The sequence below is a fragment of the Leclercia sp. UBA2479 genome, assembly GCF_002341985.1.
In the GTDB taxonomy this organism is placed as follows: domain Bacteria; phylum Pseudomonadota; class Gammaproteobacteria; order Enterobacterales; family Enterobacteriaceae; genus Enterobacter; species Enterobacter pneumoniae.
In genome coordinates this window covers 172536-228041 of record NZ_DDPB01000006.1, presented here as the reverse complement: position 1 = coordinate 228041, position 55506 = coordinate 172536, and the positions used below count along the sequence as shown (strand labels likewise).

At 56.1% G+C, this 55506-nt stretch carries 58 protein-coding genes (2 of these 58 running past the window's edge); 22 read left to right on the top strand and 36 right to left on the bottom strand.

Features of this window, described 5'->3' with window-relative positions:
- The 10 genes from B3B59_RS06015 to B3B59_RS05970 all read right to left on the bottom strand — a co-directional run.
- A protein-coding gene (locus B3B59_RS06015; RefSeq protein WP_040077433.1) for a BglG family transcription antiterminator crosses the window boundary here: on the bottom strand, positions 1-870 show its start. The gene continues 1041 nt to the left of window position 1, outside the view; 870 of the gene's 1911 nt are visible here — the first part of the coding sequence; it begins with the start codon at positions 868-870; its stop codon lies off the left edge, out of view.
- Positions 871-889: 19 nt separating this feature from the next.
- Positions 890-2026: a lactonase family protein gene (locus B3B59_RS06010; RefSeq protein ID WP_286808371.1), complete on the bottom strand. Its 1137-nt coding sequence runs from the start codon at positions 2024-2026 to the stop codon at positions 890-892.
- A 118-nt stretch (positions 2027-2144) separates the two neighbouring features.
- Entirely contained in the window at positions 2145-2885 is a 741-nt protein-coding gene (gene dagF, locus B3B59_RS06005; protein WP_286808370.1) for a 2-dehydro-3-deoxy-phosphogluconate aldolase, read from the bottom strand.
- Positions 2882-4000 carry a DgaE family pyridoxal phosphate-dependent ammonia lyase gene (locus B3B59_RS06000; protein WP_286808369.1) on the bottom strand — a complete coding sequence of 373 codons (1119 nt, stop codon included), beginning with the start codon at positions 3998-4000 and terminating at the stop codon, positions 2882-2884. Before B3B59_RS06000 ends, dagF begins: the two co-directional genes overlap by 4 nt.
- On the bottom strand, positions 3984-5117 hold the full coding sequence (locus B3B59_RS05995; RefSeq protein ID WP_286808368.1) for an amidohydrolase/deacetylase family metallohydrolase: 1134 nt from the start codon (positions 5115-5117) through the stop codon (positions 3984-3986). The genes B3B59_RS06000 and B3B59_RS05995 overlap by 17 nt, the downstream gene beginning before the upstream one ends.
- Positions 5118-5159: 42 nt before the next feature.
- Positions 5160-5801 (bottom strand): DUF4310 family protein, encoded by a 642-nt coding sequence (locus tag B3B59_RS05990; protein WP_006179056.1) that lies wholly within the window; start codon positions 5799-5801, stop codon positions 5160-5162.
- Positions 5802-5814: 13 nt separating this feature from the next.
- On the bottom strand, positions 5815-6591 hold the full coding sequence (locus tag B3B59_RS05985; RefSeq protein ID WP_212478331.1) for a DUF4311 domain-containing protein: 777 nt from the start codon (positions 6589-6591) through the stop codon (positions 5815-5817).
- A gap of 22 nt (positions 6592-6613) precedes the next feature.
- Positions 6614-6913: a DUF4312 family protein gene (locus B3B59_RS05980; protein ID WP_040077441.1), complete on the bottom strand. Its 300-nt coding sequence runs from the start codon at positions 6911-6913 to the stop codon at positions 6614-6616.
- Between the two features lie 2 nt (positions 6914-6915).
- Entirely contained in the window at positions 6916-7278 is a 363-nt protein-coding gene (locus tag B3B59_RS05975; protein WP_002437459.1) for an SFCGS family glycine-rich protein, read from the bottom strand.
- Positions 7279-7289: 11 nt separating this feature from the next.
- Positions 7290-7628, bottom strand: coding sequence for a PRD domain-containing protein (locus B3B59_RS05970; protein WP_154298914.1), 339 nt, complete (start codon positions 7626-7628; stop codon positions 7290-7292).
- A 417-nt stretch (positions 7629-8045) separates the two neighbouring features.
- Between B3B59_RS05970 and B3B59_RS05965 the strand changes: the two genes are divergently transcribed.
- Positions 8046-8201, top strand: a complete 156-nt coding sequence (locus tag B3B59_RS05965; protein ID WP_040077445.1) for a Hok/Gef family protein — start codon at positions 8046-8048, stop codon at positions 8199-8201.
- Positions 8202-8271: 70 nt separating this feature from the next.
- On the opposite strand, the gene cybC is transcribed toward B3B59_RS05965, so the two are convergent.
- Positions 8272-8658 (bottom strand): cytochrome b562, encoded by a 387-nt coding sequence (cybC, locus tag B3B59_RS05960; RefSeq protein ID WP_286808367.1) that lies wholly within the window; start codon positions 8656-8658, stop codon positions 8272-8274.
- Positions 8659-8709: 51 nt separating this feature from the next.
- A complete protein-coding gene (gene pmbA / locus B3B59_RS05955; RefSeq protein WP_040077447.1) occupies positions 8710-10062 on the bottom strand; it encodes a metalloprotease PmbA in 1353 nt (450 codons plus the stop codon).
- 95 nt (positions 10063-10157) lie between these two features.
- Between pmbA and yjgA the strand changes: the two genes are divergently transcribed.
- The 3 genes from yjgA to B3B59_RS05940 all read left to right on the top strand — a co-directional run bounded on the left by yjgA (position 10158) and on the right by B3B59_RS05940 (position 12120).
- Positions 10158-10709, top strand: a complete 552-nt coding sequence (yjgA, locus tag B3B59_RS05950; RefSeq protein WP_040077448.1) for a ribosome biogenesis factor YjgA — start codon at positions 10158-10160, stop codon at positions 10707-10709.
- Positions 10710-11228: 519 nt separating this feature from the next.
- Complete coding sequence (locus B3B59_RS05945) at positions 11229-11552, top strand: hypothetical protein (RefSeq protein ID WP_052953290.1); 324 nt, start codon at positions 11229-11231, stop codon at positions 11550-11552.
- Positions 11553-11796: 244 nt separating this feature from the next.
- On the top strand, positions 11797-12120 hold the full coding sequence (locus B3B59_RS05940) for a hypothetical protein (protein ID WP_052953289.1): 324 nt from the start codon (positions 11797-11799) through the stop codon (positions 12118-12120).
- A gap of 47 nt (positions 12121-12167) precedes the next feature.
- Here B3B59_RS05940 and mpl read toward each other — a convergent pair whose 3' ends face one another.
- A complete protein-coding gene (gene mpl / locus B3B59_RS05935) occupies positions 12168-13538 on the bottom strand; it encodes a UDP-N-acetylmuramate:L-alanyl-gamma-D-glutamyl-meso-diaminopimelate ligase (RefSeq protein WP_046886418.1) in 1371 nt (456 codons plus the stop codon).
- 199 nt (positions 13539-13737) lie between these two features.
- On the opposite strand from mpl, the gene fbp reads away from it, so the two are divergent.
- Positions 13738-14736 carry a class 1 fructose-bisphosphatase gene (fbp, locus tag B3B59_RS05930; protein ID WP_040077452.1) on the top strand — a complete coding sequence of 333 codons (999 nt, stop codon included), beginning with the start codon at positions 13738-13740 and terminating at the stop codon, positions 14734-14736.
- Between the two features lie 250 nt (positions 14737-14986).
- On the top strand, positions 14987-15340 hold the full coding sequence (locus tag B3B59_RS05925; protein ID WP_286808366.1) for a LysR family transcriptional regulator: 354 nt from the start codon (positions 14987-14989) through the stop codon (positions 15338-15340).
- Here the strand turns inward: B3B59_RS05925 and B3B59_RS05920 are convergent.
- The 5 genes from B3B59_RS05920 to ytfQ all read right to left on the bottom strand — a co-directional run bounded on the left by B3B59_RS05920 (position 15315) and on the right by ytfQ (position 21506).
- The gene (locus B3B59_RS05920) at positions 15315-16883 is read right to left on the bottom strand and encodes a methyl-accepting chemotaxis protein (RefSeq protein WP_263617461.1); all 1569 of its coding nucleotides are present in this window, start codon (positions 16881-16883) and stop codon (positions 15315-15317) included. The genes B3B59_RS05925 and B3B59_RS05920 overlap by 26 nt on opposite strands.
- Before the next feature lie 93 nt (positions 16884-16976).
- On the bottom strand, positions 16977-17978 hold the full coding sequence (yjfF, locus tag B3B59_RS05915) for a galactofuranose ABC transporter, permease protein YjfF (protein WP_040077454.1): 1002 nt from the start codon (positions 17976-17978) through the stop codon (positions 16977-16979).
- The gene (gene ytfT / locus B3B59_RS05910; protein ID WP_040077455.1) at positions 17965-18987 is read right to left on the bottom strand and encodes a galactofuranose ABC transporter, ATP-binding protein YtfT; all 1023 of its coding nucleotides are present in this window, start codon (positions 18985-18987) and stop codon (positions 17965-17967) included. Before ytfT ends, yjfF begins: the two co-directional genes overlap by 14 nt.
- 13 nt (positions 18988-19000) lie before the next feature.
- Entirely contained in the window at positions 19001-20503 is a 1503-nt protein-coding gene (gene ytfR, locus B3B59_RS05905) for a galactofuranose ABC transporter, ATP-binding protein YtfR (protein ID WP_040077456.1), read from the bottom strand.
- A gap of 46 nt (positions 20504-20549) precedes the next feature.
- A complete protein-coding gene (gene ytfQ, locus B3B59_RS05900) occupies positions 20550-21506 on the bottom strand; it encodes a galactofuranose ABC transporter substrate-binding protein YtfQ (protein WP_046886414.1) in 957 nt (318 codons plus the stop codon).
- 309 nt (positions 21507-21815) lie between these two features.
- On the opposite strand from ytfQ, the gene ppa reads away from it, so the two are divergent.
- Both ppa and B3B59_RS05890 read left to right on the top strand, forming a co-directional pair.
- Positions 21816-22346 (top strand): inorganic diphosphatase, encoded by a 531-nt coding sequence (gene ppa / locus B3B59_RS05895; RefSeq protein ID WP_040077459.1) that lies wholly within the window; start codon positions 21816-21818, stop codon positions 22344-22346.
- A 255-nt stretch (positions 22347-22601) separates the two neighbouring features.
- Positions 22602-24185 carry a methyl-accepting chemotaxis protein gene (locus B3B59_RS05890; protein WP_286808363.1) on the top strand — a complete coding sequence of 528 codons (1584 nt, stop codon included), beginning with the start codon at positions 22602-22604 and terminating at the stop codon, positions 24183-24185.
- A gap of 36 nt (positions 24186-24221) precedes the next feature.
- Here the strand turns inward: B3B59_RS05890 and B3B59_RS05885 are convergent, their stop codons facing one another.
- From B3B59_RS05885 to tamA, 5 genes are all read right to left on the bottom strand, one after another.
- Positions 24222-24572 carry a type II toxin-antitoxin system ChpB family toxin gene (locus B3B59_RS05885; RefSeq protein WP_286808361.1) on the bottom strand — a complete coding sequence of 117 codons (351 nt, stop codon included), beginning with the start codon at positions 24570-24572 and terminating at the stop codon, positions 24222-24224.
- Positions 24566-24817, bottom strand: a complete 252-nt coding sequence (locus tag B3B59_RS05880) for an AbrB/MazE/SpoVT family DNA-binding domain-containing protein (RefSeq protein ID WP_286808360.1) — start codon at positions 24815-24817, stop codon at positions 24566-24568. The genes B3B59_RS05885 and B3B59_RS05880 overlap by 7 nt, the downstream gene beginning before the upstream one ends.
- A gap of 223 nt (positions 24818-25040) precedes the next feature.
- A complete protein-coding gene (locus B3B59_RS05875) occupies positions 25041-25385 on the bottom strand; it encodes a gamma-glutamylcyclotransferase family protein (protein WP_040077463.1) in 345 nt (114 codons plus the stop codon).
- 2 nt (positions 25386-25387) lie between these two features.
- Positions 25388-29164, bottom strand: a complete 3777-nt coding sequence (tamB, locus tag B3B59_RS05870) for an autotransporter assembly complex protein TamB (RefSeq protein ID WP_286808357.1) — start codon at positions 29162-29164, stop codon at positions 25388-25390.
- On the bottom strand, positions 29161-30894 hold the full coding sequence (gene tamA / locus B3B59_RS05865) for an autotransporter assembly complex protein TamA (RefSeq protein ID WP_046886409.1): 1734 nt from the start codon (positions 30892-30894) through the stop codon (positions 29161-29163). Before tamA ends, tamB begins: the two co-directional genes overlap by 4 nt.
- Before the next feature lie 223 nt (positions 30895-31117).
- On the opposite strand from tamA, the gene msrA reads away from it, so the two are divergent.
- Positions 31118-31759 (top strand): peptide-methionine (S)-S-oxide reductase MsrA, encoded by a 642-nt coding sequence (msrA, locus tag B3B59_RS05860; RefSeq protein ID WP_286808355.1) that lies wholly within the window; start codon positions 31118-31120, stop codon positions 31757-31759.
- Between the two features lie 193 nt (positions 31760-31952).
- The gene (locus B3B59_RS05855) at positions 31953-33290 is read left to right on the top strand and encodes a hemolysin family protein (RefSeq protein WP_207292873.1); all 1338 of its coding nucleotides are present in this window, start codon (positions 31953-31955) and stop codon (positions 33288-33290) included.
- A 66-nt stretch (positions 33291-33356) separates the two neighbouring features.
- Here B3B59_RS05855 and B3B59_RS05850 read toward each other — a convergent pair whose 3' ends face one another.
- The gene (locus B3B59_RS05850; protein ID WP_012015808.1) at positions 33357-33563 is read right to left on the bottom strand and encodes a DUF1107 domain-containing protein; all 207 of its coding nucleotides are present in this window, start codon (positions 33561-33563) and stop codon (positions 33357-33359) included.
- A gap of 328 nt (positions 33564-33891) precedes the next feature.
- On the opposite strand from B3B59_RS05850, the gene B3B59_RS05845 reads away from it, so the two are divergent.
- Entirely contained in the window at positions 33892-34449 is a 558-nt protein-coding gene (locus B3B59_RS05845) for a YtfJ family protein (RefSeq protein ID WP_040077468.1), read from the top strand.
- Here the strand turns inward: B3B59_RS05845 and cysQ are convergent.
- Entirely contained in the window at positions 34443-35183 is a 741-nt protein-coding gene (gene cysQ / locus B3B59_RS05840) for a 3'(2'),5'-bisphosphate nucleotidase CysQ (RefSeq protein ID WP_286783829.1), read from the bottom strand. The two genes, B3B59_RS05845 and cysQ, sit on opposite strands and share 7 nt — an antisense overlap.
- 190 nt (positions 35184-35373) lie before the next feature.
- On the opposite strand from cysQ, the gene B3B59_RS05835 reads away from it, so the two are divergent.
- Positions 35374-37317, top strand: coding sequence for a bifunctional 2',3'-cyclic-nucleotide 2'-phosphodiesterase/3'-nucleotidase (locus B3B59_RS05835; RefSeq protein WP_286808353.1), 1944 nt, complete (start codon positions 35374-35376; stop codon positions 37315-37317).
- 33 nt (positions 37318-37350) lie between these two features.
- Here the strand turns inward: B3B59_RS05835 and B3B59_RS05830 are convergent, their stop codons facing one another.
- Positions 37351-37731, bottom strand: a complete 381-nt coding sequence (locus tag B3B59_RS05830) for a winged helix-turn-helix transcriptional regulator (protein ID WP_233803580.1) — start codon at positions 37729-37731, stop codon at positions 37351-37353.
- 89 nt (positions 37732-37820) lie between these two features.
- Between B3B59_RS05830 and B3B59_RS05825 the strand changes: the two genes are divergently transcribed.
- The 3 genes from B3B59_RS05825 to B3B59_RS05815 all read left to right on the top strand — a co-directional run bounded on the left by B3B59_RS05825 (position 37821) and on the right by B3B59_RS05815 (position 40616).
- On the top strand, positions 37821-38669 hold the full coding sequence (locus tag B3B59_RS05825) for an SDR family oxidoreductase (RefSeq protein WP_212478341.1): 849 nt from the start codon (positions 37821-37823) through the stop codon (positions 38667-38669).
- Between the two features lie 81 nt (positions 38670-38750).
- Positions 38751-39575, top strand: a complete 825-nt coding sequence (locus B3B59_RS05820; protein ID WP_286808352.1) for an AraC family transcriptional regulator — start codon at positions 38751-38753, stop codon at positions 39573-39575.
- 75 nt (positions 39576-39650) lie between these two features.
- Entirely contained in the window at positions 39651-40616 is a 966-nt protein-coding gene (locus B3B59_RS05815; RefSeq protein WP_286808574.1) for a DMT family transporter, read from the top strand.
- A 7-nt stretch (positions 40617-40623) separates the two neighbouring features.
- Here B3B59_RS05815 and B3B59_RS05810 read toward each other — a convergent pair whose 3' ends face one another.
- On the bottom strand, positions 40624-42273 hold the full coding sequence (locus B3B59_RS05810) for a methyl-accepting chemotaxis protein (protein ID WP_046886401.1): 1650 nt from the start codon (positions 42271-42273) through the stop codon (positions 40624-40626).
- 243 nt (positions 42274-42516) lie between these two features.
- On the opposite strand from B3B59_RS05810, the gene ytfE reads away from it, so the two are divergent.
- Positions 42517-43179: an iron-sulfur cluster repair protein YtfE gene (gene ytfE / locus B3B59_RS05805; protein ID WP_046886400.1), complete on the top strand. Its 663-nt coding sequence runs from the start codon at positions 42517-42519 to the stop codon at positions 43177-43179.
- Between the two features lie 62 nt (positions 43180-43241).
- Here ytfE and cycA read toward each other — a convergent pair whose 3' ends face one another.
- The gene (cycA, locus tag B3B59_RS05800; RefSeq protein ID WP_286808350.1) at positions 43242-44651 is read right to left on the bottom strand and encodes a D-serine/D-alanine/glycine transporter; all 1410 of its coding nucleotides are present in this window, start codon (positions 44649-44651) and stop codon (positions 43242-43244) included.
- Positions 44652-44958: 307 nt separating this feature from the next.
- Positions 44959-45579 carry an FKBP-type peptidyl-prolyl cis-trans isomerase gene (fklB, locus tag B3B59_RS05795; protein ID WP_040077480.1) on the bottom strand — a complete coding sequence of 207 codons (621 nt, stop codon included), beginning with the start codon at positions 45577-45579 and terminating at the stop codon, positions 44959-44961.
- A gap of 231 nt (positions 45580-45810) precedes the next feature.
- Here fklB and B3B59_RS05790 point away from each other — a divergent pair, with 231 nt between their 5' ends.
- Positions 45811-46452 (top strand): LysM-like peptidoglycan-binding domain-containing protein, encoded by a 642-nt coding sequence (locus B3B59_RS05790; protein WP_286808349.1) that lies wholly within the window; start codon positions 45811-45813, stop codon positions 46450-46452.
- Positions 46453-46494: 42 nt separating this feature from the next.
- Here B3B59_RS05790 and B3B59_RS05785 read toward each other — a convergent pair whose 3' ends face one another.
- The 5 genes from B3B59_RS05785 to rpsF all read right to left on the bottom strand — a co-directional run bounded on the left by B3B59_RS05785 (position 46495) and on the right by rpsF (position 49014).
- On the bottom strand, positions 46495-47424 hold the full coding sequence (locus tag B3B59_RS05785; RefSeq protein WP_286808348.1) for a DMT family transporter: 930 nt from the start codon (positions 47422-47424) through the stop codon (positions 46495-46497).
- A gap of 150 nt (positions 47425-47574) precedes the next feature.
- A complete protein-coding gene (rplI, locus tag B3B59_RS05780; protein ID WP_040077484.1) occupies positions 47575-48024 on the bottom strand; it encodes a 50S ribosomal protein L9 in 450 nt (149 codons plus the stop codon).
- Between the two features lie 41 nt (positions 48025-48065).
- Entirely contained in the window at positions 48066-48293 is a 228-nt protein-coding gene (gene rpsR / locus B3B59_RS05775) for a 30S ribosomal protein S18 (RefSeq protein WP_000135199.1), read from the bottom strand.
- A 4-nt stretch (positions 48294-48297) separates the two neighbouring features.
- On the bottom strand, positions 48298-48612 hold the full coding sequence (priB, locus tag B3B59_RS05770) for a primosomal replication protein N (RefSeq protein WP_006178996.1): 315 nt from the start codon (positions 48610-48612) through the stop codon (positions 48298-48300).
- A 6-nt stretch (positions 48613-48618) separates the two neighbouring features.
- Positions 48619-49014 carry a 30S ribosomal protein S6 gene (gene rpsF / locus B3B59_RS05765; protein WP_040077485.1) on the bottom strand — a complete coding sequence of 132 codons (396 nt, stop codon included), beginning with the start codon at positions 49012-49014 and terminating at the stop codon, positions 48619-48621.
- A 345-nt stretch (positions 49015-49359) separates the two neighbouring features.
- Here rpsF and yjfY point away from each other — a divergent pair, with 345 nt between their 5' ends.
- Positions 49360-49635, top strand: coding sequence for a DUF1471 family protein YjfY (gene yjfY, locus B3B59_RS05760; protein ID WP_286808347.1), 276 nt, complete (start codon positions 49360-49362; stop codon positions 49633-49635).
- A 130-nt stretch (positions 49636-49765) separates the two neighbouring features.
- On the opposite strand, the gene yjfP is transcribed toward yjfY, so the two are convergent.
- On the bottom strand, positions 49766-50497 hold the full coding sequence (yjfP, locus tag B3B59_RS05755) for an esterase (RefSeq protein ID WP_286808345.1): 732 nt from the start codon (positions 50495-50497) through the stop codon (positions 49766-49768).
- Between the two features lie 137 nt (positions 50498-50634).
- On the opposite strand from yjfP, the gene bsmA reads away from it, so the two are divergent.
- The 3 genes from bsmA (at position 50635) to B3B59_RS05740 (ending at position 53485) form a co-directional block, all read left to right on the top strand.
- The gene (gene bsmA, locus B3B59_RS05750; protein WP_040077489.1) at positions 50635-50964 is read left to right on the top strand and encodes a biofilm peroxide resistance protein BsmA; all 330 of its coding nucleotides are present in this window, start codon (positions 50635-50637) and stop codon (positions 50962-50964) included.
- Positions 50965-51100: 136 nt separating this feature from the next.
- A complete protein-coding gene (gene yjfN, locus B3B59_RS05745; RefSeq protein WP_046886395.1) occupies positions 51101-51388 on the top strand; it encodes a DUF1471 family protease activator YjfN in 288 nt (95 codons plus the stop codon).
- Positions 51389-51559: 171 nt separating this feature from the next.
- Positions 51560-53485, top strand: coding sequence for a methyl-accepting chemotaxis protein (locus B3B59_RS05740; protein ID WP_286808343.1), 1926 nt, complete (start codon positions 51560-51562; stop codon positions 53483-53485).
- Positions 53486-53488: 3 nt separating this feature from the next.
- On the opposite strand, the gene B3B59_RS05735 is transcribed toward B3B59_RS05740, so the two are convergent.
- The gene (locus tag B3B59_RS05735) at positions 53489-55111 is read right to left on the bottom strand and encodes an isovaleryl-CoA dehydrogenase (protein WP_286808342.1); all 1623 of its coding nucleotides are present in this window, start codon (positions 55109-55111) and stop codon (positions 53489-53491) included.
- Between the two features lie 193 nt (positions 55112-55304).
- On the opposite strand from B3B59_RS05735, the gene B3B59_RS05730 reads away from it, so the two are divergent.
- Positions 55305-55506: the 5' end (the start) of an MFS transporter gene (locus tag B3B59_RS05730; protein WP_286808341.1), read on the top strand. Its footprint extends 1088 nt past the window's final position; 202 of the gene's 1290 nt are visible here — the first part of the coding sequence; its start codon is at positions 55305-55307; its stop codon lies off the right edge, out of view.

Sequence of the window (55506 nt, the reverse complement as noted above, 5' to 3'; positions counted from 1 at the left end):
GGCATTGATGGCGCTGGGGGCGATATCCTGGATCTGGCGCGCCGCAAGGTGCACGCAGAGCCAGTTCTCTTCGGAGGGGGCCAGCGCTTTATCCGCCAGAAGCGCTATCGCCGCGGCAATATCCTTTGCGGCATCCCGCACGTTCTCTTCCACATCTTCCGCGCTGAACTCCGGCAGCGGGTAGCCTTCGCTGATGCGACGTACCGACACCGCGCAGTAGAGGCGGACAAACAGCTCCCCCTCATCGGTAAGGCGGATGTGATGGCGGGTCAGCGTATCGTGGAGTACGGCCACCAGCTGTTCCGGAACGCCCGCGTTCAGCGCCACCTCGGTGACCAGCGGATTCAGGCCGTCCTGCTGCGCCAGTTCCCACAGCAAATCGGTCAGGCAGGCGCGAATGGACATCTCGCTGCCAAACAGCTTCATACCGTGGCGCGGACGCGTCTCCAGCGTCAGGTTATAGCGGGTAAACCATTCCCGAACTTCAACCATGTCACTTTGCAGGGTGGCACGGCTGATAAACCACTCATCGGCCAAATCTTCCAGCTTGAGGGAAAAAGCCGAGGTAAGAAAACGCACCACCAGGTAGTGCACCCGCTCCGGCCCGGTTCGCGGAATACGCAGCGCGCGCGGGTGAGATGACTGCAGTTGCTGATAGCGCTCGGCGTCGTCAATTTTAAGTTGATAGCCATTGCCACGGCTCAGAATAAACTGCGCGCCGTGGCTCGCCAGCAGCGCGTTCAGGGCGGTGATATCAGCACGGACGGTTCGCGTGGAGACCGACAGCCGCTGCGCCAGTTCGTCCTGCGGCAGCGTCTCGTTTTGCAACAGGTCGAAAAGTTGCGCTAAACGTTGGTTCGGGAATCGCACGGGGATGTCCTCTTACAGCTTAAGGTGAAATGACCATCTGGGATGGGCTGCCGACCGGGGTATAGTCCGGCTCGAAGCGGAGCTTGCCGTCCTGCGCCACGCGGAAACGGGTAATGTTATCGCTGCGCTGGTTCATGACGTACAGCCAGCGTCCCTGCTTATCAAGCGTGAGGGTGCGCGGATAATCACCCCGCGTCCAGACGTCGTCCTGATGCGTCAGCGTGCCATCGGCTGTTACGGTAAAGTGCCCGATGCTGTTATGCAATCGGTTAGCCACGTAGAGCTGCTTTCCATCAGCACTTAATACCAGCCCGGCGGCAAAACTGGTGCCTTTGTAACCTTCCGGCAGGGCGGAGAGGGTTTTGCCCTCTTTGAGCTGGCCGTCGCTGTTCACCGCGTAATGGGTCAGCGTCGAGGCCTCTTCGTTAATCAGCCACAGGGCATCGCCTTTTGGCGTGAAGACGAAGTGGCGCGGCCCGGCCCCTTTCGAGGAGGCGTTAATGAACGGCGGATCGTTGGGCGTCAGCTTGCCGGTTTGATCGTCGAAACGGTACTGGTAGATCCGATCCAGCCCCAGATCGGTGGAAAACACGTACTTCCCGCTCGGATCGGCGGCGATCATGTGCGCATGGGGACCATTGTGATCGCTAATGGCGAAGCTGCCTTCCACTGCTGCCTCGGGTTTGGCCGCACCGGGTTCACCGCTATCCTGGTGGGTATCCGTGGCCTCACCCAGGCTGCCGTCCGCCTTCACCGGTAAAACGGCGATTGACCCGCTCACGTAGTTCGCCACCAGCAGATGCTCACCGTTCGGCGTCAGGGAGAGATAGACCGGCCCCGCGCCGCCGGAAGCCACCTGATTTAACTCGCTCAGATCGCCGTTATCACCAATGCGCAGCGCCTGCACAACCCCCTGCTCCACCTCGCTTGCCAGATAGAGCGTTTTGCCGTCGTGCGAGACGGTCAGCTGCGCAGCGTTCGGCAGTTTGCTCACCAGCGTTTTGTTCGCGAGCGCACCGGTTTGCGGGTCGAGGGTAAAGCGGTACAGCCCTTCACCGTTCGGGTTGTAGGTTCCCACCCAGGCGTACTGCGTCTGGGCGACGGCGGTAGTAGCGAGTAACGAGAGTGAAGCGACGAGCAGATTGCGGGTGTGCATGGTGGCTCCTTTGGGTTTGTGCGGTTTGTGCCCCTCACCCTAACCCTCTCCCCAAAGGGGAGAGGGGACGATGACACCCTCTCCCCTTTGGGGAGAGGGCCGGGGTGAGGGGTAAAGATTACTTAACCAGCTTCTTCGTCATCTCCAGCAGCGTGCGCACATCTTCCGGGCGCGTATCGCCGCTGGCTTTATCGATAATCGAACTGTAAATATGCGGAATGATCTTGCTCACGCCCGCGTCCAGAGCAATCTGCAGGATCGCCTCAAAGTTTTCCAGATCAATGCCGCCGGTCGGCTCGAGCCAGAAGTCGTGACGGGCGCAGGCTTGCGCCACCGCCTGGTACTCATCGCGGCACTTCAGACCGCCCATCGGGAAGTATTTGATGGAGCTGCCGCCGAAATCTTTCAGCAGGGCAATGGCGGTTTCAACCGGGACGATCCCATCCGGTGCCGCGCTGCTCAGCGGGCCGGTGGAGATCTTGACCATGCCGACGGTGCCGGTTGGCGAGACCAGGCCGTTCACCACGGACTCGCTCTGCCCCAGCAGCGCACGGCTGGTGGCGACGCCGGTAAAGACCTGATTAACGTGCTGCGGCTGCACCTGACGGGAGATTTCGCTCACCATTGCAGACTGGTTCGGATCGCCCGCCCCTAGCCCCACGGAAAGGGCGTTATCGATAAGCGCGGCATACTCGCGCATGTCGGCGACCGCGCTGTCTACGTCCGGATAATTTTTGGAGAGCACGCCCACCAGAACGTGGCCTTCCGCCGCCTCGTAGATGGCGCTGGCGTTGGCTTTGGAGCCTGCCAGCACGTTCAGGCAGACGCGGTCACGGTAAAAATTGGGGGTCAGTTTCATGCGTTTTTCTCCTGTCCTACTACTTCGCTAATGCGGCGGTACACAATATTCAGCTGGTCAGCATTCACGCTGCGCACGTCCGCCTCGATAATCCCTTCGTTGGCCTTGTAACCACGGAAGTAGATGGCGTATTCACCCTGCTTCAGGGCGTGCACAAGGTCACCGGTGCCGACACCGGTAATGGCTTCGTCAAACTTAATTTCTGCGCGGGCGATATCACGTCCGGCGCTGTCCCAGACTACGCGCGCCGTGACGCCGTTCAGGGTGTTGAGCGCATCGATAAACGGTGTCATCTTCGCCACCATCTCCGCGCCGCTCTCTTTCGTCGCCGTCAGGTAGTGTTCGATGGCGCAGGTCAGGCCGAGGATCCCCTCTTTACCCACCTTCATGGCGCGGCCAATGCCCGCCGTCTGGCGTTTCACCCACTCGACGTACTGGGTTTTGCCGATCACCAGGCCGCTGGTCGGGCCTTCGATTGCCTTCGCGCCGCTGTAGATCACCAGGTCCGCGCCGGAGCGGTAATAGACATGCAGATCTTCTTCCGCGGCGGCATCTACGATCAGCGGCAGAGCGTGTTTACGGGCGACTACCGCCGCCTGCTCGACGCTGAGCATGCTTTTCTGCACGCAGTGGTGAGATTTAATATAGAGGATCGCCGCCGTACGCGGGGTGATCGCCGCTGCCAGCTGGTCGGCAGAGCATTCGTTCGCGTAGCCGGCTTCCACCAGCTTGCCGCCGCCCAGCGCTACCATGGTGCCGACCGGCGCGCCGAAGTTGACGTTGTGCCCTTTCGGCAGGACGATTTCATTGTTCTCAATCGGGGTGATGTGCAGGTTTTCCAGCAGCCAGTCGCTCTCTTTGACCAGCACCGCTGCCACGGATTGCGCGATACCCGCAGACGCACACGAAACCACCGTCGCCCCTTCCACGTCCAGCAGCTTTGCGATGTACTCCCCGGTTTTGTTCACCAGATCTTTCATCTCGAAGTAGTGGTTCATGCCGTCCATTGCCGCCTGCACCACTTCCGGGCGCGGCGTGGAGACACCCAGCGCCGTCATACGGCCAGAGGTGTTGATAACCTGCTTTAAATTGTACTTTTCAAAAATCGAAGGCATGTTCCGTGCTCCCTTGTTCGGTCATGTAGCCCTTGCCCGCGCGGATAGCGGCAAGCGGCACCAGAATATGTTCAGCCTGCAGGCTGTCGTTTTCAGCATCGGTCAACAGCGTCGGCTGACGTTTAACGGTGAAGAGCGTCAGGTCGGCATCGAGACCCGGCTGAATGCGCCCTTTGCGCGTCAGGCGCAGGCCGTCGGCGGCGTTTTCGGTCACGCAGGCGATCACCTGCGGCAGCGACATACCGATGGCGAGGAATTTCGACATCACGCTCGCCAGTGAGCCGACCGGACCGTTGATGCGGTTGCGGCAGTAGATATCCGAGCTGATGGTGTGCGGCAGAATGCCCATCGCGATGGCGCGTTTCGCCACTTCAAAGCTAAAGCTCGCCGTGCCGTGGCCAACGTCGAGTCGCACGCCGCGCTTCAGGGCGGCGGTGATGGAGGCGCGCAGCTCGCCAGAGGGGGTCAGAATGCGGTTCGGCTTGCCGTTGTAGCAGTGGGTGATGATATCGCCGCTGCTCAGCAGTTCGGCAATTTCATCGAGGTTCGGCGGGTTGTTGCCGATGTGCACCATCAGCGGCAGATCGCCGTTCTCTTTCTGAATGGCTTTCGCGCGCTCCAGCGGCATAATGTCGTTGTCGCCCACCACGCTGCTGCTCATGCGCGCCTTCAGGCCAACGATAAAATCAGGGTGGCGCGTTACCGCCTGCTTCACTGCCCCGGCGTCGATATTCGCCATATTGGCGAGTTCATTTTGGGCGATTAGCCCAACGCGGGAGATGTTCAGCAGGGCAAAGACCTCGGTTGTGGCCTTGCGGGTAATCGCGTAGAAATCGTCAACGTCGTCGGCTCCGGTACTGCCCGCGTCTACCACGGAGGTGACGCCGGTGGCAATGCCAACGCTGTCCGGCTCGTCGTGGTAAATGGGGGAGTTCGGGTAGCAGTGAACGTGAGAATCGATCCATCCGGCGCTGACAAACACATCGCCGTTCAGCTCGACCGTTTTACGTGCGGGAGCGTCAATTTCGCCCAGCGCCGCGATTTTCCCGTCCTGAATGGCGATATCGGTCAGGGTATCGTCGGTAAGGCGCGCACGGCGCAGGAGTAAATCAAACATGCGTATCTCCTGAAGGAGCGGGCGCCGAAGCGCCCGCGGGTATTAAAGGGCGACCGGGAACAGCCAGCCCAACAACATCGCACCAAGGATGGCGCCGCCGGTAATCGGCTTCTGCCAGATGTAAAACAGCAGTGCGCCCAGCAGTGAACCCACGCCGATCGGAATGGAGGCGGTCATGGCGCTGAGGATAATCAACGGCCCAAGGAAGCGGCCGGAGGCGTTACCCGCGCCCATCATCACGTCTGCGCCGTAGGTGGAGTTGCTCTGGTTGATGGTGAACTTACGCGCCAGAATGATGACGTAGCCAATCGCCAGGCCAATCACCAGACCGGTTATCAGGGCGGCGATAAAGTTGGTCACCGGGAACATAATCCCCGCGCCCAGCAGCAGCGCCGGTACACCCAGGCCTACGCCGGTCTGGATCGCCCCGCCGATATCCAGGATACCGACCAGCGACCCTTCAATGATGCGCGCGAACAGGAAGCTGGCGCCAAACGCGGCAACCGCGCCGTACACGCCGGTATCCATTCCCGCTTTCAGCATCGCCACAAAGGCCACTTCGTTAAACGCGCCGATGCCGTACAGGTAGTACATGTGTGTCCCGGCGAAGACGCCGGAGGAGAGCAGGCCAACGAAGATCGGGAACGACCAGTCGGCATACCAAAAACCTTTATTCTGTTCCATATCGAGGCTCCTGTTATTTACCGCTGAGCGAGTTGTGGATCATGTCGAGCCAGTTCGGCACGGTCAGATGGAAGGATTCGATCATCTTCATGTCGAAGCCGCGGAAGAAGCCGCTCAGTACGAACAGCAGAACGATAGCCGCCATCATCACTTTAGTGACGTGGTTCCAGCCGCTCTCTTCCACGCCTTTACCAATCAGGATACCCAGCACCAGACCCGGTACGGCGTTACCCATGATCAGCTGCGCCGCGCCGCCAAACACGGTAGCCCAGAAGCCGGATTTTTTACCCGCGTCGATGGCCGCCAGCCAGAAGATCACCGGCATCACGGTATTCACCAGCAGGTTGGCCGCAGGGACCAGCACCTTCACGGCGGTGACCTGAAGCGCGGCGGGAACGGAAGAGGCGGTAAGGTTAAGGAAGGTCACGACGAGCATGCCGATCACGCCGCAGGCAATCGCCATTTTGCGTGGGTCGTGCAGCGTCTCGCCGACGTTACGGTTTTTGATCATCAGCGCAGCCGCGCCCCAGTTCGGGATGATGCGATGGTCAACGTCCTGCGTGAAGGAGCCTGCTGCGACGGAAGAGGCCCAGGCGTTAAAGAAGAAGCCTAACCCAAAGGAGAAGTGAGACGCCGGATCTCCTTCACAGGAGTTCAGTTCCCCCAACGTACGAAACGCGCCCATACCCTGTGTGGTAGGCGCATGAAACATGCGTGCAGCCCCGGCGCCTACGCCGACGCCAACCAGGCCGCCGATGATGAGCGATTTTATTAAAATTATCAGGAACATTAGTCTGCCCTATTAGTAAGAATCAGCGTTGCGTGACAAAGTCCACCTGGTCCAGATTGATGGCAGTCACGTTGACGGTCACATCCAGCTCCACGCTGTAGGTGCGTCTTTCCCGGCGCAGAAAGAAGAACAGAAACGCCTCTTTCCGCACCGCTTCTTGCGCCTGAACAACCTGCACGTCCTGTGGCTCAATACGCAGTAAGATATGCGGCGATGCTTTCATCACCGCGGCCTGAACGTGGTTCAGCGCGTCGGCAAAGGCGCGCGCTTTGGCCTCGCCCTTGCCTTTCACTCTCACCGTGGTGGTGAATTGCTCTTTCATGTTTATGCGCCGTGCTTCTTCTGCCACGCCTGAACCAGACGCTCGCCCAGCTCTTCTTTATCCATAAAGCCAAAGCCCAGTACGTTGCAGCCTTCGTTGATGGCGGTCACGCCCTCTTCCACGGAACGCATGCCGTATTTCGCTTTGTAGCCATATTTGGTCTGCGCGGTGATCGCACCCGCACCGCCGCTGCCGCAGAAAGAGATCCCGAAGGTCGCGTTTTCCGCTTTCATGACGTCGCCCAGCTTCATATCCGCCGCAACGCCCGGCACAACCACTGCACGACCGCCCGCTTTCTCTACACCTGCCGCCACTTTCTGGCCTTTACCCAGACGATCGCCAATAACCACAGTAATTTGTTCCATTGTGTTGCTCCTTAAAGGTTGTCTTTCGCGACTTCGAAGTGAACGGAGAGCAGCCAGGCCTCTTCATCAGGAAGGTTGCCAAACTGCGCTACCACTTCACGGGCAAGCCGCATTGAATCAGGTGAAATTTCATCAAACAGGTCTGCTTCGACCTCCGGCAAAGGTTCGCCGGTCACTGACCGGTGCGCCATGGCGCGAACGTGGGAGGTCAGCATCTGCTTTTGCACGTCATTGGGGATGATGGTGTGGCGGCCAAGCAGGGCAAAAACCTGCTCTAGCATGGTGTCAGCGAGCTGTTCAGTTTTCGCTGCCTGGTCCTCAACGTCGTTCATTACCGCTCCGTTTATCACTCGTCTTACCCCGTTAATGGCTCTGGAATAAAACTAACGTTGCAGGTGGAGAGTTTGTAGCGAGTTGTTTTCCACTTCGAAGTGGAAAGGCGGGCGGCACCAGTGATCTGTGCCACAGAAATGGGTGAACTGGAGATAAAACCCGGGTTTTACGTGATGTGCATCACGCTATTCAGCGGGAGATAACGGAAAGCGAAGTGGAAAAGTTTACGAGCAGCCTCGTAGAAATGTGACGCAGATAAGGTTTTCTTATGGGGATGGGATAGAGTGGCTGCGGGTGCTTGAGACTGACCGTCTCAGGCAAGAGACGGAAAGTGGAAAGCCCCGCCTGACATAAAATCAGGGCGGGGGCCCGAAACATTACGTCTCACCACGTGACGTTTGCTACCTCGCCCGCATAAAAGCAAGGAGGCATCCATGAAACGCAGAGACCCCATTATCAGGGCTCTGATGATTATTTCTTTGACAATAATCATCTTAACACTGGCAACGAGGAAAACACTGTGCGAGATCGGTTTTCGTAACGGATCTTTCGAGGTGGTAGCGCGACTGGATTGTCGCTCCGGTAAGTAAGGAGCAAGCATGCGGAGGCGTTTCGCGCGCCTCCGCACACGGGGAGAAGACGTACAGCTCAGGCACCCATTTAACGGAATTTTTTGTGGTTCTCGTTGCGGGTGGCAGCAAACGCATCCGCAGCGGCCCGCGCCTCTTTCACTTTGCCTTCGTTAGCCAGTTTCAGTGCACCATTGATCTGACCGACCAGCGTCTCAAGACCCTGACGGTAATCTTTCATCTCTGCGCTATCGGGAGCTTTGTCTTCCAGCTTTGGCGGTGTCGCTTTCTGCGAATCGACCGCGGCGGCGCGCATCTTCGTTAATGCGGCTTTCATTTCATCCGCATTATCGGTTTTTTGCACCACTTTCAGATTTTCAGCGAGGGTATCCATGTTGTCTTCCAGATCGGCTGCGAAGACAGATGAACTCAACACCAGCGATGATGCCGCCAGGATAGCTAACAGGTTTTTACGCATTGCTCACTTCCTTTTTTTTGTTATTAAAAAAGCGCGCCGGGCGCGCTTGTTTTACTCACCAGCAATTTTCATCTCTGGTAACAGTACTGAACCACACTGAATATTGCTGCGTGTTTCGATATCGTTTCCGATCGTGACCATATTGCGCCACATATCTTTTAGATTTCCGGCGATGGTAATTTCGCTCACCGGGTACTGAATCTCGCCGTTTTCCACCCAGAAACCGGCCGCGCCACGGGAGTAATCACCGGTAATACCGCTGACGCCCTGCCCCATCAGCTCGGTGACCACCAGCCCGGTGCCCATCTCTTTCAGCATCTGCTCGAAGCTCAGCCCCTGCCCTTCAATGCGCCAGTTATGAATGCCGCCTGCATGGCCGGTGCTTTTCAGCCCGAGTTTACGTGCCGAGTAGCTGGTGAGCAGCCACTGGGTGAGAATCCCCTCTTTGATGATATCGCGGCGTTCTGTGCGTACCCCTTCACTGTCGAACGGCGTTGAGGCCAGTCCTTTCAGCAAGTGTGGATGCTCTTCAATGGTGAGCCACTCCGGCAGGATCTGTTTGCCCAGCGAATCGAGGAGGAAAGTGGATTTGCGGTAGACCGCACCGCCGGCGATCGCCCCCACCAGGTGACCAAACAGACCGGTGGCGACTTCGTTGGCGAAGATCACCGGCGCTTTCATGGTAGAGAGTTTACGCGGCGCCAGGCGAGACAGCGTGCGGCGTGCGCACTCTTCACCGACCCATTCCGGCGTCTGTAAATCGCCAAAAGCCCGGCCAATGGTGTAGGCGTAATCGCGCTCCATGTCGCCGTTCTCTTCGGCAATCACGCAGCTCGACAGGGAGTGACGCGTCGAGCTATAGCCCTGCATCATGCCGTGGCTGTTGCCGAAAACTTTGATGCCGTAGTGGCTGTTAAAGCTGCCGCCTTCAGTATTGGTGATGCGTTTATCGGCTTTCAGCGAGGCCTGTTCGGCGCGGGCTGCCAGTTCGATCGCTTCGTCCGGCGAAATTTCTGCCGGGTGGAAGAGATCGAGATCCGGTGCATCAAAGGCCAGCAACTCTTTATCCGCGACGCCGGCGAAAGGATCCGGCGAAGTGTAGCGGGCAATATCCAGCGCTGCCTGAACGGTACGGGCGATGGCGTCCGGACTCAGGTCAGTAGAGGAGGCGCTGCCTTTGCGGTTTTGATGATAAACGGTGATGCCCAGCGCACCATCGCTATTAAATTCAACGTTTTCCACTTCACCATAGCGGGTGCTTACGCTGATGCCGGTGGTTTTGCTGACGGCGACTTCTGCCCCGTCGGATTTCCCTGAAGCCAGCTCCAGCGCCGTGGATACTGCGTCTTCCAGTGCTTTACGCTGCGCTGCAACTTGTGAGATCACTTTCATCGTAAATGCCATAATGTAAGGTGTAGTTAGCTGAAGTCTAACAGAGAACCGTTTCTCAGTACGCGTCTTAACTGGTAACATTAGCCTCTTTTTTTAAGGAGCCTGACATGACTAAGCAGCCCGACGACTGGCTCGACGACGTTCCCGGTGATGACATCGAAGACGAAGATGATGAGATCATCTGGGTCAGTAAAAGTGAAATTAAACGCGACGCCGAAGAGTTAAAACAGCTTGGCGCAGAAATGGTTGATCTGGGTAAGAACGCGCTGGATAAGATCCCGCTCGACCCGGACCTGCGTGCCGCCATTGAACTGGCACAAAAAATCAAAAAAGAAGGCCGTCGCCGCCAGCTGCAGCTGATTGGCAAAATGTTGCGCCAGCGCGACGTTGATCCTATCCGCCAGGCTCTTGATAAGCTGAAAAACCGCCACAACCAGCAGGTTGCCCTGTTCCATAAACTGGAGCAGATCCGCGATCGTTTGATTGAACAAGGTGATGACGCGGTACCGGAAGTTCTGAACCTGTGGCCGGAGGCGGATCGCCAGCAGTTGCGCTCGCTGATCCGTAACGCGAAGAAAGAGAAAGAAGGGAATAAGCCGCCGAAGTCTGCGCGTCTGATTTTCCAGTATCTGCGCGAGCTGGCCGAAAACGAAGAGTGATAAGCATTAAAGCGGTGCAGGCGTTTCCTGTACCGCTTTATTCACTGACTTAATTCACCTTTGCAATAAGACGATACAACCGAATAATTCAGAAATCACATCGACCATTTTTCAGTAAACAGTCACTATCAGTGCTGGCGAGCAATTAACCCCTGACCATACATTAAGAGACCCAGGCAATTTTTTTCATATAATCTTTTATAGCTGGGAAATTAACTTAAGGATGTGAATAACAAGGCACCGATTATTACTTCTTATTCTGAGATACAATATAATATTAGTGTGCTTTACCATCCAATAAATGTACTCTGTAGGCCATTATAAATATAAGAATTGCTGATATAAACCCTCTATCTCCACACTTCACATTCATATTTCATACGTGAAATAAAATCACACTCCTTCTCATCACTTCCATTCGTTGCTAACATTTTTTCGGCAAATTACGGGGTTCATTAAAATAAGCTCTGTAATTTGTGTTTCACTCAGGATGAAATTAATTATCAATGGAGATAAATAATGCGTGAACTTAACATCATGGAAATGCAGGTCGTCAGCGCCGCCGCAGGTGAATTAACCGCTGACCAGCGTTTCGAAGGGGCTGTCTGGGGTTTTTTTGATGGCATTTCCACTGGCGTGGCCGTAGGCGGGAAGGTCAGCGGTGCGGGTGGATTAGTCATAGGCGGTATCAACCAGGCCGTCAGTGCAGTCATTGGTGTCGTTTGCGGCGCACTGTTTGGTGCAGTCGGTGGATTTATGGTGGGTCGTGAAGCCATTGCGGAGACCTGCCATGACTATCGCGCAACCTTTGGTCCTGCGAGTCAGGCATTCGGTACTATTTAAGCGCGTTTCGTGTTTCAGTGCACGGGGTCATCCCCGTGCATCTGGTTATCGTTGTAAATACATACCATTAAATAAATATACCCCCCAATTCATACTCATATTTCATATATGAAGCAACACGCACTCTCTTCTCATTCAATGTATTAGTTGCTAATCTTTTTTCCGCAAATTACTGGGCCAACTAAAAATGCTTTGTGATTTGTTTTTCACTCAGGAATAAATCAATTATCAATGGAGATAGAAAATGCGTGAACTTAATATTATCGAAATGCAGGTTGTTAGCGCCGCCGCAGGTGAATTAACCGCTGAACAGCGTTTCGAAGGGGCTGTCTGGGGTATTTTTGACGGCATTTCCACTGGCGTGGCCGTTGGTGGGAAAGTCAGTGGTGCCGGTGGATTACTTGTGGGGGGCATCAACCAGGCGGTAACCGCGGTCATTGGTGTCGTCTGCGGCGCACTGTTTGGCGCTGTGGGTGGATTTATGATGGGCCGTGAAGTCATTGCCGATACGCTGCATGACTATCGCGCAACCTTTGGTCCGGCGGGTCAGGCATTTGGCTCAATTTAAGTCATTTATGATGACCCTGCCTGAGGCAGGGTCATTTTTACCGTGACTTACTCAGCGGACGCCTTCTTCGCCAGCCCGTCCAGCAGCTTCTGATGGATCCCACCGAACCCGCCGTTGCTCATCACCAGAATGTGATCGCCCGGCTGCGCGGTTTTCACCACCATCTCTGCCAGGGTATCCACATCCGCGCTCCAGTGCGCCGGCTGAATGCAGGCCTCGGCCACTTCCGCGACCTGCCACGGAATATGCTGCGGCTGCAACAGGAACACCTCATCGGCGCGGCCTAACGACGGCGCGAGATCGTCTTTGCAGATCCCCATCTTCATGGTGTTAGAGCGAGGCTCCAGCACCGCCAGAATACGCGCGGTACCGCCAACCTTGCCGCGCAGGGCTGCCAGCGTCGCCAGGATCGCGGTTGGGTGATGCGCGAAATCGTCATAGACCGTCACGCCATTGGCTTCGCCGCGCAATTCAAGGCGACGACGGGCATTCACGAAGGAACCCAGCGCGTTCGCCGCATCCGCAGGCAGCACACCCACGTGGCGGGCGGCGGCAATCGCCATCAGGCCATTGTGCATGTTGTGTTCGCCAACCAGGCCCCACTTCACTGCGCCCACTTTTTCACCGTCGAGCAGCACTTCCCACTCCGAGGCGTCGGTGGTCAGCTTTTTCGCCTGCCATTTGCCCTGCTCGCCCACCAGCTCTTGCTCGCTCCAGCAGCCCATCGCCAGCGTCTGCTTCAGGTTGATATCGCTCTCCGGCGAGATGATACGTCCCTGGCCAGGCACGATGCGCACCAGATGGTGGAACTGCTTCTGTATCGCTTTCAGGTCGTCGAAAATATCCGCGTGATCAAACTCAAGGTTATTGAGGATCAGGGTACGCGGGCAGTAGTGAACAAACTTGGAGCGCTTATCAAAGAACGCGCAGTCATATTCATCCGCTTCGATCACAAAGAACGGGCTCTCGCCCAGGCGGGCAGAAACGTCGAAATTACCCGGTACACCGCCGATCACAAAGCCCGGCTTGTAGCCGCAGGCTTCCAGAATCCAGGTCGCCATCCCGGCGGTGGTGGTTTTGCCATGTGTACCGGCAACGGCCACTACCCAGCGATCGCGCAGCACGAAGTCGTGCAGCCATTGCGGCCCTGACATGTAAGGAATGTTGCGTTCCAGCACGGCTTCAACGCAGGGGTTACCGCGCGTCATGGCATTACCAATGATCACCAGATCCGGCTGAGGATCGAGCTGGCTGGCATCATAGCCCTGAATGAGATCAATACCCTGGTTCTCCAGAAGCGTGCTCATCGGCGGATACACATTGGCGTCCGAACCCGTCACTTCATGGCCAAGCGAGCGCGCCAGCATGGCCAGTCCGCCCATGAAAGTGCCACAAATCCCCAATATATGAATGCGCATACGTCACTATCCTTCTTCAATGTGGCGCACATTTTACTCATATGTCTAACAGGTGAGAAACGCATTTCAGGTAAATCTGTAATTTGCTGGCGCGATTCACCTCTGCGCTACTATTTGAATATTTGTTAAGATTGTTGGAGTTTTACCGCTTTATCATCATCCGATCGCTTTACTCAACATATGATGCAGGGAAAGTGTTATGAAAACGTTAGGTGAATTTATTGTCGAAAAGCAGCACGAGTTCTCTCATGCTACTGGTGAGCTCACTGCTTTGTTGTCGGCAATAAAGCTGGGCGCCAAGATCATCCATCGCGATATCAACAAGGCCGGTCTGGTCGATATCCTGGGTGCCAGCGGTGCTGAAAACGTTCAGGGCGAGGTTCAACAGAAACTTGATCTGTTCGCGAACGAAAAACTGAAAGCTGCACTGCGCGCGCGCGACATCGTGGCGGGTATCGCCTCTGAAGAAGAAGACGAGATCGTGGTCTTCGAAGGGTGTGAACACGCAAAATATGTCGTGCTGATGGATCCGCTGGATGGTTCCTCCAACATCGACGTTAACGTCTCCGTCGGGACGATCTTCTCTATTTATCGTCGCGTGACCCCGGTAGGCACCCCGGTCACCGAAGAGGATTTCCTGCAGCCGGGCAATCGCCAGGTGGCCGCAGGCTATGTGGTTTACGGCTCCTCCACCATGCTGGTCTACACCACCGGCTGCGGTGTGCACGCCTTTACCTACGACCCGTCTCTGGGCGTGTTCTGTCTCTGCCAGGAGCGTATGCGCTTCCCGCAGAAAGGCAGCACCTACTCCATCAACGAAGGGAACTACATTAAATTCCCGAACGGCGTGAAGAAGTACATTAAGTTCTGCCAGGAAGAGGATAAAGCGACGCAGCGTCCTTATACCTCGCGCTATATCGGTTCTCTGGTGGCGGATTTCCACCGCAACCTGCTGAAGGGCGGGATTTACCTCTACCCAAGCACCGCCAGCCATCCGGAAGGGAAACTGCGTCTGCTGTATGAGTGCAACCCGATGGCCTTCCTTGCAGAGCAGGCGGGCGGTAAGGCCAGCGATGGCAAAGAGCGTATTCTGGACATTCAGCCCGAGAGCCTGCACCAGCGTCGCTCGTTCTTCGTCGGTAATGACCATATGGTTGACGATGTTGAGCGCTTTATTCGGGAATTCCCGGACGCGTAACGCAGAATGTTAAAAAGGGGCGACAGCCCCTTATTTGTCAGCACCCCGCGCGATTTCCTTCGCACACCATAATCATTTACTTCCTTGATTACCCTGCAAAAAGAAACACAACGCGCTTTGCGTTGAGTGAATTGTTCACGCCAACTTATATTTTAACGAGTATAAATACATATAAAAATCTCGCTATTATTACGGGTAACTTCCCCGCATTATTGCCCCGGTAAATACGCTTTGTTGGAACCGGCTGCTAATGAAAAATCTCTCACGCTCATCAACGGGTATCGATCTGAATTTAATTCCTGTTTTTATCGAAGTGGTTCGCTGCGGCAGCATGGCGAAGGCCTCATTACGGTTAAAAATGTCCCGCCCTGCGGTAAGCCTGGCGTTAAAACGGTTTGGCTCGCTGTTTAGCGAGCCGCTGTTCACGCGCAAAGGGCTGTTTCTGGAACCGACAGCGGAAGCGCTGCGCCTGACCAACGAACTGGAGAAGTTGCTGAGCCTGATTCATCAGAATCTGGCGGGGGAAGTGGCAACTGTAGAGGGTGTCCCGCCGCCTGTCGCGGCGGAACGCCTGCGTACTATGCCTGCTGCATCGACAGTTTAAAGGATGACATCGCTTCGATAAGTTCGCGGGATTGCTCTTCCAGCGAGCGCGTCGCCGCAGAGGATTGCTGCACCAGCGCCGCATTTTGTTGTGCGGTTTCATCCATCTGGCTAACGGCAATATTGACCTGCTCAATGCCCCGGCTCTGCTCCTGCGAAGCACTGGCGATTTCGCGCATCAGCTTTGTCATTCGCATCACTTCGTTGGCAATCTCATCCATGGTCTCGCCCGCCTGCTGCGCCAGCTCGCTGCCCTCGTTCACGTGTGACTGAGAATCACTAATAAGCAAGCGGATCTCTTTGGCGGCATCGGCGCTGCGGCTCGCCAGATTGCGAACTTCCCCCGCCACGACCGCAAAGCCCCGCCCCTGCTCACCCGCGCGTGCCGCTTCCACCGAAGCGTTCAGCGCCAGGATATTGGTCTGGAATGCGATACCGTCAATAACGCTAAGAATATCGGCAATACGGTCAGAACTGCCGGCGATATCGCGCATCTTCTCAATCACATAACAGACCATCTCGCTACCGCGGTCGGCAGTATCGGAGACGGTCTGCGCCAGCTGGTGGGCCTGATCGGCATTATCGGCGTTTTGCCGCACCGTGGCGGTGATCTCTTCCATACTGGCCGCCGTCTGCTCCAGCGAGGTCGCGGTCGATTCGGTCCGCTGGGCCAGGTGGTTGTTGCCCGCAGTCAGTTCGCGGCTGCCGGTATCAATCTGCGCACTGGCATCGCGCACCCGCAGCACCGACTCCATCAGGGACTGACGCATTATTTCGATGGCAGCATTCAGGCGGTTAATCTCCTGGCTGGCCGGGGCATTCAGGGCGTGGGTCAGATCGCCTGCCGCCACATGCTCCAGCTGGGCAATTGAGCTGGAGAGGGGTTTCAGCAGCATATGACGCAATGCCAGCCAGGCCAGCACGATAATACCCGCCGTCAGCAGCGCGGCTACGATGATGAGGATCATCACCCGATTTTTACTGGCCTGCACCGCCGCCACTTCAGCATTGCCGCGGGTTTCGCTCCAGGCCTGAAAAGCCTGCATGTCGTTATTAAACTGACGCGCCACCGGTACCAGACTGTTTTCCAGCAGATCGTAGTAAGCATCGGCGCTCTGCTCATTCAGCGCAGCCTGCATCGGGGCGATCCCCTTCTCTTGATAGGCGGCAAAGCTCACTGCAACGCGCTTTAATAGCGCGTCACCCTGCGGATCGGTCACGCCACCGTCTATCACGGCTTTTAATGTTTTCTGTGCCTGGGCGAATTCAGCGTTGATGTTCTTCACCGATTTGGCGGCATCATCCAGTAACCCCACCTCCATCATGCGAACCGCCTGACCCGCTTCGTTGCGCGCGCGCAGGATCAGGGTGTAGCCCGCGTTCAGCTGTACTAGCTGTTCACCCTGTAGGTGGTTGATGCGCTGCAAAGAGGAGGAACTCTGTGTGAGGGCATAAATGCCAATACCGCTGACAAGCAGCAGCAGAAGGGTCATAACGGCCAGTAACGAAAGCAAGCCGGTACGAATCGATAGCGTTTTAAGCATGATGTTATTTCCGGTAGCGAGATATATCTGGACAGAAAGAAAGGTTATCGGCCGCTACCGGAAAAAGTTTATACTTTGCGCAAATTCAGCAGGTTACTGCCTGGCTCCTGGGGTGCCCACCCGGGTGACCGGTGAGCTCTGGCGGTTCTCCCAGAGTACGGTCAGGCCACGCTGCAGAGCGATAAAGACAAACAGCAGAATGCCAATCGCAATCTTGGTCCACCACGAACTCAGGGTGCCGTCGAAGTTGATATAGGTCTGGATCAGCCCCTGGATTGCCACACCAAACAGCGTCCCCAGTACCGTCCCGACGCCGCCGCTCAACAGCGTACCGCCGATAACGACAGAGGCAATGGCGTCCAGTTCCACCCCAACCCCCGCCAGCGCGTAGCCCGCCTGGGTATAAATGGAGAAGACGATCCCCGCCAGCGTCGCCAGCCCGGTAGAGAGCATATAGATACGAATGGTGGTGCTACGGGTGGAGATCCCCATCAGGTTGGCTGAGGTCGCGCTACCGCCAATGGCATAAACTTCGTTACCAAAGCGGGTACGGTGCGCGAGGAAGATCCCGATCACCACCACCCCCAGCATCACCAGGCCCAGAATGCTGAGCCGTCCGCCGCCGGGGATTTTCCACGCCAGGCTGGAGAGGGTGTCATAGATCGGGTGGTTAATGGGAATCGACTCTTCAGAGACCAGATAACTGACGCCGCGCAGGAAGAACATCCCCGCCAGGGTGATGATAAAGGCCGGGATCTTCAGGGCGTCGATCAGCAGCCCCATAAAAGCGCCGAAGGCACAGCCCATGATCAGCACCAGTGGGAACGCCAGCAACGGTGAGATCCCCCAGAAGCCGATCGCCTTAGCGAGAAAAACGCCAGTGAAGGCGATCACCGAGCCGACCGAAAGATCAATCCCGCCGGAGAGGATCACAAAGGTCATCCCCACTGCAATAATGCCAAGAAACGCATTATCCGTCAGGATGTTGCAAATGACCCGCGTAGAGGCAAAGCCGGGGAATTGCGTCAGGCAGTAGAGATACCCCAGCACAAAGACGCCGAGGGTGATCATTAGCGGTAAGTTACGTTTTATCATGACCACGCATCCCCTTAATTATACTGATAAAGCGCGGTGACTGGACGATCAGCACGCAGAGCACGACCACCGCTTTCACCACCTGATTGAGCTCCGGCGGGAATCCCGACAGCAGGATCCCGGTGTTCATCCCCTGAATAATCAGTGCACCAATTACCGACAGCAGCAGGTTAAAGCGCCCGCCCATCAGCGAGCCGCCGCCAATGACCACCGCCAGAATGGCGTCCAGCTCCAGCCAGAGGCCGGCGTTATTCGCATCGGCGCCGCGTATATCCGCCGCGACAATCACCCCGGCAATGGCTGCACAGACGCCGCTCAGCACGTACGTCAGCATCACCATCAGGCGGGTACTGACTCCGGCGTTTTTTGCCGCGCGAATGTTAATCCCCACCGCTTCGATAAACATGCCGAGGGCCGTTTTGCGGGTGAAGAGCCAGAAGGCGATCAGCGTGACCACCACAATGATCACCGGAGTCGGGAAGAAGAGCAGCGAGCCGCTGCCGATCCACGCCAGGTTCGGCGCATTAAAGGTGACGATCTGCCCGGAGGTGATCAACTGCGCCACTCCGCGTCCAGCCACCATCAAGATTAAGGTTGCCACGAAGGGCTGGATTTTGAGGATCGCCACCAGCACACCGTTCCATAGTCCTGCCAGCACGCCGGTGCCCAGCGTCACCAGCAGCACCACCGGCAGGCTATGCCCGGCCACGGTCATCGAGGCGGCGGTCGCGCCCGCGATCGCCATCACCGCCCCGACCGACAGGTCAATGCCGCCGGTGGCGATCACCAGCGTCATCCCGATGGCCAGCAGCGCCACCGGCGCGGCGCGGTTTAAAATATCAATCGGGCTGCCGAACAGACGGCCATCCTGCAACACAATCTGAAAGAAATGCGGTGCCACAAGGCTATCGACCACCAATACCAGCAGGAGCGCGATAATTTGCGGCATGCCGGTGGGCCAGGAAAAACGGCGTTTGGGCTGCCCGGTTTGGGGGACTGTACGAGACATCACGCTGGTCTCCTTATGCCGCGATGGCATTCATAATTGCCGGAACGGAAAGCGCATCCAGCGGGATCTCTGCCACCTGCTTGCGATCGCGCATAATAATGACGCGATCGGCGTACCCCACCAGCTCCTCCAGCTCGGACGAGATGACCAGCAGCGCCAGTCCGTCGGCACACAGGGTTTCGATCAGGCGAATGATCTCCGCGTGCGCCCCCACGTCGATGCCACGCGTGGGCTCATCGAGGATCAGGAATTGCGGTTTGGTGAGAAGCCAGCGGGAGAGCAGCACTTTTTGCTGATTACCGCCGGAGAGGAATTCAATGGGCTGCTCGGCGCTGGGGGTGCGGATCCCTAGCTGGCGGATAAAGCGCTCGGCAATGGCGTTCTGCTCTTTACGCGGGATCGGGCGCAGCCAGCCGCGCTGGGCCTGTAGCGCCAGAATGATATTTTCCCGTACCGAGGCGGCGGCAATAATGCCGTCGGTTTTACGATCTTCCGGGCAGAAGCCAATCCCCAGACAGGAGGCGTGATGGGGAGATCGCAGGGTCTGCGGCTTGCCCTTGATCAGGGCCGTACCGCTATCGGCAGGCTTAATGCCAAAAATCACTTCAGCGGTTTCGGTGCGCCCGGAGCCTAACAGCCCCGCCAGGCCGACGATCTCACCGGGACGAACCTCCAGATCGAACGGCGCAATGGTCCCTTTTTTGCCGTAATCCTTAAACGCCGCCACGGGTTTATCGCTTAACAGCGTGCGGCCCGCGCGTTGCAACGCATGGGTGTCGAGTTCGCGCCCCAGCATCATTTTCACCAGCTCGATCTGCGGCAGTTCACGGGTTTCGCGGCAACCGACAAAGCTTCCGTTACGCAGCACGGTAATGCGGTCGCTCACCGCATATACCTGATCGAGGAAGTGGGTGACGAAAATCAGGCTTACCCCCTGATCGCGCAGCTGGCGCATCAGGGTGAAGAGCATTTCGACCTCCTGGGTATCCAGGCTGGCAGTCGGCTCGTCGAGGATCAGTACCTTCGCCGAGAGGTCGATAGCACGGCAGATGGCGACGATTTGCTGCATCGCCACGGAAAAGCGGTTGAGCGGCTCGCGCACGTCGAGCGAGAAGCCATAAGATTCCATCAGCCGGGTGGCGCGCGCCTCCATCTCTTTGCGGCGTAGCAGGCCAAAGCGTCTGGGTTCCCGACCAATAAACAGATTATCAGCCACCGACATGTTCGGCAGCAGATTCACCTCCTGGTAGACCGTGCCAATCCCCAGCTGCTGGGCATGGGCCGTATTTTTCGGGGAGATGGCGTTCCCTTCCAGCCAGATGGTGCCCCGATCGGCGTGATAGACCCCGGTCAGCGCTTTGATAAGGGTCGATTTGCCGGCGCCGTTTTCACCCAGCAGCGCCATGATCTCCCCGCGACGCAGACTAAAGTCGACGCCATCCAGCGCTTTGACGCCGGGGAAGTATTTACAGAGCCCCTCAGTGCGAAGGATTTCCTGATGTTGGTCAGTTGTCATAGTGTTCTCTCACCCTCTCCCCAACGGGGGAGAGGGAAGTAAAGACTCAGTAGCCCATATTTTTCTTTTTCTCTAACTCTTCTTTTGCAGTATCAGGCAGATAGAGAGTGGACTTGGTGATGGTGACTTTCTCTGGCAGGGTGCCGTCTTTCTTGAATTTTTCCAGCGCGTCGAAGGCCGGGCCCGCCATGTTCGGCGTCAGCTCGACGCTGGCATTGGCTTCGCCGTCGATCATCGCTTTATAGATATCCGGTACGCCGTCGATGGAGCCGGTGAGGATATCTTTACCTGGCTTCAGACCCGCTTCTTTGATGGCCTGAATGGCCCCGATCACCATGTCATCGTTATGGGCGTAAACCATGCAGATGTTCTTGCCGTTGTTTTCCGCTTTGATAAAGCTCTCCATGACCTCTTTACCTTTACTGCGGGTAAAGTCGCCGGACTGAGAGCGGATGATTTTAATGTTTGGCGCTTTGGCGATGGCCTCGGCAAAGCCCTTCTTACGATCGATGGCGACGCTGGCGCCCACGGTCCCCTGCAGCTCCACTACGTTACAGGGCTTGCCGTTGACCTCTTTGATCAGCCATTCGCCTATTAATTGTCCTTCCAGCACGTTGTTGGCGGTGACGGTGGTCATATAGAGAGATTTGTCTTTGACGTCCACTGATCGGTCGAGCAAGAAGACCGGAATTTCAGCGTCTTTTGCCTCTTTCAAAACCGGTTCCCAGCCGGTTGCCACCACCGGCGCGATGAAGATGGCGTCAACGCCCTGCGCAATAAACGAACGCACAGCTTTGATCTGGTTTTCCTGCTTTTGCTGGCCGTCGGCAACCTTCAGCGTAATGCCGCGTTTCTCCGCCTCGCTTTTGGCGACGCTGGTCTCAGCGGCGCGCCAGCCGGACTCAGAGCCGACCTGCGAGAATCCTACGGTTAAAGGGGCGGCCATTGCCATAGACGACATGGCTGCCGAAACTGCTGTGACGAGAAGTAAGCGCTTCCACATAAGAACGTCCTCGTAGGGTAGTTTATTGTTGGGTAAAAGGTGTTCTGCGAACAAACTATAGCCAATGGCAGGTGTTACAGATTGCGTTACATCACACTTCGGAAAAGTGAATAAAACGTTAATCACAAGTTTGTAATCGCTTTCATCGAACCATTAAAAATGCGGCTGAGTTTATGGACATTCCTGTCATGAGAAGAGGCTGAAAAGGGCCCTGAGCAGGCAGAAGAGACAAAAACAGGAAAAGACATTCAGCGTGAGTTGGCTATAATACTCGCCACTTGTTTGCCAATCATTTTATAGGACACAGACATGAGCTTACTCAACGTCCCTGCGGGTAAAGAACTGCCAGAAGACATCTATGTAGTTATCGAAATCCCGGCTAACGCCGATCCGATCAAATACGAAATCGACAAAGACACCGGCGCACTGTTTGTTGACCGTTTCATGTCTACCGCGATGTTCTATCCGTGCAACTACGGCTACATCAATAACACCCTGTCTCTGGATGGTGACCCGGTTGACGTTCTGGTCCCTACGCCGTACCCACTGCAGCCAGGCTCAGTGATTCGCTGCCGTCCGGTTGGCGTGCTGAAAATGACTGACGAAGCGGGCGAAGATGCGAAGCTGGTTGCTGTACCGCACACCAAACTGAGCAAAGAGTACGATCACATTAAAGATGTGAACGACCTGCCAGAGCTGCTGAAAGCGCAGATCTCCCACTTCTTCGAGCACTACAAAGATCTCGAGAAAGGCAAATGGGTTAAAGTTGACGGCTGGGACAACGCAGAAGCGGCGAAAGCTGAGATCGTTGCCTCCTTCGAGCGCGCAGCGAAGAAGTAATGCTTTCCTGATTATAAGACCCCGATACGTCGGGGTTTTTTTTTGCCTGTATACCTGAGCCTCGCCTCTGCCCCCCCGCCAAAGTGAAATGTCACGAAATTGTCACAAAGCACTTTTCCCTATCAATATTAATTAGATAGCGCTTTCCCCCTGCCCTAATGCCGGGTTACTGCCATAAAGTCTGCCTGATGTGGGTCGATATCTTCGGGACGTGATCGCGATCGCTTTATTACCTACAGGGAATCCCCGCTACAGATGAAACTCAACACACTCACCATCGGCCAACGACTGGGGCTGCTGGCCTCGCTGCTCCTGCTTGCGACGCTATTTATCGGTTTGCGTGGGCTGGCGATAAACAGCAACAGCCTGACGCAGAATGAACAGATTATGACGATGGAACAGACCATTACCGAGAGCATTGATACCGCGCGTAATGCGCAGGTGCAGTTCAAGATCCAGGTTCAGGAGTGGAAGAACACCCTGCTGCGCGGGGCTCAGGGGCAGGCGGCGTTCGATAAATATAAAGCGGCCTTTATTCGCGAGAGCCAGAACACCCAGGCGCTCTTAACGCACCTGAGCGAACTGCTGCCGAAAATCGGGATGGATAATCAGCAGGTGCTGGCGACACGGGCGATCCACGCCGGGCTGCAGCAGCAGTATCTGTCGGCGCTGAACGCCTATCGGGTGGGTGATGTGACCAGCGCACAGGAGGTGGATAAACAGGTGACCGGCATTGACCGCGAGCCGACAAAAAGGATCGACGAGGTGGTTGCCCAAACGCTGGCCCACGCAAAAGCGCTCCACCAGCACATCATTGCCCAGAACCAGGCGCGCTTTCAGGAGACGCGCTGGATGCTCCTGCTGGCCATGGCGTTGACGCTCGCGGCAGGACTGCTGGTAACCTGGTGGCTGATTCGCAGTATTACCCGCCCGCTGGCACAGGCAGTGAGCATTGCCCGCACCGTGGCGGCCGGCGATTTGCAGTCACGCTTTACCATTGCCGGTCGCGATGAGACCGCCGAACTGATGCGCGCACTGCAGGAGATGAACGTCAATCTGACGCGCATTGTCTCTGGCGTGCGTAGCGGCACCGAGACCATCGCCACCGCCTCAGCACAAATTGCCAGCGGTAGCCATGAGCTCTCTTCGCGAAATGAAGCCCAGGCCAGCGCGCTGGAGCAGACAGCCGCCTCGATGGAGGAGTTGACGTCGGTGGTGAAGAGCAACGCAGAGAATTCGCAGACTGCCAGCGATCTCGCCCGTAGCGCCCATCAGGTAGCCCGGCAGGGTGAGCAAGCGGTGGAACGCGCGGTACAGACCATGAACGAGATTCATAACTTCTCCAGCGAAATCAACACTATTATTAGCATGATCGACAGTATCGCCTTCCAGACCAATATTCTGGCGCTGAACGCCGCCGTCGAAGCCGCCCGTGCCGGTAGCGAAGGGCGAGGCTTTGCGGTGGTGGCGGCCGAAGTGCGCGCCCTGGCGCAACGCTCCGCGGCTGCGGCGAAAGAGATTCGGGTGTTGATCGACCGCTCGGTCAGTCGCATCGACGAAGGGAACGGCCAGGTGAAAGAGGCCGGCGCGGCAATGGCAGATATCCTGCACAGCGTGAGTAAAGTGAGCGAGCTGATCGAGGCGATTTCTCATGCCAGCCACGAACAGAGCACCGGAATCGACCAGGTCAACGTGGCAGTCACCCATATGGACACCGCCACGCAGCAGAATGCGACGCTCTCGCAGGAGTCCTCAGCCGCGGCCAGGGCCATGCACCGCCAGGCGGAGCAGCTGCTGGACACGGTGCAGATCTTTAAGCTGCGCCAGGAAGGGAATTAAAAAAACAACGCCACCCGAGGGTGGCATTTACCTGAGTCAGTCGATGATGGCCTGCAGACGCAGCAGGGCATCCTCTACGACCTCGTCCGTTGCGATGGCGATCTTTTTCGCCTGCCGGGCATGGAGATCCATCATCCGGAGCTGATTAACCAGCACGGCCCCCTGCACATCCCCCTCTTCACAGCTTACAGGCACAGCAAACCCGGCGTAGCGGGCATAACTACCGCCCTGCGTAATGGGGGCCACCAGCACCATACCGGTCTGATTAAACGTACTGAGGGAAAGCACCAGCGCTGGCCGACCAGCGCCTTGATGTTCATGGCCGTTTGCAGGAGAAAAGTTGACCAGCACGATATCGCCCCGATCGTACGTCTGCGCCCTCACCATACTTCATTGCCCATCGGCCCTGCATTGCCCCACAGTTCATCTTCCGTGGCGGGTGCCGCGGTCGGATCGCACTGCGCCAGCAGTTCTTCAAGGGTGTAACGCTTACTGAGAGGTTTAAGTACCACCTGATTATCAACGACCTGAGCTTCCATACTCTGTCCCACCTGCATGTTAAGTTCTTTCATGATGGCGCCGGGGATGACGACCCCAGCGCTATTTCCCCATTTCTTAATCGTAATACGCATAACCCCTCCAGATTATACAAAGTATAACTCCAGAGAAGATATTATCCGTTTTACGCGAGGTTTTTTGTGCGCGCCAGCAGAAAAGGTGTCTCGTTCAACATTCGGGAAAGCGTTACGCAAGAATTTGCAATGAAGTGAGCCGTTTCCCGGCCAATCGCGAGTGCCATCGCAAAAAACAACGCCACCCGAGGGTGGCGTTGTTCATTTCAATCTTCAAGCGGGGTCAGTACTGGTCTCTGTCTAACCAATTGCCGCTTTCAATCAGCGTTAAGCCTTCGACCGGACGTTGGTACACGTACATCCATGCACTCCCGTATGGCGTCTGGATTAACTGGCGTGCATATTCACCGCCCCTGGTGCGCAAGGCATCAAGTTCGGCTAGCGTGGCATTATCAATGCGGTAGACCTCACCTTGTACCGTTCCGTTTCCCGGAACCGCGCCTGGATAGTGGCCCAGACTGTACAACTGGTAGTTCTCGACATTGTAATTACCCAGCAACTGGGCGTTGGTCATCCAGTGGCTGTTGCCTTGCTTGGTTCGTAAACTGCCGTAGACAAATATTCGCATTGCTAAAACTCAAACTGATAGAGCAGATCGAGTGCCTGGTCTACGCCAGACACCGCTTCCAGATATAGCTTAGGCATCAGGCGATAGCGTAACGTGAGAGTCGCTAAGGAGTCAAAGATCCCCACACCGTATTTTACCTGCAGACCCGGCAGAACATAGCCGCTGACCACCACCTGCGAGGAGTCACCGACCCCCTGGGTGTCCAGCGCCAGATTGCTTACGCCAAACGTCTCGCCGATTTTACCCACAACCTGCCCACTTTGTGCAACCCCCAGGCCAACTAACATTGAGGTCATAGCAGCACTGTCGCTCTGGTTGCTGTCCAGCCCCTGGCCGCGCAGCAGGTAAGAGAGCGCTTCCTGTTGCGACATCGCCGGGTCAGAGAAGATCTCCGCTTTCGGTTCGTCGGCGGTGCCGGTTACCCGCACCCCGGCAATCACGTCGTTTTCTGTCGACTCCGGATTACGGATTGCTTCAATATTCAGCAGCGGCTGGTCCGGCGGGCCAGAGAAGAGCAGCTCGCCTTTACGCACAAGCAGATCCTGGCCGTAGGCATGGAAGCGCCCTTCCGGAATATTGATCTGCCCGTTAAGCCCCAGCCCCTGCTTATCCTGAGCTACCTTCAGGTCGCCGGTAAGGCGGGCCTTCAGGCCAAAGGCGTCCAGACGCACGTTGTTGCCGACGTGGACTATCAGGTTGCTGTTAATCGGAATGCCCGCGCTCTGCGCCTCTTTGGGCTGCAGATTGTTATCAAGCATCACCTCGTCGCTGGAGACGCCCACCGCGCTCTCTGGCAGGTCGTGCACCACGATTCGCGCCCAGGGCACATCCACACGACCATCGAGGGTGAAGAGGCTCGGCGTCGCTTCAAATACCACGTCCGGCGAGACATCCAGCCGCACCATTGGCGGCACCGTGATACGCACCTTGCTGCCCTTCGCGGCCACCCGCGCGCGCCAGTTATCAAGCTGGCTCCAGTCCGCATCGCCGCTCAGGTTGATCTGCCCCTGCTGCGTGCGCACGACCCCGGCAAGCGTCGAACTCATGCCGTTGAAGTTCATCGCGAGCTGGCTTGGCTGCATATCAAACGGCATAAAGTTACCGTCGATGTCCACGCCGTTCAGCTGCATCTGGCCAAACAGCTGCGGGCTCTGCGCATTCCCCGCCAGGCGCAGGTTGGCATTCAGCATCCCCGCCGCCTTTTCGCCGCGTGAGAAGATGGTGTTGACCATCGCCAGGTTGAGGTTGCGAATATTGACGTTGCCGCCCAGATTACGCTGCCCCTGTGGATCGCTTATCTGCACCTGACCATCGAGTTGGCCGTTGTTGACCAGACGAATTAACCACTCCAGCTGGGCGCGGTTGTTGTGCAGATCGGCACGCAGGTTGAGCGTACTGAAGTCCAGCGGCAGCGGTGCACCATTGACCTCCTGCGATACCTTCACGTTTCGTCCGGCAAGCGTCACGCTGCCCTGCGGCAGGCCCGGTTTGGTGGTATCCCACGCCACATCCGCTTTACCGCTGAATACGCCGCTCGCCTGCGTCGTCTCGGGCATAAAGGGTTTCAGCATCGCCAGGTCGAAGCGGTTCAGATTCACGACCGCGCGACCTTCGGCACCGGCATCAACGGCCTGAGGGAGACACAGCTCGGCGTTCGGGTTGGTCCAGCAGTGCGGGCCAATGTTGATTTTTTGTTCCGCGTTGCGGTAATCCAGCGCGACAGAGCGGGAGAGCGCCACCGGCCCCACCGGGGTGGTAAAGCGGGTGTTATCCAGCGTGCCTTTCCAGCGCTGCGCCTGACGGTCAAAGCTGCCGGTCAGATGCAGTTGGCCGGCAACCGGCTCACCCTGCACCCGCAGCTGGAGATCGTGCTGTTTCTCGCTGCCTTTGGCCTCCAGGGTCACCAGACTCAGATTGACGCTCGGCTGAGCAATGCGCTCAACGCGCAGGTTCAGGTTACCGGCAATCTGATCGGTGGATTTTACGTCGCCCTCTACGCGCACGCGGGCCACGGAGAGTTCTTGCCAGCGCAGGTTATTGGCAGTGATATCCGCCAGCAGCTGCGGCGCCTCTACCGTACCGCGCACTTTCACCAGTCCTTTGGCCGTACCGCCTAGCCCTGGCAGGGCATTATCCAGATTGGGCGCATCAATAGTGGCGTCGAGGTTGAGGTCTTTTACCCCTAGCTCGCCTTTGATATCCGCGTTATTACGTCCCAGCGCCACGTGCAGCCCCGGGATAGTCCACTGGAGATAGCTGTTGCCCTTCAGGGAACCATCAACGTTGACCTTGTTCTGTTTCACGTTGCCGGCCAGCTTGATCTCCGGCACGTCCATTTGCCAGGTCCCGCCGTACAGACTGCCGCGCGTTTTGATCAGCCCGTCGAGCTTCGATGGCCACTCCGGGAACTCTTTTGCCGTGTTAATACCTGCCAGCTTCAGCTCACCACGCCAGCTGATAGCCTGCTGCCAGTCGAGGAGCGCCGTCAGTTCGGTTTTGCCTTCCAGCGCCGCCACGGTGAGCTTATCGAGGTTAACCTGTTGCTCATTGCCCTTTGCATCAAGGGTGATGGTCGCGGGCGGTAAACCTTCGCCCTTCACCGCCGTGCGGAACGACAGGGTGTAATCGGTCATTTTGCCGCTGAGCTTCAGCTTCAGATCATCGGCCTGGTACTGCTTCTCACCGGTGAATGGCCAGTAGAGTTGCTCGCTTACCAGCTCCAGATTGAGCGGCAGGCCGGCTTCGGCAAGGCGGGTCTGGCCGCGCAGCACCATATCCACCGGGCCAGAGAGATTAACGCCAAATTCCAGCTGGTCGCGCAGGGCACCGCCTACCTTCAGCTTCACCTTCTCGCCTTTGAGCGGATCGATATTGAGGGCGCTATTAAGGGTGATATTTACCGGCCAGTTATCACGCAGCAGCGCATTACCGGTCGCATTTACGCTCCCCTGGTTGGTGTCGATATCCAGCGCATCGAGCTTCATGTTGCCGTCAATGCTGCTGACTTTAAGCAGCATGTTAAAGACGGTCAGGTCGGTGTCACCGGTTAGGCGCAGCTGCTCGCCCTTAAATTCTTCGATGTTAAGATTGAGCGGCAGATGAACGTCGGTCATCTCCGGCAGAACCGGTTTTGAGAAGAGATCCTTCAGCGTCTCGCCAAGCGGTTTTTCCTCCGGCTGCGGCTTCTGAATTTTTGGATCGACAATCTCTTCCTGCGCCACGTCGGCCACTTTTGGCAGGGCAATCAAGAGCCCCTGTAACGAGGTTGGGGTCAGGGTCAGGTTTTTCTCCTGCCAGCGCAGGCCGGACGTGAAGTCCATCACCGAGACCGTGGTATCGTCGATTTTGACGTTAACGTTGTTCAACGCCACCCGATAAAGGGCGATTTCATACGGCGTAGAGAGGTTCAGCGGGCCGCTGTCCTCCTCTTCTGGCGGCGCCGATTTCGGCATTTTGCTCGAATCAATCGCCACGTTGACGTCTTTAAGCGAGAGGTCATTGACGCAAAGTTTGCTGTCGCGCAAACAGCCCAGCTTCACCGCAAGGTGAAAATCGCCCGCATTTACCGCCACGCCCGGCTGGGTGTAACGCACGTTTTTCAGATGCAGATCGCGCCAGCCGCCGGTCACCTGGCCAATTTCCAGCCCCGGTACCCAGCGGTTCGCCGCCTTAAACAGTACATGCAGGCCGCTGGTGGTGCCCACCAGGAAGGCCACCGTCCCCAGCAGCAACAGAATAAAAATCAGTACGCCGAGGCTTATCTTCTTCCATAAACTCATAATTCTGGCCCCAGACCGATATAAAACTGCAGATCGTGGTTGTCTTTGTCACCTATCGGCACGGCAAAGTCGAGCTTGATCGGCCCCACCGGCGATTCCCAGCGCACGCCAACCCCGGCGCCGGTTTTAAAATCGCTACGGCGAATGTCGCTCACCGCTTCGCCGCTGTCGATGAAGGTCGCCCCCCACCACTTACCTGTCACGTTGTATTGATACTCCAGCGAGCCGGTGGCCAGCTTCGAGGCCCCGATCAGCTTGCCTTCGTTATCTTCCGGCGCGATGGATTTGTATTTATAGCCGCGAATACTGCGGTCACCACCGGCGAAGAAACGCAGGTCGGGCGGCACCTTGTCGAAATCGCCGGTTTCGATCCAGCCCAGATTGCCGCGGACCACAAAGCGGTGGCGATCGTAGAGGGTGCGAATCCAGGCGTTCTGGGCCTGCACGACCACAAAGTCCACGTCCGAGCCCCAGGCGCTATTGGAGTAATCCACCGAGTAACGCTGAGAATCCCCCCAAGTCGGCATCAGGCCGCCGCGGGAGCGTGTACGGCTAATCATGACCCCCGGGTAGAGCAGCATCGTGGTGTTAGTCACGTTCGCCTGGGTAAAGTGATCGAGGCTCCAGCGCAGGTTAATCGCCCGCTGCCAGCCGCTGGAGAGATCCCAGTAGCGCGATATGGCAAGGGTGGTGGAGTCTGCCTCGGTGTCGTTCAGATCGGTACGCTTGAACCCGCCCTGCAGCAGGTAATATTGCTCCAGCGGGTTTTTCAGCAGCGGCATTTTATAGCTGAAATCGAGCTGCTGCTCCGGGGCCGAGATGCTGGCGCTGGTGGTCAGGCTGTGGCCGTAGGAGTTCATCCACGGTTTTTTCCAGGTCGCTTTAACGCGCGGCCCGACGTCCGTGGAGTAACCTACCCCGGTTTCAATGGTGTTTTCGGTACGGGGTGAGACCACGCCGTGCAGCGGTAACACCTTGCTCTGACGAGCTTTGTCGAATTCGGGCGCCACCACCACTGAGTTAAACCAGCCGGTGGCGGAGAGACGCCGGTTCAGTTCGGCCAGGTCTTTTGACTCATAGAAATCCCCCTCTTTAAAGGGGATTAAGTTTTGCAGGTATTCGTCGCGGATTTGCGACCCTTCAAAGGTGACATCGCCAAAACGGTAGCGTTGGCCGCTGTCATAGTCGATATCCCAGAAAGCCTGATGCCGGTCCAGGGCGATGCCTAACTGGCTCTTATTAAACTGGCTGTCGAAGTAACCTTTGCGCAAGGCGACACGGGTGAGATTTTTTTTGAAACCTTCGTAGTCGGAATGGTTCAGCACCGTGCCGATAGCCGGACGATCGTGCAATAACTTAATGTAATCCTGATCGTCACGCGCTCCACCGCGCAGCACCACGTCGGTGCCGCCAATTTTTACCGGCTCGCCCGGCGAGACGCGGGCAATCAGCACCTGGCGCCCTTTAGCCGGCGGCGGGCGAAGATCAAATTCGATGGTGGGTTCGTAATAACCCAACGCTTTTAACCCTTCGCGAATGGCATCGTCCACGCGTGCGCGAAAGCGCCTGTCTGGCGTGACTTCATCACTTTCGATGGTCGAAAGCTGCGCTCGCACGTTTTTTTGCAGCGCACCGGTTAACCCTTCAACCTGCAAACGGACATTCGCCGCGCTGGCGACTCCGCTTGTCAGCAATAAACTGACCAAACATAACTGGCGGATCTTTGGCACGTTTTCTCCTGAATATCCTTGTTTCCACCCTGGAAGCATTTGAAGTGCCGCTCCGCGGCGTATCACGGCATAGAGCCCAAAACCCGTTTAGTGGGTTGAAAAATGGCTGAGCACCCTAATATTTCTTATGTTTAAATCTAGACTCATTCAGCGTAATTATTGTGTTCAATTAAACGCGTCGTGACAACCTTAACCCCAATACCTTTACCCCGGAGGCCACACCGTGAGTATATTTGATAAAAAGCACCTTGTTGCTCAGGCGGATGCATTACCGGGACGTAACACCCCAATGCCTGTCGCCACCCTGCACGCCGTTAACGGCCACTCCATGACTAACGTCCCGGAAGGCATGGAGATCGCGATCTTCGCCATGGGCTGCTTCTGGGGCGTTGAGCGCCTCTTCTGGCAGTTGCCCGGCGTCTACAGTACCGCAGCAGGCTACAGCGGTGGCTATACCCCTAATCCGACCTACCGCGAAGTCTGCTCCGGCCAGACCGGGCACGCTGAAGCGGTGCGCGTAGTGTACGATCCCGCAGTGATCAGCTACGAACAACTGCTGCAGGTTTTCTGGGAGAACCACGATCCCGCTCAGGGCATGCGCCAGGGTAATGACCACGGTACGCAGTACCGCTCGGCGATCTACCCGCTGACCCCGGAGCAGGATGCGGCGGCACGTGATAGCCTGGCACGCTTCCAGCAAGCGATGATCGATGCCCATGATACCCGTCATGTCACCACCGAAATCGCGACGGCCACGCCGTTCTACTACGCGGAAGATGACCATCAGCAGTACCTGCACAAAAATCCGTACGGCTACTGCGGTATCGGCGGTATTGGTGTCTGCCTGCCTCCTCAGCTGGCCTAACCGTTCTGCCTTGACCCGACCTTGCCTGCCTGCTGCAAGGTTGGGTCAAAAAGTGATCTCTGGCGGGTTTACAGTGCTTTACGCTATACTAGCCGCTGAAACAACCGGCCTACCGCTTCGGACCGGTTTTCACTATCTCTTCAAACGAAACTTAACTTCCCTTCCGAGGATCTGGCGAAAAGCCGGATAAGATATGTTAAACAGTATTTTAGTAATACTTTGTCTGATTGCCGTGAGTGCATTTTTCTCAGTTTCAGAAATTTCACTGGCCGCATCCCGTAAAATCAAACTTAAACTGCTTGCCGATGACGGTAACATCAATGCACATCGCGTTTTAAAAATGCAGGAAAACCCCGGTATGTTCTTTACCGTGGTGCAAATTGGCCTTAACGCGGTAGCAATTCTGGGCGGTATCGTCGGCGATGCAGCCTTCTCCCCGGTCTTTTACACTCTCTTCTCGAAGTACTTCTCGCCTGAACTCTCAGAGCAGTTGAGCTTTATTCTCTCGTTCTCGCTGGTGACGGGTCTGTTCATTCTCTTCGCTGACCTGACACCGAAACGCATCGGTATGATTGCGCCTGAAGCCGTGGCTTTGCGTATCATCAACCCGATGCGCTTCTGTCTGTATGTGTTCCGTCCGCTGGTGTGGTTCTTTAACGGCCTGGCGAATATGATTTTCCGCATTTTTAAACTGCCGATGGTGCGCAAAGATGACATCACCTCCGACGATATTTACGCGGTGGTCGAAGCGGGTGCGCTGGCTGGCGTGTTGCGTAAACAGGAGCACGAGCTGATTGAGAACGTGTTCGAACTGGAATCCCGTACCGTGCCGTCCTCTATGACCGGACGTGAAAGCGTGATTTGGTTCGATCTGCATGAAGACGAGCAGAGCCTGAAACAAAAAGTAGCGGAACATCCGCACTCTAAGTTCCTGGTCTGTAATGAAGATATCGACCACATCATCGGCTACGTGGACTCTAAAGACCTGCTGAACCGCGTGCTGGCGAACCAGAGCCTGGCGCTGAACAGCGGCGTGCAGATCCGCAATACGCTGATCGTTCCCGATACCCTGACCCTTTCTGAAGCGCTGGAAAGTTTCAAAACCGCGGGCGAAGACTTCGCGGTCATCATGAACGAATATGCGCTGGTGGTGGGGATTATCACGCTGAACGACGTGATGACCACGCTGATGGGCGACCTGGTGGGCCAGGGGCTGGAAGAGCAGATTGTTCAGCGTGACGAGAACTCATGGCTGATCGATGGCGGCACGCCGATTGAAGATGTAATGCGCGTTCTGGACATTGATGAGTTCCCGCAGTCAGGTAACTACGAGACCATCGGCGGCTTTATGATGTTTATGCTGCGTAAGATCCCGAAACGTACCGACTCGGTGAAGTTCTCAGGCTTTAAATTCGAAGTGGTGGATATCGACAACTACCGTATCGATCAGCTGCTGGTGACCCGCATCGATAACAAACCGACCGTGCTGGTACCGAAGCTGCCGGATGCACAAGAGAAAGTGTCGGAATAACGCTGTCCCAGAAACATCAACGGCTCCCATCGGGAGCCGTTTCTTTATTACTGCATAGCACGTTGGTTAAGCCATCTCAGTCTGCAGACGCATAACCTGACGGTTGACTTCGGACATCACAGAATAGTGCTGTTTGTCCTTCACTTTTGGGATAAGGATCTTGCCCTTATCGAACTCAAAAGCGCCAACATCCTTGATATACAACCGTCCACGGAACAGGATTTTTACGTATTTCGCTACCTGAAGCGGATTGTAGCGTTGGAAAATTTTCATTTTAATATCTCCTGCGAATCATACGCCCTTGCGGTGCCACATTCAGCCCGACTTTCCAGAGCGCAAATTTTGATGCCCAATGACTATAGACCAGAAAATCAGTGATACCCAGTGTGCATAAGTTTATTTACCTTTTGATGACAGTTATTCAGAATTTTCTTTGCAAAGCTTACCTACAGGCAGTATAAGCCGTCGTTTTTGTCCAGTTATGTGCGTTCCACCGCAATCTGGCACCGGGATTGCGGGTAAACAGAGACGATCGCACATATCATTAAAAACGTATGACCAAGTGGTCGGATCACCTGCAATTTATAAAAAAGGAAAAACCATGACCCTACGTAACGTTCTGGCAGTCGCCTGCCTGATGCTTCCGCTGATGGCCAGTGCACATAATTTTGAAAAGGGGCAACGTGTGCCGCCGGTGGGCGTTGCCGACCGGGGAGAATTGATCCTCGACAATAATAAGTTTAGCTATAAAAGCTGGAATAGCGCACAGCTCGCAGGAAAAGTGAGAGTTGTCATGCATATTGCCGGTCGCACCTCCGCAAAAGAGAAAAATGCCACACTTATTGAAGCGATCAAGACCGCAAATTTGCCACATGACCGCTATCAAACGACCACCATTGTCAACACCGATGATGCCATTCCCGGCTCCGGCATGTTTGTGCGCAGCAGCCTGGAGAGCAATAAAAAGCTCTACCCCTGGTCACAGTTCATCGTGGACAGCAACGGCGTGGTACGCGGAGCGTGGCAGTTAGAGGAGGAGGGCTCGGCGGTTGTGGTGCTGGATAAAGCGGGACGCATCCAGTGGGCAAAAGACGGAGGCTTAAGCCAGGATGAGGTGCAGCAGGTCACTGCCCTGCTGCACAAGTTGCTCGATCAATAGAGCGACACCCGGAACCCCGGGTTAAGGAACGATTCACGCGGGGTATAGTCGAGAGGCTTACCCTGCCAGTCGTGAACATGCGCGCCGGCGGCGGCGGCCACCGCATGGCCTGCGGCAGTATCCCAGATGTTGGTTGGCCCGAAGCGGGGATAGAGCTGTGCCTGCCCTTCTGCCACCAGACAGAACTTCAGCGACGAGCCAATGGACGTGGTCTGATGCTCACCCAGCTGTTGCAAGTACTCCTGCAGTTCGTTGTCGCTGTGCGAACGGCTGATCACCACCAGCGGCGGCCTGGCATCCCGCACCTGAATCTGCTTGCGCACGCCGCACTCTTCTTTCCACGCCTTGCCTTCAGCCGCGCTGTACATCACCTTCAGCACCGGCGCATATACCACGCCGAGCACCGCTTTACCCTTTTCAATCAGGGCGATATTGACGGTGAACTCACCATTACGCTTGATGAACTCTTTCGTCCCATCCAGTGGATCCACCAGCCAGTAGCGTTGCCAGTGCTGGCGTTCATCCCAGCTTTGCGGTGCCTCTTCAGAGAGTACCGGGATTTCGGGCGTCAGCGCCTGCAGGCCTTTTAGAATCACGCTATGCGCCGCAATATCCGCCGCCGTCACCGGCGAGTCATCCACTTTGTTCACGACATCGAGCGGCACCTTGCCATCATAGACCTGCATGATGGCATCCCCCGCCTCCCGTGCGAGCTGACAAATTTTATCTAACATTCTCCACCTCTTTGTTATCACAGTGGGTATAACTCTTTGTTTTATTTATATCGTATTGTGAATAAATCCGCTATCTGTGAAGCAATTCCGGTTTCGCGGTCCTTTTTTCTGGCAGGATTCACAATTCTGTAAGCAAAAAAATATACATACATATTCTTTTGTGGCCTGGATCGAAAAAAAGGACCCCTCAATGATTAAGTTTAGTGCAACGCTCCTGGCGACGCTGATTGCCGCGAGTGTACAGGCAGCGACGGTAGATCTACGTATTCTGGAAACCACCGATCTGCACAGTAACATGATGGACTTCGATTACTACAAAGATGCCCCGACAGAGAAATTTGGCCTGGTACGTACCGCAAGCCTGATCAACGCCGCCCGTGGCGAAGTGAAAAATAGCGTACTGGTCGACAACGGAGACTTAATTCAGGGTAGTCCGCTCGGTGATTACATGGCGGCAAAAGGGCTGAAAAAAGGGGATATTCACCCGGTCTATAAGGCCCTGAACACCCTTGATTACGCCGTAGGCAACCTCGGGAATCATGAGTTCAACTACGGGCTGGACTACCTGCATATGGCCCTCGCTGGCGCCAAATTCCCGTACGTTAATGCCAATATCATCGACGTTAAGACCCAAAAGCCGCTGTTTACCCCCTACCTGATTAAAGAGACTGAGGTGGTCGATCAGGATGGCAAAAAGCAGACCCTGAAGATTGGCTATATCGGTTTTGTCCCACCGCAGATCATGACCTGGGATAAAGCCAACCTGAGCGGCAAAGTTACGGTGAATGACATCACCGAAACCGCGCGCAAATATGTGCCGGAGATGCGCGAAAAAGGCGCTGACCTGGTGGTGGTAGTCGCCCACTCCGGGCTATCAGCCGACCCGTACCAGGCGATGGCAGAGAACTCGGTTTACTACCTGAGCGAAGTGCCGGGCGTCGACACCATCCTGTTTGGTCACGCGCACGCGGTCTTCCCGGGGAAAGATTTCGCCAGTATTAAAGGGGCGGACATCGCCAAAGGGACGTTGAACGGCATTCCGGCCGTCATGCCGGGGATGTGGGGCGATCACCTGGGGGTGGTGGATTTGGTGCTGAATAACGACAGCGGTAAATGGCAGGTCACCACCTCGAAAGCGGAAGCGCGCCCCATCTACGATGCCGCCGCGAAAAAGGCGCTGGTAGGCGAAGATAAGGATCTGGTGCAGGTACTGAAGCACGATCACGACGCGACCCGCGAGTTCGTTAGCAAGCCGGTGGGAAAATCCTCCGACAATATGTACAGCTTCCTGGCACTGGTGCAGGACGACCCCACCGTGCAGGTGGTGAACATGGCGCAAAAAGCTTATACCGAGCGCTTTATTCAGGGCGACCCGGACCTCGCGAAGCTGCCGGTGCTCTCTGCCGCCGCGCCGTTTAAAGTGGGCGGGCGTAAAAACGACCCGGCCAGCTACGTTGAGGTGGAAAAAGGCCTGCTCACCTTCCGCAATGCCGCCGATCTCTATCTCTATCCCAACACCCTTGTGGTGGTAAAAGCCACCGGCAAAGAGGTGAAGGAGTGGCTGGAGTGCTCTGCCGGGCAGTTTAACCAGATTGACCCGACCAGCACAAAACCGCAGTCTCTGATTAACTGGGACGGTTTCCGCACCTATAACTTCGACGTGATCGATGGGGTGGATTACCAGATTGATGTGACTCAGCCAGCGAAATATGACGGCGAATGCCAGACCATTAACCCGCAGGCAGAGCGTATTACGCATCTGACCTTTAACGGCAAGCCAATCGATCCCAATGCCACTTTCCTGGTCGCCACCAATAACTATCGTGCCTACGGCGGGAAATTTGCCGGAACGGGCGATAGCCATATCGCCTTTGCTTCACCCGATGAGAACCGCTCGGTACTGGCGGCGTGGATTGGCGAACAGTCGAAGCAGTCGGGTGCAATCCATCCGGCCGCCGACAACAACTGGCGCCTGGCTCCGATTCACAGCGATGTGAAGCTGGATATTCGCTTTGAAACCTCACCGTCGGAGAAAGCGGCGGCATTCATTAAAGAGAAAGCCCAGTATCCGATGCATAAAGTCGGCAATGACGAGATCGGCTTTGCCCTCTATCAGCTGGATTTAGGTAAGTAATGCCCTGTCCCGGCAGCATTATGCTGCCGGGGTTCAGGCTGCGCGCCCTTCCCGGTTGCCGATCACCTCTGGGGTATGCAGCTCAATCCAGTCGGCCAGTGCGGCCACCTTCTCACTCACCTCTATCCCCAGCGGGGTCAGGCTGTACTCCACATGCGGAGGCACTACCGGAAATGACACCCGATTGAGAAAGCCGTCCTGCTCCAGCGCCTGCAGTGACTGCGCGAGCATCTTTTCGCTGACGCCCCCCATTTTGCGTCGTAGATCGCTAAAACGGTGGGTCCCTTCACGCAGCGCCACCAGAATCAGAACACCCCAGCGGCTGGTAACGTGCTTAAGCACCTCTCGCGACGGACACTGTTCGGCAAACAGATTGCCATCACGCATTTGCTCGGTGAGCGTTTGTTGACCCATTTGATACTTACCTTTTTGTACGTACTTACTAAAAGTTAGCGTTGGTGCTAGTGTGCCATAACACTCTCCTGAAACGAAGGATCTTCATCATGATCGCAATTACCGGTGCTACCGGCCAGCTTGGCCACCATGTTATCGAGCAGCTGTTGAAAACCGTTCCAGCCAGTCAAATTGTGGCGATTGTGCGTAATCCGGCGAAAGCTGGGGCCCTGAGCCAGCAAGGCCTTGACGTGCGTCAGGCGGATTACGCCGACCAGGCGGCGTTCACCTCCGCGCTGCAGGGCGTAGAGAAGCTGCTGCTGATCTCCTCCAGCGAAGTGGGCCAGCGCGCACCACAGCACCAGAACGTCATTAACGCCGCCAAAGCGGCGGGCGTGAAATTTATTGCCTATACCAGTCTGCTGCATGCTGACACCTCCCCACTGGGCCTGCACGTTGAGCACGTCGCCACCGAAAAAGCGCTGGCCGAATCGGGTATTCCGTTCACCCTGCTGCGTAACGGCTGGTATACCGAAAACTATCTTGCCAGCGCGCCGCCTGCCCTGGAGCATGGCGTGTTTATTGGCTCAGCGGGCGATGGCAAAATCGCCTCTGCCACCCGCGCAGATTACGCAGCGGCCGCAGCCAAAGTGATCGCCGAAGAGGGCCATGCCGGAAAAGTCTACGAACTGGCGGGTGATAACGCCTGGACCCTGAACGAACTGGCGGCCGAACTGAGCAAACAGAGCGGGAAGAGCGTGAAGTACCAGAATCTTAGCGAAGCCGATTTTTCTGCCGCGCTGAAGAGCGTGGGCCTGCCGGCCGGGCTGGCGGAGATGCTGGCAGACTCTGACACAGGCGCTTCAAAAGGGGGCCTATTTGACGACAGCCATACCCTGAGTGCGCTGATTGGCCGCCCGACCACGCCGCTGGCGGAGAGCGTCAAAGCGATTCTGTAATTGTTAAAGACAGGTTATTTTTTGTAGCATCCCCACGGGTCATCTCTGATAATGAAAGGATGACCCGTGAGGAGTGTGGCTGTGCAAGGCGTACCTGAACAGTTTATTGATGAGAGAGACAGCGCCCGCTTTCGCCATCTGGCGCAGCTACCTGGCGTGGAGCTTTACCATGCCCATATCTCCCGCTATGCCTTTGAACCCCATACCCATGAAGCCTTTGGTATCGGCACTATCGAAACCGGTGCCGAGCGCTTTCGTTATCGCGGCTCCCACTACCTCGCCCCTGAGAAATCTGTCGTCACCATGAACCCGGATGAGATCCATACCGGCGAGTCCGCGACCGATGGCGGCTGGCGTTACCGTATGGTTTATCTTGAACCCGACCTGCTGGAAGAGGTAACCGGCGTACGTCACTGGTGGTTTAGCGATGTTACCCGTTACGATCCGCTACGCTCCCGGCAAATCGGCCAGCTTATCTACGCCCTGTGGCATACCGACGATCCGCTGGCTCAGAAAGGGTTGCTGCTGGATCTGATTGAGACTTTCCAGCCGCTGGCTCGCCATGCCCCGCAGATTCAGGAGGGGGCGCACCGCTTTGAGCGAGTGCGTGAATATCTGCACGACAACTATATGCACGCCCTGACCCTGGACGAACTGGCGCAGGTGGTGGCGCTCAGCCCGTATCATTTCCAGCGCCAGTTTAAGGCCCACTTTCACGTCACCCCGCACCAGATGCTGATGGCCATTCGCCTGTGGCGCGCCAAGGCTTTTCTTACCCACGGCATGCCCGCCGCCGAAGTGGCCGCCGCCACCGGTTTAACCGATCAATCGCACCTGACCCGGGCCTTTACCCGCCGTTATGGCATCACCCCGGTTCGCTATCAGAAGCAGGTGGCGAGGCGTTAATGCGCAACCTCGTACAATACTCTCCGCGCCTCCCTTTCTACACTGACCGCAGGTTTCTAAGATGTGGATAACAAAATGATTAGCGGTGTGTTGTATGCCCTGCTTGCAGGCTTGATGTGGGGGCTGATTTTTGTCGGCCCGTTAATCGTACCCGAATACCCGGCGATGCTGCAGTCGATGGGGCGTTACCTGGCGCTGGGGTTAATCGCCCTACCGCTCGCCTGGCTGGGACGCGCCCGCCTGCGCCAACTTACCCGCCGGGACTGGCTCACCGCCCTCGTCCTCACCATGATGGGCAACCTGATCTATTACCTCTGCCTGGCAAGCGCCATTCAGCGCACCGGGGCGCCGGTCTCGACCATGATCATTGGCACCTTGCCGGTGGTGATCCCGGTCTTCGCCAATCTTCTATATAGCCAGCGCGATGGCAAACTGGCATGGTCGAAAATGGTGCCGGCGCTGATCTGTATTGCGCTGGGGCTGGTGTGTGTCAACGTCGCCGAGCTGGGACATGGTCTGGTAAACGTCAGCGGTTGGCGTTACGTCTCTGGCATCATCCTGGCGTTTTTGTCGGTAGTCTGTTGGGCGTGGTATGCCCTGCGCAATGCCCGCTGGCTGCGGGAGAACCCGGATAAACATCCGATGATGTGGGCCACCGCGCAGGCGCTGGTGACGCTACCGGTCTCATTGCTGGGCTATATCGCGGCTTGCCTGTGGCTGAATGTCGAACTGCCGGCGTTTGACCTGCCGTTTGGACCCCGGCCGGGGCTGTTTGTAGGGCTAATGGTGGCGATTGCGGTGCTTTGTTCCTGGGTCGGTGCGCTGTGCTGGAACGTCGCCAGCCAGAAGTTGCCAACGGTGATCCTCGGCCCGTTAATCGTTTTTGAGACGCTGGCGGGGTTACTCTATACCTTCCTGATGCGCCAGAGTTTGCCGCCATTATTGACGCTGGGCGGGATCGCGCTGCTGGTGGTGGGCGTGGTGGTTGCGGTAAGCGCGAAACCGGAAAAACCGACGGTCGTTCCGGTCTCGCAAGGCTAATTAGCGATTAAAAGGTTTCCCAGTTCGCTTCAGAAACCGTAGCAACCGGTTTTGCCTTCGGCGTAGCGGCTTTGGTGGCTGGGGTTTTCAGCGTCTGACCGCGGGCGATTTTAAATACCGCCACGGCTTCGTTCAGGCGTGCGGCCTGTTCTTCCAGCGCGGCGGCGGCGGCGGCAGACTCCTCCACCAGCGAGGCGTTCTGCTGAGTTACGCGATCCATTTCAGCAACCGCCTGACCTACCTGGTCAATGCCACGGCTCTGCTCATCAGACGCCGAGGCGATTTCGCCCATAATGTCGGTGACGCGCGTCACCGCATTGACGATCTCCGCCATGGTCGTGCCGGCTTCATTGACTAACGCCGACCCTGCACTGACGCGCTCGCCAGAGTCATCGATCAGGGCTTTGATCTCTTTTGCTGCCTGAGCGCTACGGCTTGCCAGCGTACGCACTTCCCCGGCGACAACCGCAAAACCGCGCCCCTGCTCACCCGCACGGGCGGCTTCTACCGCGGCGTTCAGAGCCAGGATATTGGTCTGGAACGCGATGCCGTCAATCACGTTGGTGATCTGCGCAATTTTGCTGGAGCTGGTGGCAATCTCATCCATGGTGCGCACCACGCCTTCCACCACGCTGCCGCCTTTTTTCGCGGTAGAGGAGGCGTCCAGTGCCAGTCGGGAAGCCTGACGTGCGTTGTCGGCGTTCTGCTTCACCGTTGCGGTCAGCTGTTCCATGCTGGCGGCGGTCTCTTCCAGAGAGGCAGCCTGCTGCTCAGTACGGGAAGAGAGATCGTTACTGCCCGCAGAGATTTCGCCCGCACCGGTATAGATGGTATCGGCACCTTCACGTACTACACCAACGGTGCGAGAGAGCGAGGTCTGCATCTCGTGTACATTGCGCGCCAGCACCGCCATCTCGTTTTTACCTGACGGATCGATAGACTGGGTCAAATCTCCCGCCGCAATGGCACGGATATGATCAATCACGTCCTGCAGCGGCAGCAACAGCACGCGGCGCATCGCAATCCAGCTGGAGATAATCGTCGCGATGACCAGCGCCATCATTGTAGAGAGGATCCACAGGATGCGCTTATAGTCGCTCTCGTTATCCTTAATTCCCTTGTCGGTAAGCGCGGCCTGCGCCTCACGCCATTCACGGTAGACTTTCTGCATCGCGGTTTGCTTCTGCTCCGCGTTTTGTTTGAACATCTCTTCCAGGTTGCCCTGCGCCAGCAGAACGTTCATCTGCGCCAGAGTCGCGGAGTAGATGCGGTACTGCTCTTCCAGCTGGCTGGACAGCTTGTCATCCAGACCCGGCGTTTCCGGCAACGCATAGTATTTGTCGTAATGGGCCTGGGCATCTGCCAGCAGATTTTTCGCTGTGCTGACCAGCTCATTCAGCTGCCCGCCGTTGATCTGCGTCGCTACGCTGCTTTGCAGACGGAGCATGCCGCGGTTCAGCGTCACGCGTGCCTGGTTAAGGCTGATCCACGCGTCAGTAAACTCTGCCACGTTCTGGCTGGAGACCTGAGAAACCGTGAAGTTTTCTTTATCGTTGTTCAGGGCATTGATAAAAATGCCCGCAGAGATCAGCTGTATGATCCCGAGTGCCAGCAGCACTGAAATCAGCAGGGTAATGACTTTTATTCGTTTAAACATGCGTAGCCTTTATATTTGCAGGTATTGTCTGGGAGGGTATATCGGCAACCTCCGCCGCTTATTTACGCTCTCTACGCCTTTAAAAAGTTTCTAAACTGGTTTCCTGCATTCATTCAAGGAGTTAAAACCGGTATTTTTTTGTGATCTAACTCTCTTTTTTACCCCTTCCTCTAAAGGGTTATAGCCTGCGATAAAAGATGTATTTAAAATACACCTTATATTCCTGATGACGAGGTAACTTCCATGGCCTTCCGCGACCAACCTTTAGGTGAGCTTGCGCTCTCTATCCCACGCGCCTCGGCGCTGTTCCGCAAATATGATATGGATTACTGCTGTGGCGGTAAGCAAACGCTGGCGCGTGCCGCCTCCCGTAAGGCGCTGGACGTGGAGGTTATCGAGAGCGAGCTGGCGGAACTGGCCGAGCAGCCTGTCGATAAAGACTGGCGCAGCGCCCCGCTGGCAGAGATCATCGACCATATCATCGTGCGATACCATGACCGCCACCGTGAACAGCTGCCGGAGCTAATTCTGCAGGCAACTAAAGTAGAACGCGTGCATGCGGACAAAGCCTCTGTACCGCGCGGGCTGGCCAAATACCTGACCATGCTGCACCAGGAACTCTCCAGCCATATGATGAAAGAAGAGCAGATCCTCTTTCCGATGATTAAACAAGGGATGGGCAGCCAGGCGATGGGGCCAATCAGCGTGATGGAGAGCGAACACGATGAAGCCGGCGAGCTGCTGGAAGTGATCAAACACACCACCAATAACGTTACGCCGCCTGCTGATGCCTGTACAACCTGGCGCGCCATGTACAACGGTATTAACGAAATGATTGACGATCTGATGGAGCACATCAGTCTGGAAAACAACGTCTTGTTCCCGCGTGCCCTCGCAGGCGAATAAAAAAGGCGCCTGAGAGCGCCTTGATAGAGTGTTTAGTTTGGCCACCCGCAGGTGGCCTTTTTTTAACGCACGCCTGCCATGCGTTTCTTGCCGATGAAAATCCAGCCCAGCCCCAGAGCAATGAACCAAAGCGGCGTAACAATCAGCGCCTGACGGGTATCATCTTCCAGCGTTAGCAATACCAGCACGAAGACAAAGAACGCCATACAGACCCAGCACATCAGTTTGCCCAGCGGCATCTTGTATTTGGAAGCGGCATGCAGCTCTGGACGCTGTTTGCGGTACACCAGGTACGAGCAGAGAATGATCGTCCAGACGAACATAAACAGAATCGCCGACACGGTGGTGATCATGGTGAAAGCGCCGATAACGCTCGGATTCACATACAGCATGACCACGCCGCCCAGCAGGCAGATGCAGGAGAAGGTCAAGCCTTTCGCCGGCACAGCGCGTTTAGAGAGCTTAGCGAAGGCGCTCGGGGCCACCCCCTCCTGCGCCAGGCCGAACAGCATACGGCTGGTGGAGAAGACGCCGCTGTTCGCGGATGAGGCCGCAGAGGTCAGGACCACGAAGTTAATCAGGCTCGCCGCCGCCGGCAGACCCACCAGCACGAACAGTTCGACGAACGGGCTCTTGGTTGGCACCACTGAGCTCCACGGGGTGACCGACATAATCACGATCAGCGCGAATACGTAGAACATAATGATACGGATCGGAATAGAGTTGATCGCGCGCGGCAGGGATTTCTCCGGGTCTTTGGTCTCTGCGGCGGTGGTACCCACCAGCTCAATGCCCACAAAGGCGAAGACCGCTATCTGGAACCCTGCGAAGAAGCCGCTAATCCCTTTCGGGAACCAGCCGCCGTCATTCCACAGATGCGCGAAGGAGGCTTCAACGCCAGTTGGTGACTGGAAGTGCGTCAGCACCATCACCAGCCCGACCACGATCAGCGCCACGATGGCGACAATCTTGATCATCGCAAACCAGAACTCCATCTCACCGAACATCTTCACGGTCGCGAGGTTCAGACCCAGCAGCAGAACAATCACCGCCAGCGAGGCAACCCAGTCCGACAGTCCGGGGAACCAGAACTGCGCATAGGCCGTGATGGCGACCACATCGGCCATGCCGGTAACTACCCAGCAGAACCAGTAAGTCCAGCCGGTAAAATAGCCCGCCCACGGCCCTAACAGGTCGGAAGCGAAGTCGCTAAAAGATTTGTACTCAAGGTTCGAGAGCAGCAATTCGCCCATCGCACGCATCACAAAAAACAGCATAAAACCGATGATCATATAGACAAAGATGATCGACGGCCCGGCAAGACTGATGGTTTTACCGGAGCCCATAAACAGCCCGGTACCAATAGCACCACCGATGGCAATAAGCTGTATATGACGGTTTGTAAGATTTCGCCGAAGCGATTGTTCAGTCGATGCCTCTTCTGTAGCAATGACTTTTGCCTGATCTACCATGTAATTTTCCTGTATTGCCTGTCTGTGTTGTTTAGGCTCTTCTGGCCTTTTATTGCGTCAAAATTCGACGACCCCTTGTTAAGGACTCATCGATATTAGGTAAGATTCGGCGGGATGAATACTATGATTTAGATATTATGTTAATAATATGTTGAAAGTGAGTGTCATATCACTCATACAGCGCGAAACAGCTCACAAAAATACACTCAAAATTCGCGTTTGCAACATTAAATGTTGATTAAGTTCTAACTATAGCTTTTTACGCTATTTTCCCCTCCCGCGGAGGGAGAGGAAAAACGCATGACGATTACAGGATTTCCAGTAACTCGACTTCGAAGACCAGGGTGCTGAATGGCGGAATAGACGCGCCTGCGCCACGCTCACCATAGGCCAGGTTCTGCGGAATAGTCAGTTCCCATTTAGAACCTACCGGCATCAGGGTCAGCGCTTCAATCCAGCCTGGGATCACGCCGTTAACCGGGAATTCAGCCGGTTCACCACGGGCAACGGAGCTGTCGAAAACGGTGCCGTCGATCAGTTTACCGGTGTAGTGAACGCGAACGTGGTTAGTGCGTGCCGGGATAGCGCCTTCGCCCTGGGTGATAACACGGAACTGCAGGCCGGATTCGGTGCTGTTCACGCCTTCACGCTGGCTGTTCTCTTGCAGGTACTTCTCGCCTTCTGCCGCCATCTCTTCGAAACGCGCACGACGTACGGCATCAGCACGCTCGTGGATTTCGCGCAGCGCACGGTGCACCACATCTACCGGCACGGCAGGCTGCTTGCCTTCCAGCGCGTCGGCAATACCCGCCACCAGCGCTTCAGGTAACAGTCCTTCCAGACCAGATTCGCTCAACTGCTGGCCTACCTGCAAACCGATACCGTAGCTCGCCTGCGCTTCGATTGTGTCAAAAGTCGGGGTGGTCATGGGTTTTCCTTCCATCACATTTAAAGTAGCGGGCAGCATAGCAGCCACGCTCCGACGGGTAAAACTTTGTCTTAAGTAAAGATGACAAATCGCGGCGAAACAGAAACAATAGCGTGGATCAGGATTATTCCCGAATGTGTGTCACGGAAGCCCACTTTGCTACGCCCTTCAGGCAGTTAGCAAACTATACTTCCCGGAACAGGATTAAAGACGCGGAGCAGGAGGAGAGCCATGCCCGGGCGATTTGAACTGAAACCTACCCTGGCGAGGATCTGGCATGCGCCGGACGATCTTCGCCTCATGGACCCGCTGCCGCCGATGCACCGTCGGGGCATCATACTCGGCCTGCTGCTGATGATTATCGGGTTCCTGCTGCCCTCCGGTGACGATGGCGATACAGCGCCGGTGAGCCGGGACGCACAGCTTGATATGCAGTCGCAATCGCAACCTCAGTCGGAGAGCCAGCCGATGCAAACTCAGCTGGTGACGCCGTCGAACGATCCGGGGCTGGTCGCACCGGCCGAGCCCCAGCCGATTCAGGAAGAACAGCCGCAGGAGCAGGCGGCAGCGCCGGCGACCTCTCAGCCGCAGCAGGCGACTGGCATTGATCAGCAGTGGCGCAGTTACCGGATAGAGCCAGGTAAAACTCTGGCGCAGCTATTCCGCGACCATAATTTACCGCCAACCGATGTCTATTCTATGGCACAGGTAGAGGGAGCAGGTAAGCCGCTGAGTAACCTGCAGAATGGTCAGATGGTACAGATTCGTCAGAACGCCAGCGGCGTGGTGACAGGGCTGACGATTGACGCAGGGAATGGCCAGCAAGTGCTGTTTACCCGCCAGCCGGACGGCTCGTTTTTACGCGTGAAATAACGCCTCAGGCCGGGCGCAATTCGCCGCCCGGCCGCCAGCGCCTTATGCGCTACGCTTGTTGACCCACCAAATCCCCGAACAGACCAGCACCAGCGCCACGGCGTATTTGATCTCCAGGATATTCTCCCCAAGGAACAGAGCTGAGAGCAACGTCCCGGCCACCGGCACCACAAAGTTAAAGGGGGCGATCATACTGACGCGGTTCACCTTCAGCAGCACGCTCCAGAGCGCAAAGGCGACCGAGGAGAGCAAGGTTAAATATCCCAGAATCGCCAGCGCACTGAAGCTATGTAACTCCAGCGTACCGCCCGTCGCATACCCTCCCGCTAACAAAACCGCGCCGCCGATCGCCAGCTGCCAGCCGGTCATTACCGTCGGATCCACGGTTTGTGAGATGCGTTTGCCATACAGCGTGGCGGCGGAGAGGATAAAGGCGGCCAGCACCACAAAACCATCACCGCGCCAGACGAAGCTAAAATCCTGCAGGCCGCTACTGAAGTTCACCAGCATCACCCCGGCAAAACCCAGGATACAGCCGAGTGTCTTGTTATAGCTGAGTTTATCGTTGTGGTAGATAAAGTGCGCCAGCAGCACGCTAAAGAAAGTGCCGGTGGCGTTCATGATCGAGCCTTTAACGCCGGTGGTGAACGCCAGCCCTACGTAGAAGAAGATGTACTGAATAGTGGTCTGCGTCAGGCCAAGCAGAGAGAGCTGTCCAAACTGGCGTGGGCTCAGGCGGGCGATCGGTTTGCGCTGCGCCAGCGCAAAGAGCAACAGCAGCAGGCCAGCAAAGAGAAAACGATAGCCAGCGAACACCACCTTAGAAGGGATATCGTCGGTCGCAATCTGGAAGAGTTCATAGCCGCTTTTAATGGCCGGGTAGGAGCTTCCCCATAGCAGACAGCAGAGGGTCGCGCAGGCATAGGCAACATTTTTGCGGGCAAAGACGGGCGTGGGCAGAGGGGTATCCATGACAGATCTCATAAATAAAATCGCGTTTCATTTTATTATCTGAGAATGCGCAAAGAATAGCGACCCTTAAAGCGCTAAAGCGTGGTACGTGACGCTAAAAAGCAAAACGCCGGCACAAGGCCGGCGCTTCGACGTGAGCAGAGTAAAAAATTACTCAGCTACTACGTTAACAACCAGTTTAGCGAATACTTCGCTGTGAACCTGGAAGTCAACTTCGTGCTCACCAGTGGTACGCAGAACGCCGTTCGGCAGACGAACTTCGCTCTTAGCCACTTTAACGCCTGCTGCAGAAACTGCATCAGCGATATCGCGGGTACCGATGGAACCGAACAGTTTACCTTCGTCGCCAGCTTTAGACGCGATGGTAACGGTGCCCAGTGCGTTGATTTCTTCAGCGCGAGCGTTAGCAGCCGCCAGAACGTCAGCCAGTTTGGCTTCCAGTTCAGCACGACGTGCTTCGAAAAACTCTACGTTTTTCTTGGTAGCTGGAACAGCTTTACCCTGTGGAACCAGAAAGTTACGAGCGTAGCCCGCTTTAACATTTACCTGATCACCCAGGCTGCCCAGGTTTGCTACTTTATCAAGCAGAATAACTTGCATTACCTTATCCTCTTAAAGTCGTATTAATGGACCGTGCCCGATTACTGATGACGATCAGTGTACGGCAGCAGGGACAGGTAGCGAGCGCGTTTGATAGCGCGAGCCAGCTGGCGCTGGTATTTTGCACGAGTACCGGTGATACGGCTTGGGACAATCTTACCGCTTTCGGTGATGTAGTTTTTCAGCGTTGCGATATCTTTATAGTCGATCTCTTGAACGCCTTCCGCGGTGAAACGGCAGAACTTGCGACGACGGAAATAACGTGCCATATGGCTAGTCTCCAGAATCTATCAAATCAATCTGCTCGGCATGCAGAACCATCTTGCTCAGGCCGTTCTTTGCCTTGTGGCAAGAGATGAACCCCTGAACGGTTACTGCGCTACCGACCGTTATACTGTGAGTAATGGCCTGGTTTTCGTGTCCGCTAATAATAACGGGCATTTGGCACCACGCCTGCCGGTGAAAGCCGGCTTCCTCCTGCACTGAACGATGCTCAAGCACGAACTGGCAGTGAGGAATTCCTGATGGGCTGACCTTACGAAGGGGGGTCCTGCACACGGTACCGGACAACACCAGACGGTTGGTCATCAGAAATTACTCTTCAGAATCCCCAGCATCAGAATCATCTGCGGTTTCGTTTGCGAAATCATCGCGACGCTCACGGCGCTCGTCTTTCGCTTTAACCATCGGAGATGCTTCGGTCACTGCGTTTTTGGTACGCATAACCATGCTGCGGATAACGGCATCGTTGAAGCGGAAGTTAGTTTCCAGCTCATCGATCGCTTCCTGCGGAGCTTCAACGTTCAGCAGAACGTAGTGAGCTTTGTGCAGTTTGTTGATCGGATAAGCCAGCTGACGGCGGCCCCAGTCTTCCAGACGGTGGATCTTGCCTTCTGCTGCAGTGATTGCACCAGTGTAGCGTTCGATCATACCCGGAACCTGTTCGCTCTGGTCAGGATGGACCATAAAAACGATTTCGTAATGACGCATCGAATTGCTCCTTACGGATTATTCAGCCTCCTGTCTGGGTCAGCCGAGGCCCGGGGAGGCAAGGAACGTGTTAAAGGTCGGCTGAAAAATTGACGCGTCATAATACTTGCGACCCCCGCTAAACACAAGGTGATTGCACAAATAATTCGCACAAAGGGCAAAGCGGGTCTAAGTGGGTGATTTAACATTGAACAGCCTCGATTGCGGTGTTTTTTTGAACAACAGCATCAGAAATGGTCGTCAATGCCCCCCGCAGAAGAGATTACACTTTAATCAAACCTCAACCGAGGATCAGAAGGAGAGAGAAACAACCGATTCACAGCATGTCGTCGTGGAGCGCATATCATGAAAAAGATCACTGTAGCGGTACTGGCTGCGCTTTTGCTGAGTGCAAACGCCATGGCAGCCATTCAGATCGACGGCCGACAGGCCAGAAACATGGATGATGTGCAGAGCTTAGGCGTGATTTATATCAACCATAACTTCGCCACTGAAAGTGAAGCAGATCAAGCCCTTAACCAAGAAGCCGATGTGCAGAATGCCCGCTATAATCACGTCATACTTACCCGGGAGCCGGGCAGCAACGGGAATATGCACGCGAGCGCAGACATCTATCAGTAATGCATTAACGCTAGCACCAGGAAAGCCAACAACGAAAATAACGTCATCCTTTCATTCGCCCCCGGTTCGGGGGCTTTTTTTATTTTTATCCTTGATATGTATTCAGGCCGTGCTTACTGCTTCGTCAGACTCAGAGGTGCGTTTCAAAGAACCTGACGGTGGCATCCAGCGCCGTGGGCGTGATGCGATGACGGACACCGGCCTCCCACAGGCAGGTGAGGTTGCCATCCAGTCCATCGCGCTGTAAGGCTTGCTGTAAACGAAACGTCTCCGTAGCCGGCACGACATCGTCCGCCTCGCCGTGCCACAGCAGCAGTGGGCGGTCTGCCAGCCGGGGCAGCGCCCGGGTCACTTCCCAGTGGGCTAACGGCGCCAGCACGGCCTCCCGAGTCTGTTCATCCTGCGGTGGAAAGAGCGTGTGGGCAAGCGTGGTGAAGTATCCCGATCCCATCAGGCTGGCCACGCATTTCACCTCCGGATGGCGGGTCATAATGCCCAGCGCCGTCATCCCGCCCATCGACGCTCCCGCCACGGCCAGACGGTCGCCTGCGACCCACCCGGCCTGACAGATCGTGTCACGTAACCCGCTGAACTCGGTAAGACTGCCGTGCAAAATGGACCAGAACTGCCCTAACCGCGCCTGCCCATCGCCGTTAAACCGTGCGCCATGCTCCGGGGCATCAGGCATCACTACGCGAAACCCTGCCTGCGCCAGTGCCACGGCAAAGTAGCTGTACACCAGCTTAGAGGAGGTAAAACCATGATAAAAAATGATCGTCGGCAAAGGCTGTTCACCTAACCCTGCCGGAAAAGCCTGTAATATTTCATAATCTCCAGGCTGTTCTGTTTTAACTTCAATCATTGAGGATCCTTACTCGCGGGGTGATTCATAATGTTGAGAAGTGGATTACGCTTTCACACCATTTTCATTCGAAATTTACGTTACAGATAACAGTTTGGGAACATTCCCCCAAAATGAAATTACCGGGCATCTACACTATGGCTATCAGGAAACGAGATAGGGTTATGCGAAAGTTTGTCGCTTTATTGCTGGTGTTGCTGTCATGCGGCTGTAGCGTGTTACAAGGCACGCCCCAACCCGCTCCGCCAGTGGCTGACCACCCCCAGGAAATTCGCCGTAATCAAACGGAAGGATTACAGCGTATGGGAACCATCACCGCCCTTGAGCGCGGTTCGCCGATGGATGTGGAAAATGCAATTAAAGCCCAGGCCGCCGCAGCGAAAGCAGATTATTACGTCATCATCCTCGTCGATGAAACCGTTATTACGGGACAATGGTATTCGCAGGCCATTTTGTATCGTAAATAACTGAAGGTATTTAAACGACATTTACACTGCTTTGCGTCCATAGACGTTTTCCTGTCCACAATAAACTCCGTGACTGTGACAATGGAAGTGAGTTTATTTGCGAAGGATTGCCCGGCGGATACCGGGGACACGTAGAATGGAGCTAACGATGAAACGAACTCTTGCTTTATCCTCACTGTTGCTCTCAGCAGGGCTGTTGAGCACGACGGCACAGTCGGCGGATTTTGCCAGCGCAGATTGTGTGACAGGACTGAATGAAATTGGGTTGATCTCCGTGAATGATATTTCCGGAAGCCAGCAGGACGTCGAACGTGTCATCGCCCTGAAAGCCGATGAGCAAGGCGCGTCCTGGTATCGAATCATCCGGATGCAGGAAGATGTTCATGTTGATCGCTGGCGGGTACAAGCCATTCTGTACGCGTGATAAAGCCTTTGAAAAGCCACTAAAAATTAGTGGCTTTTCAATATTTACAAATCAGTTATCCTTGTCGTTACTACATTGAGACGTTTCCGTAACATCCTGTTACATCTTCCCCGTAAATGTTAGCCCTGCCCTGCCGTTGAAGAGCCATACCTTTTCAATGCTGAGCAATTTATGATCACTTTTTTTCGCCGTGCAGGTCTTGGCACAAAGCTATCGCTGCTTACCGGCCTGAGTGTTGCCACACTCTTTTTGCTGTTCACTTTTCTCCTGAGTTACAACACCAGTAAAAAACTCGAAACCTTAGCTGTTGAAGATCTGCATAACCAGGCCACGGGCGTGGTGGATATGGTGCAGATGTTTAATACCAGCCTCACCGAAGAGGTGGAGAGCTATACCCGCCTGTTCACAACTTTTCTGCCCCAGCCGCTGAACATTGATGCCAGCCAGAGCCGCACCATTAACGGCCTGAACGTGCCGCTGCTAAAGGGTGGTGAGTCCGAGCTGCATGAAAACAACGCGACGCCGGATGATTTCCTTGCGCGCACGGGGGCTATCTCTACCCTGTTTGTCCGCAGCGGAAATGATTTTGTGCGCGTGGCGACCTCGCTGCGTAAAGAGAATGGCGACAGAGCGATGGGTACGGTGCTGGATGTCGCCAGTCCGGCCTATGCTGCGGTAACCAAAGGTGAGGTCTATCGCGGCCTGGCCCTGCTCTTCGGAAAGCGCTATATCACGCAGTATCAACCGGTGAAGGGTGCCGATGGACAAGTGATCGCTATCCTCTTCGTCGGAGTCGATATCACGCACTCCTGGAACGTTATGCGCGAAAAGATCCTCAGCCGCCGCCTGGGCGAGAGTGGCCATTTCTTCGTCCTGGATCGTAGTAATGGCAAGAACCATGGCCAATATCTCTTCCATAGCACCAATGAGGGGAAATTGCCGGAGTGGGATAATGGCATCCAACAGCAACTGCTGAGCGATCAATCCGGCACCCTGGAGCGCCAGAGTGCCGATGGACGCACCCTGATTATGGCCTGGACCCCACTACCGGGCTGGAACTGGACGATTGTAGGGGAAGTGGATAAGCGCGTGCTGCTGGCCAGCGTCACGACCCTGCGTAATCAGTTTTTAATCGCCGGCATTGTCCTTTCCGCCCTGTTCGCCCTGCTGTTCGTGATGATTATTCGCCGCTGGCTCTCACGCCCACTTCGCGATGTGATTGGCCTGGCAGAGCAATATGCCGCCGGGGATCTGCGCGCTATGCTTCCCGCCACGCGACAGGATGAGGTCGGCCAGCTGATCGCGGCCATCAACGGCATCGGCGGCGGGTTACAAAAAATCGTACGCCAGGTAAGGGAAGCCGCAGGAGAGATCCACCAGGGCACCACTGCGCTGGCTTCTGATACCGGTGAGATCTCTGAGCAGATCAACAAGCAGGCCAGCAGCGTAGAAGAAACGTCCGCCAGCATGGAACAGCTGGCCGCCACCGTGCAGCAAAACGCCGCTAATATGGAACAGACTCAGCAACTGGTGGGTGAAACGTCACGCGCGGTGCATCAGGGCGGCGAGACCGTCAGCAACGCCGTCTCAACCATGGATGATATTCGCGACGCATCGAAACGTATCGAAGCTATCACCCACGTGATTGAGAGCATCGCCTTCCAGACCAATATCCTGGCGCTAAATGCGGCCGTAGAAGCGGCTCGTGCGGGGGAACATGGCAAAGGCTTTGCGGTTGTCGCGCAGGAAGTGCGTGCCCTGGCGGCACGCAGCGCCAACGCCGTAAAAGAGATCGAGCAGTTGATTGGCGATACGCTCAGTAAAGTGAGCGAAGGGCATGCGCTTTCAGAACAGACCCGCCAGGCGATGGAGAGCATCATTACGCATATCGACAACATCAACCAGCTGGTCACCGAGATCAATCACGCCTCCCATGAGCAGTCAGCAGGGATTGGCCAGGTGAACCTGGCGATGACTCATATCGGCGAAGCATCCCATATCAACGCCGATCGCGTCTCGCGCAGCGAACAGACGGCCCAGACCCTGCGGGAAAAGGGCTCACACCTCAGCGAGCTGGTGAGTCTGTTCCGTCTGTAGTTATCAGGCCACACCGCCCGTGGCGCGTAAGAGCAGGTCTTCCTGAACCTGCTCGCTGAGCAGGGAGCCACCACGGGCATCGAGCATTTCACGGCACCATGCCTGCGCGATGGGCGGCGAGGCATGGCGCAACATCTGTGCCCCTGCGCCCAGCAGGAAGATCTGCCGGGTTATCTCCCTGCCCTGCGCCTCTTGCGGTTTGCGTAGACGTTGCTGAAGCTGGCGCCAGCTACGATCGAAATGGCGATCTTGCCCTTTTACTTCAGCAAAATCGTCGGCCAGCAGATCCATGACGCCAGGCTGTTTTGCCAGCACGCGCAAAACATCCAGGCACATGATATTTCCCGACCCTTCCCAGATACTGTTGACCGGCATCTCGCGATAAATGCGCGGCAGCTCGCTCTCCTCGCAATAGCCGATACCGCCCAGCACCTCCATCGCCTCTGCCACGAAGGGAATGCCCGCCTTGCAGACGCTGAATTTTGCCGCCGGGGTAAATAACCTGGCCCACAGCGCTTCCTGCTCATCGCTGCGGCGATCCCATGCCCGTGCCAGACGGAACAATAGTGCCGTCTGCCCTTCGAGCTGCAACGCCATCCGGCTGAGTCCATCCCGCATCAGAGGCTGATTTATTAGCGTCTTGCCAAAGGTCTGGCGTTGATGGGCGTGATAGAGCGCCACCGACAGGGCGCGGCGCATCAAACCGTGACTACCCAGCGCACAATCAAAGCGAGTCAGGCCGCCCATCTTCAGGATCTGGCGAATCCCCTCACCTTCTTCTCCCAGCAGCCAGCCGGTGGCATCCAGCATTTCGGCTTCAGTGCTGGCGTTTGAACGATTACCGAGCTTCTCCTTCAGCCGTTCCAGCCGCACGTGGTTACGCAGCCCGTCGGGTAAAAAGCGCGGTACAAAAAAACAGGACAGGCCCCCTTTCGCCTGGGCTAACACCAGATGGGCATCGCTTTGCGGTACCGAGAAGAACCATTTATGACCCACCAGCCGATAGCTACCGTCGCTGCACTTTTCCGCCCGGGTAGTGTTACTCAGCACATCTGAGCCGCCCTGCTTCTCCGTCATTCCCATGCCTATCAGCAGGCCGCGCTTCTGGTTACCCGGCGCCAGATGAGGGTCGTAGCGATCGCTCATCAACGGGGTTAGCCAGTCGTGAAAAGCGTTCGGCAGGCTCTGCTGCAATAGCGGCGTGGCGGCGAAGGTCATGGTGATGGGGCACAGGGTTCCGGCTTCTACCTGTGCATGCAGAATAAAACGTGCCGCCCGGGCCACAAACGCGCCCCGCCGCGCGTCCTCTTCCCACGCCAGGTTATGCACCCGGTTGGCGCACAGCCCCTGCATGAGCAAATGCCAGGCGGGGTGGAAACGCACATCATCCAGCCGTGCCCCGGTGGCGTCGTAGCGGAGCAGTTCCGGTGGATTGGCGTTAGCCAGCCTCCCTAGCTCCAGCGACTCTGCCGTGCCCAGCTGCTGGCCGATACTGGCGAGCAGTTCCCCATCCCACTCCGCCCCCTCCCGGTTCACCGCCTCGCACAGGGCGCGATCTGAAAGAAACAGGTTGCTATTACTCAGCGGCGAAGGCTGATTAAAAACAGTATGCGTCTGCCAGTGCATTGTGTCTCCCTCCTTCAATGGCAAGTGAGGCTAAGTATGGACAGAGCTGGCCGCGGCTGCATGGGAGGAGGGTCACAAGGCAAGGAGATCGTTGAAATCATTCGTGAATCAGCTCACATAACGTACGAATAAACTATTTCAAACCGCGATTTATATAGAATAATTTATTCCCACCTTCCAGAAGAGAGTGATTATGCACGCTTCACAACATACGCCGGACGCACATAAACGTGCATTGATTGCCGGTTCTATTGGCAATTTTATCGAATGGTACGAATTCGCGGTCTATGGTTTCCTGGCAACGATCATCGCGAAAAACTTCTTTCAACTGGAGGGGGAAAGCGGGCTAACGAGCCTGATCCTCACCTATGCCTCTTTCGCCATCGCCTTTTTCT

Excerpts from the sequence above, each read along its gene's own strand:
- B3B59_RS05975 (WP_002437459.1), bottom strand. The coding sequence starts at position 7,278 with ATGGAACAAATTACTGTGGTTATTGGCGATCGTCTGGGTAAAGGCCAG.
- rpsR (WP_000135199.1), bottom strand. The coding sequence starts at position 48,293 with ATGGCACGTTATTTCCGTCGTCGCAAGTTCTGCCGTTTCACCGCGGAA.
- B3B59_RS05790 (WP_286808349.1), top strand. The coding sequence starts at position 45,811 with ATGCCCGGGCGATTTGAACTGAAACCTACCCTGGCGAGGATCTGGCAT.
- B3B59_RS05810 (WP_046886401.1), bottom strand. The coding sequence starts at position 42,273 with ATGTTTAAACGAATAAAAGTCATTACCCTGCTGATTTCAGTGCTGCTG.
- ytfT (WP_040077455.1), bottom strand. The coding sequence starts at position 18,987 with ATGTCTCGTACAGTCCCCCAAACCGGGCAGCCCAAACGCCGTTTTTCC.
- dagF (WP_286808370.1), bottom strand. The coding sequence starts at position 2,885 with ATGAAACTGACCCCCAATTTTTACCGTGACCGCGTCTGCCTGAACGTG.
- yjfY (WP_286808347.1), top strand. The coding sequence starts at position 49,360 with ATGAAAAAGATCACTGTAGCGGTACTGGCTGCGCTTTTGCTGAGTGCA.
- rplI (WP_040077484.1), bottom strand. The coding sequence starts at position 48,024 with ATGCAAGTTATTCTGCTTGATAAAGTAGCAAACCTGGGCAGCCTGGGT.
- B3B59_RS05825 (WP_212478341.1), top strand. The coding sequence starts at position 37,821 with ATGATCGCAATTACCGGTGCTACCGGCCAGCTTGGCCACCATGTTATC.
- B3B59_RS05850 (WP_012015808.1), bottom strand. The coding sequence starts at position 33,563 with ATGAAAATTTTCCAACGCTACAATCCGCTTCAGGTAGCGAAATACGTA.
- B3B59_RS06010 (WP_286808371.1), bottom strand. The coding sequence starts at position 2,026 with ATGCACACCCGCAATCTGCTCGTCGCTTCACTCTCGTTACTCGCTACT.
- B3B59_RS05735 (WP_286808342.1), bottom strand. The coding sequence starts at position 55,111 with ATGCACTGGCAGACGCATACTGTTTTTAATCAGCCTTCGCCGCTGAGT.
- B3B59_RS05925 (WP_286808366.1), top strand. The coding sequence starts at position 14,987 with ATGAAAAATCTCTCACGCTCATCAACGGGTATCGATCTGAATTTAATT.
- B3B59_RS05835 (WP_286808353.1), top strand. The coding sequence starts at position 35,374 with ATGATTAAGTTTAGTGCAACGCTCCTGGCGACGCTGATTGCCGCGAGT.
- B3B59_RS06000 (WP_286808369.1), bottom strand. The coding sequence starts at position 4,000 with ATGCCTTCGATTTTTGAAAAGTACAATTTAAAGCAGGTTATCAACACC.
- mpl (WP_046886418.1), bottom strand. The coding sequence starts at position 13,538 with ATGCGCATTCATATATTGGGGATTTGTGGCACTTTCATGGGCGGACTG.
- priB (WP_006178996.1), bottom strand. The coding sequence starts at position 48,612 with ATGACCAACCGTCTGGTGTTGTCCGGTACCGTGTGCAGGACCCCCCTT.
- B3B59_RS05815 (WP_286808574.1), top strand. The coding sequence starts at position 39,651 with ATGATTAGCGGTGTGTTGTATGCCCTGCTTGCAGGCTTGATGTGGGGG.
- bsmA (WP_040077489.1), top strand. The coding sequence starts at position 50,635 with ATGGCTATCAGGAAACGAGATAGGGTTATGCGAAAGTTTGTCGCTTTA.
- cybC (WP_286808367.1), bottom strand. The coding sequence starts at position 8,658 with ATGCGTAAAAACCTGTTAGCTATCCTGGCGGCATCATCGCTGGTGTTG.
- fklB (WP_040077480.1), bottom strand. The coding sequence starts at position 45,579 with ATGACCACCCCGACTTTTGACACAATCGAAGCGCAGGCGAGCTACGGT.
- B3B59_RS05985 (WP_212478331.1), bottom strand. The coding sequence starts at position 6,591 with ATGTTCCTGATAATTTTAATAAAATCGCTCATCATCGGCGGCCTGGTT.
- B3B59_RS05855 (WP_207292873.1), top strand. The coding sequence starts at position 31,953 with ATGTTAAACAGTATTTTAGTAATACTTTGTCTGATTGCCGTGAGTGCA.
- ytfE (WP_046886400.1), top strand. The coding sequence starts at position 42,517 with ATGGCCTTCCGCGACCAACCTTTAGGTGAGCTTGCGCTCTCTATCCCA.
- rpsF (WP_040077485.1), bottom strand. The coding sequence starts at position 49,014 with ATGCGTCATTACGAAATCGTTTTTATGGTCCATCCTGACCAGAGCGAA.
- fbp (WP_040077452.1), top strand. The coding sequence starts at position 13,738 with ATGAAAACGTTAGGTGAATTTATTGTCGAAAAGCAGCACGAGTTCTCT.
- B3B59_RS05785 (WP_286808348.1), bottom strand. The coding sequence starts at position 47,424 with ATGGATACCCCTCTGCCCACGCCCGTCTTTGCCCGCAAAAATGTTGCC.
- B3B59_RS05830 (WP_233803580.1), bottom strand. The coding sequence starts at position 37,731 with ATGGGTCAACAAACGCTCACCGAGCAAATGCGTGATGGCAATCTGTTT.
- B3B59_RS05880 (WP_286808360.1), bottom strand. The coding sequence starts at position 24,817 with ATGCGTATTACGATTAAGAAATGGGGAAATAGCGCTGGGGTCGTCATC.
- yjgA (WP_040077448.1), top strand. The coding sequence starts at position 10,158 with ATGACTAAGCAGCCCGACGACTGGCTCGACGACGTTCCCGGTGATGAC.
- ppa (WP_040077459.1), top strand. The coding sequence starts at position 21,816 with ATGAGCTTACTCAACGTCCCTGCGGGTAAAGAACTGCCAGAAGACATC.
- B3B59_RS05945 (WP_052953290.1), top strand. The coding sequence starts at position 11,229 with ATGCGTGAACTTAACATCATGGAAATGCAGGTCGTCAGCGCCGCCGCA.
- ytfR (WP_040077456.1), bottom strand. The coding sequence starts at position 20,503 with ATGACAACTGACCAACATCAGGAAATCCTTCGCACTGAGGGGCTCTGT.
- B3B59_RS05965 (WP_040077445.1), top strand. The coding sequence starts at position 8,046 with ATGAAACGCAGAGACCCCATTATCAGGGCTCTGATGATTATTTCTTTG.
- yjfP (WP_286808345.1), bottom strand. The coding sequence starts at position 50,497 with ATGATTGAAGTTAAAACAGAACAGCCTGGAGATTATGAAATATTACAG.
- B3B59_RS05920 (WP_263617461.1), bottom strand. The coding sequence starts at position 16,883 with ATGCTTAAAACGCTATCGATTCGTACCGGCTTGCTTTCGTTACTGGCC.
- pmbA (WP_040077447.1), bottom strand. The coding sequence starts at position 10,062 with ATGGCATTTACGATGAAAGTGATCTCACAAGTTGCAGCGCAGCGTAAA.
- tamB (WP_286808357.1), bottom strand. The coding sequence starts at position 29,164 with ATGAGTTTATGGAAGAAGATAAGCCTCGGCGTACTGATTTTTATTCTG.
- B3B59_RS05740 (WP_286808343.1), top strand. The coding sequence starts at position 51,560 with ATGATCACTTTTTTTCGCCGTGCAGGTCTTGGCACAAAGCTATCGCTG.
- B3B59_RS05890 (WP_286808363.1), top strand. The coding sequence starts at position 22,602 with ATGAAACTCAACACACTCACCATCGGCCAACGACTGGGGCTGCTGGCC.
- cysQ (WP_286783829.1), bottom strand. The coding sequence starts at position 35,183 with ATGTTAGATAAAATTTGTCAGCTCGCACGGGAGGCGGGGGATGCCATC.
- ytfQ (WP_046886414.1), bottom strand. The coding sequence starts at position 21,506 with ATGTGGAAGCGCTTACTTCTCGTCACAGCAGTTTCGGCAGCCATGTCG.
- cycA (WP_286808350.1), bottom strand. The coding sequence starts at position 44,651 with ATGGTAGATCAGGCAAAAGTCATTGCTACAGAAGAGGCATCGACTGAA.
- B3B59_RS05875 (WP_040077463.1), bottom strand. The coding sequence starts at position 25,385 with ATGCGAATATTTGTCTACGGCAGTTTACGAACCAAGCAAGGCAACAGC.
- B3B59_RS05940 (WP_052953289.1), top strand. The coding sequence starts at position 11,797 with ATGCGTGAACTTAATATTATCGAAATGCAGGTTGTTAGCGCCGCCGCA.
- yjfN (WP_046886395.1), top strand. The coding sequence starts at position 51,101 with ATGGAGCTAACGATGAAACGAACTCTTGCTTTATCCTCACTGTTGCTC.
- B3B59_RS05885 (WP_286808361.1), bottom strand. The coding sequence starts at position 24,572 with ATGGTGAGGGCGCAGACGTACGATCGGGGCGATATCGTGCTGGTCAAC.
- B3B59_RS05990 (WP_006179056.1), bottom strand. The coding sequence starts at position 5,801 with ATGGAACAGAATAAAGGTTTTTGGTATGCCGACTGGTCGTTCCCGATC.
- B3B59_RS05995 (WP_286808368.1), bottom strand. The coding sequence starts at position 5,117 with ATGTTTGATTTACTCCTGCGCCGTGCGCGCCTTACCGACGATACCCTG.
- yjfF (WP_040077454.1), bottom strand. The coding sequence starts at position 17,978 with ATGATAAAACGTAACTTACCGCTAATGATCACCCTCGGCGTCTTTGTG.
- B3B59_RS05980 (WP_040077441.1), bottom strand. The coding sequence starts at position 6,913 with ATGAAAGAGCAATTCACCACCACGGTGAGAGTGAAAGGCAAGGGCGAG.
- B3B59_RS05845 (WP_040077468.1), top strand. The coding sequence starts at position 33,892 with ATGACCCTACGTAACGTTCTGGCAGTCGCCTGCCTGATGCTTCCGCTG.